General features: G+C 63.8%; 48 protein-coding genes and 1 tRNA gene (2 of these 49 running past the window's edge). 24 read left to right on the forward strand and 25 right to left on the reverse strand.

Annotated features, from left to right (window positions below; all coding sequences use genetic code 11):
* Positions 1 to 734, reverse strand: partial view of a glutamate synthase subunit beta gene (locus CK228_RS04095; protein ID WP_095786993.1) — the 5' portion only. It extends 721 nt beyond the left edge of the window; the window shows 734 of its 1,455 coding nt (coding positions 1-734); its start codon is at positions 732 to 734; its stop codon lies beyond the left edge, outside the window.
* Between the two features lie 142 nt (positions 735 to 876).
* Complete coding sequence (gene gltB / locus CK228_RS04100) at positions 877 to 5,622, reverse strand: glutamate synthase large subunit (RefSeq protein ID WP_095786994.1); 4,746 nt, start codon at positions 5,620 to 5,622, stop codon at positions 877 to 879.
* A gap of 487 nt (positions 5,623 to 6,109) precedes the next feature.
* Between gltB and CK228_RS04105 the strand changes: the two genes are divergently transcribed.
* Positions 6,110 to 7,162 carry a low specificity L-threonine aldolase gene (locus tag CK228_RS04105; RefSeq protein WP_095786995.1) on the forward strand — a complete coding sequence of 351 codons (1,053 nt, stop codon included), beginning with the start codon at positions 6,110 to 6,112 and terminating at the stop codon, positions 7,160 to 7,162.
* A gap of 81 nt (positions 7,163 to 7,243) precedes the next feature.
* Here CK228_RS04105 and CK228_RS04110 read toward each other — a convergent pair whose 3' ends face one another.
* Complete coding sequence (locus tag CK228_RS04110; protein ID WP_095772596.1) at positions 7,244 to 7,711, reverse strand: Hsp20 family protein; 468 nt, start codon at positions 7,709 to 7,711, stop codon at positions 7,244 to 7,246.
* A 480-nt stretch (positions 7,712 to 8,191) separates the two neighbouring features.
* Between CK228_RS04110 and CK228_RS04115 the strand changes: the two genes are divergently transcribed.
* The 4 genes from CK228_RS04115 (at position 8,192) to CK228_RS04130 (ending at position 10,676) form a co-directional block, all read left to right on the forward strand.
* The gene (locus tag CK228_RS04115) at positions 8,192 to 9,169 is read left to right on the forward strand and encodes an alpha/beta hydrolase (protein ID WP_095787134.1); all 978 of its coding nucleotides are present in this window, start codon (positions 8,192 to 8,194) and stop codon (positions 9,167 to 9,169) included.
* 166 nt (positions 9,170 to 9,335) lie between these two features.
* Entirely contained in the window at positions 9,336 to 9,491 is a 156-nt protein-coding gene (locus CK228_RS35180) for a hypothetical protein (protein ID WP_179295806.1), read from the forward strand.
* Between the two features lie 3 nt (positions 9,492 to 9,494).
* Positions 9,495 to 9,740 carry a DUF1127 domain-containing protein gene (locus CK228_RS04125; RefSeq protein WP_095786997.1) on the forward strand — a complete coding sequence of 82 codons (246 nt, stop codon included), beginning with the start codon at positions 9,495 to 9,497 and terminating at the stop codon, positions 9,738 to 9,740.
* A gap of 105 nt (positions 9,741 to 9,845) precedes the next feature.
* The gene (locus CK228_RS04130) at positions 9,846 to 10,676 is read left to right on the forward strand and encodes a helix-turn-helix domain-containing protein (protein ID WP_095786998.1); all 831 of its coding nucleotides are present in this window, start codon (positions 9,846 to 9,848) and stop codon (positions 10,674 to 10,676) included.
* Positions 10,677 to 10,706: 30 nt separating this feature from the next.
* On the opposite strand, the gene hisN is transcribed toward CK228_RS04130, so the two are convergent.
* Positions 10,707 to 11,480, reverse strand: coding sequence for a histidinol-phosphatase (gene hisN / locus CK228_RS04135; RefSeq protein WP_095787135.1), 774 nt, complete (start codon positions 11,478 to 11,480; stop codon positions 10,707 to 10,709).
* A gap of 314 nt (positions 11,481 to 11,794) precedes the next feature.
* Positions 11,795 to 12,736: an N-formylglutamate amidohydrolase gene (locus tag CK228_RS04140; protein WP_095786999.1), complete on the reverse strand. Its 942-nt coding sequence runs from the start codon at positions 12,734 to 12,736 to the stop codon at positions 11,795 to 11,797.
* Between the two features lie 163 nt (positions 12,737 to 12,899).
* Here CK228_RS04140 and CK228_RS04145 point away from each other — a divergent pair, with 163 nt between their 5' ends.
* Both CK228_RS04145 and CK228_RS04150 read left to right on the forward strand, forming a co-directional pair.
* Positions 12,900 to 13,262: a response regulator gene (locus CK228_RS04145; protein WP_006199474.1), complete on the forward strand. Its 363-nt coding sequence runs from the start codon at positions 12,900 to 12,902 to the stop codon at positions 13,260 to 13,262.
* Positions 13,263 to 13,378: 116 nt separating this feature from the next.
* Positions 13,379 to 13,453, forward strand: a tRNA-Val gene (locus tag CK228_RS04150).
* 165 nt (positions 13,454 to 13,618) lie between these two features.
* On the opposite strand, the gene CK228_RS04155 is transcribed toward CK228_RS04150, so the two are convergent.
* Together CK228_RS04155 and CK228_RS04160 are read right to left on the reverse strand one after the other, a co-directional pair.
* The gene (locus CK228_RS04155) at positions 13,619 to 14,368 is read right to left on the reverse strand and encodes a glycosyltransferase family 25 protein (protein WP_179295807.1); all 750 of its coding nucleotides are present in this window, start codon (positions 14,366 to 14,368) and stop codon (positions 13,619 to 13,621) included.
* Positions 14,369 to 14,656: 288 nt separating this feature from the next.
* Positions 14,657 to 15,811, reverse strand: a complete 1,155-nt coding sequence (locus tag CK228_RS04160; RefSeq protein WP_095787001.1) for a dihydrodipicolinate synthase family protein — start codon at positions 15,809 to 15,811, stop codon at positions 14,657 to 14,659.
* A gap of 243 nt (positions 15,812 to 16,054) precedes the next feature.
* On the opposite strand from CK228_RS04160, the gene CK228_RS04165 reads away from it, so the two are divergent.
* The 14 genes from CK228_RS04165 to CK228_RS04230 all read left to right on the forward strand — a co-directional run bounded on the left by CK228_RS04165 (position 16,055) and on the right by CK228_RS04230 (position 32,062).
* Positions 16,055 to 17,113, forward strand: coding sequence for a LacI family DNA-binding transcriptional regulator (locus tag CK228_RS04165; RefSeq protein WP_095772588.1), 1,059 nt, complete (start codon positions 16,055 to 16,057; stop codon positions 17,111 to 17,113).
* Entirely contained in the window at positions 17,110 to 18,126 is a 1,017-nt protein-coding gene (locus CK228_RS04170; RefSeq protein ID WP_095787002.1) for a Gfo/Idh/MocA family oxidoreductase, read from the forward strand. Before CK228_RS04165 ends, CK228_RS04170 begins: the two co-directional genes overlap by 4 nt.
* Positions 18,123 to 19,724 carry an acyl CoA:acetate/3-ketoacid CoA transferase gene (locus tag CK228_RS04175; protein WP_095787003.1) on the forward strand — a complete coding sequence of 534 codons (1,602 nt, stop codon included), beginning with the start codon at positions 18,123 to 18,125 and terminating at the stop codon, positions 19,722 to 19,724. Before CK228_RS04170 ends, CK228_RS04175 begins: the two co-directional genes overlap by 4 nt.
* The gene (locus CK228_RS04180; protein ID WP_095772729.1) at positions 19,717 to 20,493 is read left to right on the forward strand and encodes an enoyl-CoA hydratase/isomerase family protein; all 777 of its coding nucleotides are present in this window, start codon (positions 19,717 to 19,719) and stop codon (positions 20,491 to 20,493) included. Before CK228_RS04175 ends, CK228_RS04180 begins: the two co-directional genes overlap by 8 nt.
* A 13-nt stretch (positions 20,494 to 20,506) precedes the next feature.
* Positions 20,507 to 22,018 (forward strand): aldehyde dehydrogenase family protein, encoded by a 1,512-nt coding sequence (locus CK228_RS04185; RefSeq protein ID WP_095787004.1) that lies wholly within the window; start codon positions 20,507 to 20,509, stop codon positions 22,016 to 22,018.
* 58 nt (positions 22,019 to 22,076) lie between these two features.
* Positions 22,077 to 23,330 carry an ABC transporter substrate-binding protein gene (locus tag CK228_RS04190; RefSeq protein WP_095772584.1) on the forward strand — a complete coding sequence of 418 codons (1,254 nt, stop codon included), beginning with the start codon at positions 22,077 to 22,079 and terminating at the stop codon, positions 23,328 to 23,330.
* A 153-nt stretch (positions 23,331 to 23,483) separates the two neighbouring features.
* Positions 23,484 to 24,434 (forward strand): sugar ABC transporter permease, encoded by a 951-nt coding sequence (locus tag CK228_RS04195; protein WP_095787005.1) that lies wholly within the window; start codon positions 23,484 to 23,486, stop codon positions 24,432 to 24,434.
* On the forward strand, positions 24,431 to 25,375 hold the full coding sequence (locus CK228_RS04200; protein ID WP_064980812.1) for a carbohydrate ABC transporter permease: 945 nt from the start codon (positions 24,431 to 24,433) through the stop codon (positions 25,373 to 25,375). The genes CK228_RS04195 and CK228_RS04200 overlap by 4 nt, the downstream gene beginning before the upstream one ends.
* Positions 25,376 to 25,395: 20 nt before the next feature.
* A complete protein-coding gene (locus tag CK228_RS04205; RefSeq protein ID WP_095787006.1) occupies positions 25,396 to 26,511 on the forward strand; it encodes an ABC transporter ATP-binding protein in 1,116 nt (371 codons plus the stop codon).
* A gap of 5 nt (positions 26,512 to 26,516) precedes the next feature.
* Positions 26,517 to 28,034, forward strand: a complete 1,518-nt coding sequence (locus tag CK228_RS04210) for a GMC family oxidoreductase (RefSeq protein ID WP_095787007.1) — start codon at positions 26,517 to 26,519, stop codon at positions 28,032 to 28,034.
* Positions 28,031 to 28,792, forward strand: a complete 762-nt coding sequence (locus CK228_RS04215; protein WP_095787008.1) for a 3-ketoacyl-ACP reductase — start codon at positions 28,031 to 28,033, stop codon at positions 28,790 to 28,792. Before CK228_RS04210 ends, CK228_RS04215 begins: the two co-directional genes overlap by 4 nt.
* A gap of 11 nt (positions 28,793 to 28,803) precedes the next feature.
* Complete coding sequence (locus CK228_RS04220) at positions 28,804 to 30,432, forward strand: choline dehydrogenase (protein ID WP_095787009.1); 1,629 nt, start codon at positions 28,804 to 28,806, stop codon at positions 30,430 to 30,432.
* Between the two features lie 13 nt (positions 30,433 to 30,445).
* Positions 30,446 to 30,763, forward strand: a complete 318-nt coding sequence (locus tag CK228_RS04225; protein WP_095787010.1) for a Dabb family protein — start codon at positions 30,446 to 30,448, stop codon at positions 30,761 to 30,763.
* A gap of 81 nt (positions 30,764 to 30,844) precedes the next feature.
* A complete protein-coding gene (locus CK228_RS04230; RefSeq protein WP_179295808.1) occupies positions 30,845 to 32,062 on the forward strand; it encodes an MFS transporter in 1,218 nt (405 codons plus the stop codon).
* 7 nt (positions 32,063 to 32,069) lie between these two features.
* On the opposite strand, the gene CK228_RS04235 is transcribed toward CK228_RS04230, so the two are convergent.
* The 12 genes from CK228_RS04235 to CK228_RS04290 form a co-directional block, all read right to left on the reverse strand.
* Entirely contained in the window at positions 32,070 to 32,915 is an 846-nt protein-coding gene (locus tag CK228_RS04235; RefSeq protein WP_095787011.1) for an EamA family transporter, read from the reverse strand.
* A 7-nt stretch (positions 32,916 to 32,922) separates the two neighbouring features.
* Positions 32,923 to 33,831 carry an endonuclease/exonuclease/phosphatase family protein gene (locus tag CK228_RS04240; protein WP_095787012.1) on the reverse strand — a complete coding sequence of 303 codons (909 nt, stop codon included), beginning with the start codon at positions 33,829 to 33,831 and terminating at the stop codon, positions 32,923 to 32,925.
* A gap of 116 nt (positions 33,832 to 33,947) precedes the next feature.
* Positions 33,948 to 35,501, reverse strand: coding sequence for a sodium:proton antiporter (locus CK228_RS04245; RefSeq protein WP_095772575.1), 1,554 nt, complete (start codon positions 35,499 to 35,501; stop codon positions 33,948 to 33,950).
* Positions 35,502 to 35,726: 225 nt separating this feature from the next.
* The gene (locus CK228_RS04250; protein WP_095772574.1) at positions 35,727 to 36,791 is read right to left on the reverse strand and encodes an ABC transporter ATP-binding protein; all 1,065 of its coding nucleotides are present in this window, start codon (positions 36,789 to 36,791) and stop codon (positions 35,727 to 35,729) included.
* Positions 36,792 to 36,807: 16 nt separating this feature from the next.
* Positions 36,808 to 37,599, reverse strand: coding sequence for an ABC transporter permease (locus tag CK228_RS04255; RefSeq protein WP_095772573.1), 792 nt, complete (start codon positions 37,597 to 37,599; stop codon positions 36,808 to 36,810).
* Positions 37,596 to 38,495, reverse strand: a complete 900-nt coding sequence (locus tag CK228_RS04260) for an ABC transporter permease subunit (protein WP_179295817.1) — start codon at positions 38,493 to 38,495, stop codon at positions 37,596 to 37,598. Before CK228_RS04260 ends, CK228_RS04255 begins: the two co-directional genes overlap by 4 nt.
* Positions 38,496 to 38,576: 81 nt before the next feature.
* Positions 38,577 to 39,683 (reverse strand): ABC transporter substrate-binding protein, encoded by a 1,107-nt coding sequence (locus CK228_RS04265; RefSeq protein WP_095772571.1) that lies wholly within the window; start codon positions 39,681 to 39,683, stop codon positions 38,577 to 38,579.
* Positions 39,684 to 39,926: 243 nt separating this feature from the next.
* Positions 39,927 to 41,099, reverse strand: coding sequence for an iron-containing alcohol dehydrogenase (locus CK228_RS04270; protein WP_095787014.1), 1,173 nt, complete (start codon positions 41,097 to 41,099; stop codon positions 39,927 to 39,929).
* 18 nt (positions 41,100 to 41,117) lie between these two features.
* Positions 41,118 to 42,506 carry an aldehyde dehydrogenase family protein gene (locus CK228_RS04275; protein ID WP_095787015.1) on the reverse strand — a complete coding sequence of 463 codons (1,389 nt, stop codon included), beginning with the start codon at positions 42,504 to 42,506 and terminating at the stop codon, positions 41,118 to 41,120.
* 89 nt (positions 42,507 to 42,595) lie between these two features.
* Complete coding sequence (locus CK228_RS04280; RefSeq protein ID WP_095787016.1) at positions 42,596 to 43,966, reverse strand: glutamine synthetase family protein; 1,371 nt, start codon at positions 43,964 to 43,966, stop codon at positions 42,596 to 42,598.
* Between the two features lie 87 nt (positions 43,967 to 44,053).
* Positions 44,054 to 45,616 carry an amino acid permease gene (locus tag CK228_RS04285; protein WP_095787017.1) on the reverse strand — a complete coding sequence of 521 codons (1,563 nt, stop codon included), beginning with the start codon at positions 45,614 to 45,616 and terminating at the stop codon, positions 44,054 to 44,056.
* A 20-nt stretch (positions 45,617 to 45,636) separates the two neighbouring features.
* A complete protein-coding gene (locus tag CK228_RS04290; protein ID WP_095787018.1) occupies positions 45,637 to 46,455 on the reverse strand; it encodes an N-formylglutamate amidohydrolase in 819 nt (272 codons plus the stop codon).
* A 136-nt stretch (positions 46,456 to 46,591) separates the two neighbouring features.
* On the opposite strand from CK228_RS04290, the gene CK228_RS04295 reads away from it, so the two are divergent.
* The 3 genes from CK228_RS04295 to CK228_RS04305 all read left to right on the forward strand — a co-directional run bounded on the left by CK228_RS04295 (position 46,592) and on the right by CK228_RS04305 (position 51,910).
* Positions 46,592 to 47,419 carry a MurR/RpiR family transcriptional regulator gene (locus CK228_RS04295; protein ID WP_095787019.1) on the forward strand — a complete coding sequence of 276 codons (828 nt, stop codon included), beginning with the start codon at positions 46,592 to 46,594 and terminating at the stop codon, positions 47,417 to 47,419.
* A 202-nt stretch (positions 47,420 to 47,621) separates the two neighbouring features.
* Positions 47,622 to 48,782 carry an efflux RND transporter periplasmic adaptor subunit gene (locus CK228_RS04300; RefSeq protein WP_095787136.1) on the forward strand — a complete coding sequence of 387 codons (1,161 nt, stop codon included), beginning with the start codon at positions 47,622 to 47,624 and terminating at the stop codon, positions 48,780 to 48,782.
* Positions 48,779 to 51,910: an efflux RND transporter permease subunit gene (locus CK228_RS04305; protein WP_095787020.1), complete on the forward strand. Its 3,132-nt coding sequence runs from the start codon at positions 48,779 to 48,781 to the stop codon at positions 51,908 to 51,910. Before CK228_RS04300 ends, CK228_RS04305 begins: the two co-directional genes overlap by 4 nt.
* 3 nt (positions 51,911 to 51,913) lie before the next feature.
* On the opposite strand, the gene CK228_RS04310 is transcribed toward CK228_RS04305, so the two are convergent.
* From CK228_RS04310 to CK228_RS04335, 6 genes are all read right to left on the reverse strand, one after another.
* Positions 51,914 to 52,324, reverse strand: coding sequence for a GtrA family protein (locus tag CK228_RS04310; protein ID WP_095772562.1), 411 nt, complete (start codon positions 52,322 to 52,324; stop codon positions 51,914 to 51,916).
* Positions 52,321 to 53,139 carry a ChbG/HpnK family deacetylase gene (locus tag CK228_RS04315; protein ID WP_095787021.1) on the reverse strand — a complete coding sequence of 273 codons (819 nt, stop codon included), beginning with the start codon at positions 53,137 to 53,139 and terminating at the stop codon, positions 52,321 to 52,323. Before CK228_RS04315 ends, CK228_RS04310 begins: the two co-directional genes overlap by 4 nt.
* The gene (locus CK228_RS04320) at positions 53,136 to 54,134 is read right to left on the reverse strand and encodes a glycosyltransferase family 2 protein (protein WP_245437965.1); all 999 of its coding nucleotides are present in this window, start codon (positions 54,132 to 54,134) and stop codon (positions 53,136 to 53,138) included. Before CK228_RS04320 ends, CK228_RS04315 begins: the two co-directional genes overlap by 4 nt.
* Entirely contained in the window at positions 54,109 to 55,290 is a 1,182-nt protein-coding gene (locus CK228_RS04325) for a glycosyltransferase family 87 protein (RefSeq protein ID WP_095787023.1), read from the reverse strand. The genes CK228_RS04320 and CK228_RS04325 overlap by 26 nt, the downstream gene beginning before the upstream one ends.
* Before the next feature lie 215 nt (positions 55,291 to 55,505).
* The gene (locus tag CK228_RS04330) at positions 55,506 to 56,543 is read right to left on the reverse strand and encodes a zinc-binding dehydrogenase (RefSeq protein ID WP_095787024.1); all 1,038 of its coding nucleotides are present in this window, start codon (positions 56,541 to 56,543) and stop codon (positions 55,506 to 55,508) included.
* A 57-nt stretch (positions 56,544 to 56,600) separates the two neighbouring features.
* A protein-coding gene (locus tag CK228_RS04335) for an acyl-CoA dehydrogenase (protein WP_095787025.1) crosses the window boundary here: on the reverse strand, positions 56,601 to 57,671 show its 3' portion. It continues 171 nt past the right edge of the window; the window shows 1,071 of its 1,242 coding nt (coding positions 172-1,242); the start codon falls outside the window, past its right edge; its stop codon occupies positions 56,601 to 56,603.

The raw sequence follows: 57,671 nt of genomic DNA on the forward strand, positions 1-57,671 counted from the left end.
GCACGCGGCGTTTCCGAGCCGCCGCAATAGAGCACCGCATCATGTTCGGCGAGCAGTTCGGCGACGGGCTTGTCGACACCGACATTGACGCCGCAATGGAAGGTCACGCCCTCGCCCTGCATCTGTTCGATGCGCCGGTCGATATAGTGCTTCTCGATCTTGAAGTCGGGAATGCCGTAGCGCATCAGCCCGCCCGGGCGGCTCTCGCGCTCATAGACATGGACGTCGTGGCCGGCGCGGCCGAGCTGCTGCGCGGCGGCCATGCCGGCGGGGCCGGAGCCGATGATGGCGACCCGCTTGCCGGTCTTCCTTTCCGGCGGATAGGGCCTGATATGGCCGGTCTCGTAAGCCTTGTCGGCGATCGCCTGTTCGACCGTCTTGATGGCGACCGGAATGTCCTCGAGGTTCAGCGTGCAGGCTTCCTCGCAAGGGGCGGGGCAGATGCGGCCGGTGAACTCCGGGAAATTGTTGGTCGAATGCAGGTTGCGGATCGCGTTGTCCCAGTCCCTGTTGTAGACGAGGTCGTTCCAGTCCGGGATCTGGTTGTGGATCGGACAGCCCGTCGGCCCGTGACAGAACGGGATGCCGCAATCCATGCAGCGCGCGGCCTGTTTCTCGACCTCCTTATCCGACATCGGCAGCGTGAACTCGCGGAAGTGCCGGATGCGATCGGAGGCCGGCTGGTACTTGTGCACCTGCCGGTCGATTTCGAGAAAGCCTGTTACCTTGCCCATAGTCCAGTTCCTGCTGTCCAGATGGTGCGGTTTTCGCCGCACCCGTTAACCTCTTGAGGCAGCCATGGCAACCTTGCGCCCGAGGTCAAACTGTCGATGAAGGGGGCCGGGAAGCCTGGGCTCCCCGGCAATTCTCACAAATCTATTCGGCCGCGACGCCCATGCGCATGCGTTCCATCTCGATCAGCGCGCGGCGGTATTCGACCGGCATGATCTTGCGGAATTTCGGCCGGAACGTCGCCCAGTCGTCGAGGACCTCGCGGCCGCGCACCGAACCCGTATAGTGCACATGGTTCGAGATCAGCTGGTAGAGGCGTTCCTCGTCATGGCTGGTCATGTCGCCGGACACGTCGACGCGACCCTTGTGGTCGAGGTCGCCGCCATGGTGCAGCAGCCTTTCCATCAGGTCGTCTTCTTCCGGCACCGGCTCCAGTTCGACCATCGCCATGTTGCAGCGCTCGGAGAAATCGCCTGCCTCGTCCAGCACATAGGCGACGCCGCCCGACATGCCGGCGGCGAAGTTGCGGCCGGTCTTGCCGATGACGACGACGACACCGCCGGTCATGTATTCGCAGCCATGGTCGCCGACGCCTTCAACGACGGCTGCGACGCCCGAATTGCGCACCGCGAAACGCTCGCCGGCGACACCGGCGAAATAGGCTTCACCCTCGGTCGCGCCATAAAGCACCGTGTTGCCGACGATGATGGAGTCCGCCGCCACGATCCTGGCCTCTTCCGGCGGCCGGATGACGATGCGCCCGCCCGACAGGCCCTTGCCGACATAGTCGTTGCCGGCGCCGACGAGTTCGAACGAGACGCCGCGCGCCAGGAAGGCGCCGAAGGACTGGCCGGCTGTGCCGGTCAGTCTCACCTGGATCGTGTCCTCGCGCAGCCCCTTGTGCTTGAAGCGCTTGGCGACTTCGCCCGACAGCATTGCGCCGGTGGAACGGTCGACATTGCGGATATCGACCTCGATCTTGACCGGTTGCTTGGCCTCCAGTGCCGGCTTGGCCAGCTCGATCAGCTTGCGGTCGAGGACGTCGTCGATCGGGTGCTTCTGCCGCTCGGTCCAGTGCACCGCTTCGTGCGGCGCATCGGGCTTGTAGAACATCTTCGAGAAATCGAGGCCGCGCGCCTTCCAGTGCTGGATCACGTCGCGCTTTTCCAGAAGATCGCTGTCGCCGATGATCTGGTCGATATGGGTGTAGCCCATCTCGGCCAGCAGCGCCCTCACCTCTTCCGCCACGTAGAAGAAGAAGTTGATGACATGCTCGGGCGTGCCCTTGAAGCGCTTGCGCAGCACCGGGTCCTGGGTGGCGACACCAACCGGACAAGTGTTCAGGTGGCACTTGCGCATCATGATGCAGCCGGCCGCGATCAGCGGCGCGGTCGAGAAGCCGAACTCGTCGGCGCCGAGCAGCGCGCCGATGATGACGTCGCGCCCGGTGCGCAAGCCGCCGTCGACCTGCAGCGCCACTCTGCTGCGCAAGCCGTTCAGCACCAGCGTCTGATGCGTCTCGGCCAGGCCCATCTCCCACGGGCTGCCGGCATGCTTGAGCGAGGTCAGCGGCGAGGCGCCGGTGCCGCCATCATAGCCCGAGATGGTGATGTGGTCGGCGCGCGCCTTGGCGACGCCGGCCGCGACCGTGCCGACACCGACTTCCGACACCAGCTTGACCGACACGTCGGCCGCCGGGTTGACGTTCTTCAGATCGTAGATCAGCTGCGCCAGATCCTCGATCGAATAGATGTCGTGATGCGGCGGCGGCGAGATCAGGCCGACGCCCGGCGTCGAATGCCGGACCTTGGCGATGGTCGCGTCGACCTTGTGGCCGGGCAGCTGGCCGCCCTCGCCGGGCTTGGCGCCCTGCGCCACCTTGATCTGCATGACATCGGAATTGACCAGATATTCGGCCGTCACGCCGAACCGCCCGGAGGCGACCTGCTTGATCGCCGAGCGTTCCGGGTTCTTGCCGCCGCCGGGCAGCGGCAAATAGCGGTCGGCCTCTTCGCCGCCCTCGCCGGTGTTCGACTTGCCGCCGATCTGGTTCATGGCGCGCGCCAAAGTGGTGTGCGCTTCCCTGGAGATCGAACCGAACGACATCGCCCCGGTCGAGAAGCGTTTGACGATCTCGGCCGCCGGCATGACGTCGTCGAGCGCGACCTTCTTGCGGCCGGTCTCTTCAGCCAGCCTGATCTTGAACAGGCCACGTATGGTCTGCGCGCGGGCGGTCTCGCTGTCGATCTGCGCGGAATATTCCTTGAAGGTCTCCCACGAGCCCTGGCGCACGGCGTGCTGCAGGGTGGCGACCGCGTCGGGCGACCACATATGCGCCTCGCCGCGCATGCGGAAGAGATATTCGCCGCCGACCTCGAGGCTGTTGCGCAGCACCGGATCGTTGCCGAAACCGTCCGTGTGGCGGCTGACGGTTTCGCCCGCGACCTCATCCAGCCCGACGCCTTCGATCAGCGTCGCCGTGCCGGTGAAATACTTCTCGACGAAATCGGACTTCAGCCCGATGGCGTCGAAGATCTGCGCGCCGCAATAGGACTGGTAGGTCGAGATGCCCATCTTGGACATCACCTTGAGGATGCCTTTGCCGATCGACTTGATATAGCGCGACACGACCTCGTAGGCGTCGACCTCTTCCGGCAGCTCGCCGCGCTTGTGCATGTCGAGCAACGTATCGAAGGCGAGATAAGGGTTGATCGCTTCGGCGCCGTAGCCGGCAAGGCAGCAGAAATGGTGCACTTCGCGCGGCTCGCCGGATTCGACGACCAGGCCGACGGAAGTACGCAGCCCCTTGCGGATCAGGTGATGGTGCACCGCCGCCGTCGCCAGCAGCGCCGGGATGGCGATACGGTCCGGGCCGAGCTGACGGTCGGACAGGATGATGATGTTGTAGCCGCCGGCGACCGCCGCCTCGGCGCGTTCGCACAGGCGGTCGATGGCGCCCTGCATGCCGGCAGCGCCCTCATTCGAGCCATAGGTGATGTCGATGGTCTTGGTGTCGAAACGGTCCTCGGTGTGGCCGATGGAACGGATCTTCTCCAGATCGCCATTGGTCAGGATGGGCTGGCGCACTTCGAGCCGCTTGCGGCGCGAATTGCCGACCAGGTCGAAGATGTTCGGCCGCGGCCCGATGAAGGACACCAGGCTCATCACCAGCTCCTCGCGGATCGGGTCGATCGGCGGGTTGGTGACCTGGGCGAAGTTCTGCTTGAAATAGGTGTAGAGCAACTTCGACTTGTCCGACATCGCCGAGATCGGCGTGTCGGTGCCCATCGAACCAACGGCTTCCTGGCCGGTGGTCGCCATTGGCGACATCAACAGCTTGGTGTCTTCCTGGGTGTAGCCGAACGCCTGCTGGCGATCGAGCAGGCTGACATCCTTGCGCAGCGCGCGCGGTTCGACCGGCTTCAGGTCTTCCAGGATGAGCTGCGTGTTGGCGAGCCAGGTCTTGTAAGGGTGCCTGGTGGCGATCTCCGACTTGATCTCCTCGTCGGGCACGATGCGTCCCTTGGCAAGGTCGATCAACAGCATGCGGCCGGGCTGCAGCCGCCACTTCTGGACGATCTTCTCCTCCGCTACCGGCAGCACGCCGGCTTCGGAAGCCATGATGACGCGGTCATCGTCGGTGACGATGTAGCGTGCAGGGCGCAGGCCGTTGCGGTCGAGGGTGGCGCCGATCTGGCGGCCATCGGTGAAGGCGACCGCCGCCGGCCCGTCCCACGGCTCCATCAGGGCGGCGTGGTATTCGTAGAAAGCCTTGCGATCGGCATCCATGAGCTTGTTGCCGGCCCAGGCTTCCGGGATCAGCATCATCATGGCGTGGCTGAGGCTGTAGCCGCCCTGGAACAGGAATTCGAGCGCATTGTCGAAGCACGCCGTGTCGGACTGGCCGTCATAGGAGATCGGCCACAGCTTCGAGATGTTGTTGCCGAACAGCTCGGAATCGACCGAGGCCTGGCGCGCCGCCATCCAGTTGTTGTTGCCGCGCACCGTGTTGATCTCGCCATTGTGCGCGACCATGCGGTAGGGATGCGCCAGCTTCCATGACGGGAAGGTGTTGGTCGAGAAACGCTGGTGGACGAGGATCAGCGCGGTCTCGAAGCGCGGGTCCTTGAGATCCTTGTAATAGGCGCCGACCTGATAGGCCAGGAACATGCCCTTGTAGACGATGGTGCGCGCCGACAGCGACACGCAATAGGCGCCGATGTCCTTGTTGTCGTTCTCGGCATAGATGCGGCCCGAAATGACCTTGCGCAGCAGATAAAGCCGGGCCTCGTATTCCTCGTCATCTGGAATATCGGCCGTGCGGCCGATGAAGACCTGGCGATGGAACGGCTCGGACGCGACGATATCGGGCGCCTTCGACAGCGACGAATTGTCGACGGGCACGTCGCGGAAGCCGATGAGCGGCAGTCCTTCGGACTGTGCCGATTCGGCGATGATGTCCTCGATATGGGCGCGCAGCGCCGCGTCCTGCGGCATGAACCAGTGTCCGACGCCATATTGGCCCGAAGGCGGCAGTTCGATGCCCTGGGCCGCCATCTCCTCACGGAAGAACTGGTCGGGAAGCTGCACCAGCACGCCGGCGCCGTCGCCGACCAGCGGGTCGGCGCCGACAGCGCCGCGATGCGTCAGGTTTTCGAGCACGGCAAGCCCGTCCTTGACGATCTGATGCGACTTCACGCCCTTCATGTTGACGATGAAACCGACGCCGCAGGCGTCATGCTCGTTGCGCGGATCGTAGAGGCCCCGAGGGGCAAAACCGGTTCGGCCGATATCGGTTCGGTCAATGTCGGTTCGAGAGGTATTTTTGACGGCAGCCGCTTTCGTCTGCGCGGCCTGGCCGTTCGTCGCAGAGAGCGTCATGTCCGTCATTGTCCTGTCCTCCGTTCCAGCCCTTCAGGCGCTGGTTTGCCTCGGCAAGCGCTTGGCTCACCCTGATCCTTGCGGCACGTCTTGCGAAATCCTTGCCGAACCAGGCGGCTTTCCACATGGTTCGCGTCTGGTATCGTACAGGCCAGAGTCTGGCCGTCCACCTGTCGCTCGCAGCAACAGCCGGAGAGGCCAATATGTTACGCCAATCCAGCCTGTTTTGTGCGACAAAATAAGACAGCACTACTGTCCTAAATTTTTATGGCAGAATTCCCCGACGCACACAAGACCGATTCACAAAAAACTTGAGCCTTCCGCGACATAAAATTACGTGAAGTTGAGAGAAAACGTAAGCTTCAGTCGCCGATCCCTGCCTTGTCGGCATGACTGGCTTTAACGGTTTTCCGGCACTTGGCCCTTGCGGTTGGCGCGTGGAACCGTTCAACTCCGCGCTGATTTTCCCCGATCTTCCCCAGACATAGGCAGATGCATGTTCTTCGCTTCCGACAATTGGGCAGGCGCCCATCCCAATATCGTTGCCGGCCTGTCGGCCGCGGCCGGCGGCTTTGCCACCGCCTATGGCGACGGCGCGCTCGACCGGGCGGTCTACCAGCGCTTCAATGAGATTTTCGAACGCGAGGTCGCGGTGTTCTTCGTGGCGACCGGCACCGCCGCCAACGCGCTGTCGCTGACCACCTTCAACAAGCCCGGCGGCATTTCCTTCGCGCACCGCGAATCGCATGCCATCGAGGACGAATGCGGCGCGCCGGAGCATTTTTCCGGCGGCGCGCGCTTGCACGCCGTCGGCGGCGCACTGGGCAAGATCGACGCGCACAATCTGGAGCGGACCATTGGCCGCTTCGCGCCCGAAATCGTCCACTGGGGACGGCCAATGGCGGTTTCGATCACCCAGTCGACCGAGGTCGGCACCATCTACGGCCTGAACGAGATCGAGACGATTTCGGCCATCGCAAAACGGCATTCCGTGCCGCTGCACATGGATGGCGCCCGCTTTGCCAATGCGCTGGTCGCGCTCGACACGACGCCGGCCGAAATGACCTGGAAGCGCGGCGTCGACATCCTGTCCTTCGGCGGCACCAAGAATGGTTGCTGGTGCGCCGAGGCGATCGTGCTGTTCGACCTCGACCGCGCTAGGGAATTGGCCTTTCTGCGCAAGCGCGCCGCCCAACTGTTTTCGAAGTCGCGCTTCGTCGCGGCGCAGTTCGAAGCCTATTTCAAGGACGGCCTGTGGCTCGACACAGCGCGCCACGCCAACGCCATGGCCGCCCGCCTCGCGGCGGCGATCGAGGATTCGGCCCACGCGAAGCTGGCCTGGCTGCCGCAAGCCAACGAGGTGTTCGCCGTGATCAAGAAGACCGAGGCCGAGAGACTGCAGGCGGCGGGCGCCGTCTTCTATGATTGGCACAAGCCGCATGGCTTTGACGGCCATATCGGCGAGGAGGAACTGCTCTACCGCTTCGTCACCAGCTTCGCGACGTCAGCCGAGGAAGTCGACCGCTTTGGCCAATTGATCGCCGGATAATCGGCCCCCGAACAACAAAAAAGCGGCGCCTTTCGGCGCCGCTTTCGTCTCGGGAGGAGACGCTTCTATTCCTGGGCTACATTACGCAGCGGTCTTGGCCTCGATCTGCTTGGCCTTGGCCGAAGCCGAGGTGATCGCGATCTTGCGCGGCTTCAGTTCCTCGGGAATGTTGCGTTTGAGGTCGACGAAGAGCAGGCCGTTCTTCAGCGTGGCGCCGACGACTTCAACGTGGTCGGCAAGCTGGAAGCGGCGCTCGAAGGCCCTGGAGGCAATGCCGCGATAGAGCAATTCGGCGCCTTCACCGTCACCTTCGTCCTTGCGCTCACCCTTGACGGTCAGCACGTTGCGGTGAGCTTCGATCGAGATTTCCTCGTCCGAAAAGCCGGCAACCGCCATGGAGATCCGGTAGGAATCCTCACCGGTGCGCTCGATATTGTAGGGCGGATAGGTCTGCGCGCCATCGGGCTGCGCAAGCGAATCCAGCATGGTGAAGAGACGGTCGAAGCCGACGGTCGAACGGTAAAGCGGGGAAAAATCAACGTGACGCATGATGTGTTCTCCTGTTGAGCAACATGGTTTGCGTATGGCCGGTGCGAAACCCGTAAGCGGCGTTTCGGCAGGACCAGCGGCCCCGACATTGGCGACCGCATTCAACATTTGGGGAGCGCTCGAATGCATTTCAAGATTTCCTCCGGCTGCAAAAACTGAATGGCCTGCCCCTTGATGAACGGCAGATGAACCGGCGCTTCGGCGCCTGTTCAGACAGCCGCCGCTAGAGTGAGGTCAACATCAAGGATTGGCGGCACCGGATATTACAGGGATGCCGCAACGAGGCCGAACCGGGTGTTAACGTCCCTTCCTCCCGGATCGACAGAGGCCGGAAGCACGCCCTCGGGCGGCTTCCGGCCTTCCCATTGCGATCCCGGCACGACCCGGATTTGCTTTGCTTTTAATGCATTGGCGTCTATCACCTTGACGAGGCCAGCCGCGACAGGCTGGCACCTGAAGACGCCGAGCACAAAGCGCCGCATGACGGACCTTCTCCACGACACGCCGCTTTTCCACGAAACCGAGGGCAATCCGCGACCGGAAAACGCCACCGGTGGCTTTTTCATCACGCGCGACCGCAAGAAGATCCGCTATGGCCTGTTCCCGGCGGCCGCGCGCCCGATACGGGGCACCGTGGTGCTGCTGTCCGGCCGCAATGAGTGCATCGAGAAATATTTCGAAACCATTCGCGACCTTGCCGCCCGCGGCTTTGGCGTCGCCACCCTCGATTGGCGCGGCCAGGGAGATTCCGACCGGCTGATCCGCGATCGCCAGCGCGGCTATGTCAGGTCCTTCCGCGACTACACGGCCGATCTGGAGCAGTTTTTCGAGGAGATTGTGCTGCCCGATTGCCGCGGGCCGTATTACATCCTCGCCCATTCAGCCGGGGCCGTGATCGCGCTGCTTGCCGCGCCGTCCATGGTGAACCGCGTGCGCCGCATGGTGCTGATCGCACCGTTCCTGACCCTGCCCGACCTGCCGGTCTCGATCACGACGGTCCGCCGTATCTGTTCGGTTTTCTGCGCTTTGGGGCTGGGCCGGCTCTATGCCGCCTGGGGTCCACGGCCCAGACACACGCTGCCTTTCCCAGCCAACAAGGTAACGTCGGATCCCCGGCGCTACCGCCGCAACACGCGCATCTACGAAGAGTATCCGCGAATGGCGCTTGGCGGTCCGACGATACGCTGGCTGCAGGCGGCGGCGAAGGCGTCGGAAGCCATCAGCGACCCCGACTTCATGGCCCGGATTCAGGTGCCTCTGCTGATCATCGCCGCCGGCGCCGACCAGGTCGTGTCGACCAGGGCGGTGGAAGCCTACGCCAGAAGCCTGAGGCTCGGCTCGCTGCTGATGATCGACGGCTCCAAGCACGAAATCCTGCAGGAGGTCGATCTCTACCGCGAACAATTCCTTGCCGCCTTCGACGCCTTCATCCCCGGCTCGGACGATCCGACGGCCTGACCGGCACCGCGGTCCTTTCACAGGCCGGCATAGCTGACACACCGTTGTCAGGATGATCGGCCGGCCGCTCCCCGCGGCGCGCAAACCGCTAAAGATTCTGACAGCCGGCGCTCGCGCCGAAATGCTCATCTCAACGCGTCGAATTGAACGCCATGGAGATGAGATCATGACCGAGAAAACCTGCGCCGCCTGCGATTGCCAGTTGGACGCCGACCCGATCCGCGTCAAGGTCGGCGGCAAGACCGTCGAGGTCTGCTGCGAGGAATGCGCGACGGCGCTGAACGAAGCCGGCGTCTCGGCGGCCGGCGTGAGCGAGGATTGAGCCATGCGCACCGATCACGCGGCGGCACACCGCCTGGCTGGCCAGCCGCCAGTGCCGCCAGCCCGCGCCGAAACCAGCCTGCGGGCCTTGCACGCCCAGTGCATCGCGGCGGCGAGATGGATCAGCCGCCAGATGGAGAAGCGCCGAAGCCGGCTTGCCTTGCTGGAAATGACCGACGAACAGCTCAAGGACATCGGTCTGTCACGCGGCGAAGCCTATTCGGAATTCAGGCGTCGCTCGTGGGACTGAGAAGCGTCCGTCGAGAAGCCTCCTGACAGGATTGGGCAAGCCGTTTGGATAGAGTGCCCATCGCAATGCCGGAATCATTCCGGCGCGAGGGAAAACGCAACGGCCATGTCGCAATTCACGGTTCAGCTCCTTCTGGACACCGGCACCGTCAGGGTGCGGGATGTCGTCTGCAGCGGCGAATGCCGTCACAGGAGCGATGAGGAGTGCACGTCTGCCACGCATCTGGTGTTCCCCTATCGCGGCGTCTTCGTGCGCCATGTCGGCCGCAATGATGCGGTCGCGGAAGCCAATCAGCTTCTGTTCTTCAATGAGGCGGAAGCTTACCAAGTCAGCCATCCCATCGAGGGCGGCGACGCCTGCCTCGACCTCGTCATCGAGGAAGGCCAATTGCGGGAACTGGCGCCGAAGGAGCAGTTGCGCGCCAGTGGCGTCCTGGCGTTTCGCCGCCAGCACCGGCGCATCGATCCGCGCGCGCAAGCCTTGGTGGCGCTGCTGCGCCACAGCCTGAGCTGCAATGTCGCCGAAACGCTGGAGGCCGAGACGCTGGCGCTAACGCTGGCGCGGCGCTCGCTCGGCGAGCGCACCTCGCATGTCGCGGGCGCCAGCGCCGGACGGCAAAAACTGGTCGACCGCGCCAAGCTGGTGCTGGCGTCGGATCTGTCGCGGCGCTGGAGGCTGGCCGAGATTGCCGCCGAGGTCGGAGTCTCGCCGGTCTATCTGACGCAAATATTCCAGCAGGTCGAGGCGATGCCGCTCTATCGCTATCATCTGCGCCTGCGGCTGGCGCGCGCGCTCGACCTGCTCGGCCGCTACGACAATCTGACCACGCTCGGCATGGACCTCGGCTTTTCAAGCCACAGCCATTTCAGCGCGTCGTTCAGACAGGTCTACGGACGCACGCCGGCGGCATTCCAGCGCTCGATCAGGTCGCGCTGAAGCAACTGTTTCAAAGAAAGCCCGGAGATATCAGCCGCGCAGGGCAGCCATGGCCGCCGCGTGAAGCTCCGGCGTCGCCGCCGCCAGCACATCGCCGCCCTTTTCCGCCGGTCCGCCATCGAAGGTGGTGACGACGCCGCCCGCCTTCTCGATGATTGGGATCAGCGCCACGATGTCGTAGGGTTTCAGGCCGGGATCGGCGACGATGTCGACGCTCCCCGAGGCGATCATCGCGAAGGCATAGCAATCGGCGCCGTAGCGGGCGAGTTGGACCTGTTTCTCGAACGCGTCATAGCGCGTGCGCGCCTCGCCCTGGAACAGCGCTGGCGTGGTGGTGAACAGCGTCGCCTCATCGAGCCTTGTCGTCTTGCGGGTCGCAAGCTTGCGCGGACCGCCCGGCCCCTCATAGTGCGACCCCGAGGCGTTGGCGTAGAACAGCTCGCCTGTGAAAGGCTGCGCCATCATGCCGGCGACCGCGTCGCCGTCGACCGTCAATCCGACCAGTGTCCCCCACACTGGCAGGCCGGAAATGAAGGCGCGCGTGCCGTCGATCGGGTCGATCACCCAGACATGCCGGCTGGAGGTGTTTTCGCTGCCATGCTCCTCGCCGAGAATGCCATGGTCGGGATACTGCGCCGATATCAGTGCGCGGATGGCGCGTTCGGTCTCACGGTCGGCTTCCGTGACCGGGTCGAAACTGCCCTTTTCCTTGTTTGCGACGGCACCCTGGGCGCGAAAGCGCGGCAAGGTCTCGGCCGCTGCCGCCTGCGCGATGCGGCGCATGAAATCGATGCTGATGTCCAATTGATTCTCCCGCATTGCCCAGTGCCCAATCGGGCTCTGCCGACACTTTCCCGCCAAAACAAGCCTGTTTATCGATTTATTCGCGGCGACACTTGTTGCCCAAATGTCACATCCGCGTCATCGAAAGGCAATTTCCACATCACTCTGAATTAAAAAAGGCTGAACATCGCTTGACATTTGTGCACCGCACAATACCCTCAGCCTCGGACAGGGTTTCCTGTCCATGCCCTCCTTGGGCGTTTCCTCCCTAGACTTCGACCGTATCGTGCAAACGATGCGGTCTTTTTTTACACCTGCACCTCGGGCCGGCTATTTCACTCCGCGGCCAGCGGCAGGTCGATGAAGTGATGGTCGGGCATCGCCATCAGATCCGCTGAAAATCGCGTCAGATCGTCGGCTAGCGCGTCGAAGCCAGCGACTTTCTCGAACGTCCGCTCATTCATGTAGAGCCCGCGATTGACCTCGATCTGCAGGGCATGCAGATGGCGCGCCGGGCGGCCATAATGTTCCGTGATGAAGCCGCCGGCATACGGCTTGTTGTGGGCGACCGTATAGCCCATCGCGGTCAAGAGGCCGATCGCCGTCTCGGTCAGGGCGGCGGTGGCCGAGATGCCGAAACGATCGCCGATGATGAAGTCCGGCCGCAGGCCGCTGTCGCCGACGCGGATGCTTGCCGGCATCGAATGGCAGTCGATCAGCACTGCAAAGCCGAAGCGGGCATGGGTTCTGGTCAAAAGCCGCTTCAGCGTTTCATGATAGGGCTTGTAGACGGCCTCGATGCGGGCGACGGCTTCGGCGAGCGGCAGGCGACCGGAATAGATGTCGAGCCCTTCACCCACCAGCTTGGGCACGGTGCCAAGTCCACCGGCCACCCGCGCCGAACGGATGTTGCAGAAGGACGGCACCGGCTCGGCGAACATGCGCGGGTCGAGTTCCCACGGCTCGCGGTTGACGTCGAGATAGGCGCGCGGGAAATTCGCCGCCAGCATCGGCGCGCCAAGCGCCACGGCGCCGCCGAACAGCTCATCGACGTAGCAATCTTCCGAACGGCGGATGGCGTTGCGGTCGAGCCTCGCCATGGCGAGGAAGCGTTCCGGATAGTAGCGGCCGCTATGCGGTGAGTTGAACAGGAAGGGGACGCGCTGTTCGACGCCCGATCGGATTTCGAAGGGTTGAACGACCGAAAAATCCTCGGCTGCCGTCTTCAATTTGCACGAACCCGAAAACACCGATGCATCATCGTATGAAAGTGCCACCTTGCCGGCCGCATGTCCAGCATTTCGCCGTCCGCATCGCGCTGCCGAATGCGGATAACGCTTCGCCGTATTCACTTGATGTTTACCGTCACCGCCTCATATACAGGATGGTTAACGGGCTGCCTGGGCGGCAGTCTCGGGCGGGTGATTCGGACGGGATATCATGGCACGCATTCTTCTGGCGGAAGACGACGACGATATGCGCCGTTTCCTCGTCAAGGCGCTGGAACGCGCCGGCTACCAGGTCAGCGATTTCGACAATGGCGCCAGCGCCTATGAGCGGCTGCGCGAGGAGCCGTTCTCGCTGCTGTTGACCGACATCGTCATGCCGGAGATGGACGGTATCGAACTGGCGCGTCGCGCCACCGAGATCGATCCCGACCTCAAGGTCATGTTTATCACCGGTTTCGCCGCCGTTGCGCTGAACCCGGATTCCAAGGCGCCGAAAGACGCCAAGGTGCTGTCGAAGCCCTTCCACCTGCGCGATCTCGTCAACGAGGTCGAGAAGATGCTGCAGGCGGCCTGAGCCGCCTTCAGCTGAGGCATCGGCACCTGTTTGCCGGTGCGGCGAGACGACGCCTTCTTTCCTTTTTCTCGCTATTGACGCGCCGGACCAAAAATGGTGTATGCGCGACGTCGGATGGGCGTGTAGCTCAGCGGGAGAGCACTGCATTGACATTGCAGGGGTCACAGGTTCAATCCCTGTCACGCCCACCATCCTTTCAACTACTTAGCTGACACCCTCCTCCGTTTGGCGCAGAAACGGATGATGTTTGCTTTTTAGGGGAAAAGCAAAATCCGCCGCCCGGGTGGACGACGGATCTTGGCCCATAGGCCGATTTGTCGGGCGTCTTGGCCGACATGCCGCGTGAGCTACCGTTTTTATTTGGGATAAACCGAGGGGCCGCCTAGCCGCACAGCGTCAACTTTCTCTGTCGATAAGAAATTCCTGTTACGCAAGTACCAGAAAATGCGCGTCGCCTCTGAATGGATTCTGTCGGCCATTCGCTTGTTTACATGGGGTCTGGGAGCAAGTTGGATCAAGCTCAAAGGTCCCTCGATGCCAACGACGGCCGCTTGCGCGCAGAGAGCCGGCATCAATTGGTAGACCGTGTTGCGCGCGGCCGTCATCTGATTTGGGCTGAAAAGGGCGACGTCGACTGCTGCCCTAAAGCGTTCCGTATTTCTGAGCAGGCCATAGGCGGCACTTTTGGAAATCACGTAGCCGCACGAACCTAAGTGTTGCCCGAGAAGCCGCCTTGCTGAGTATCCGTTTTTGACGGGGATGTGCCGGCTCCCGAGTCTTACTCGGCTGAGGAATGTTTCCAGCTTGATGATATCGGCATCTGGCGGGACCCAGGAGTCATCAGCCAAAACGCCACCAGCGTCCTGGCTGAAAACAACATCGTCCTCGAATACCGCGCCATACTTGTCGGGACCATCCGCGATGGTTTTCCAGCAGCGGCGGTGACTGAGAAAGCAACAGATTTCGGTTTCGGTCAGCGGCGGCGCGGTAAACGGAGCCCCGTTCATTGCGTCGATACCGGCGACGCGCTCGAAATCAATCCCAATACGAGAAAACTGAGCTGTAGCCGAGGTCAGCCGATCAACTGATCGGTCAAGATTAATCACCAAGCATTTCATTGTCGCCCCCGCAACCTACAAATAAACTATCAGCTATATTGGTGCCGCTTCAACGTCAATATTGGACATCGAACCAACTCGTCCTGCCGCTGGCGAAATGCGTCACCCTGATCCATTCGCCGGATGGTGGCTCCCGACCTGGCCTGGCAGCGATGCCGAAGCCGCGAAAACCTTTGGATCGGTGAAGGATGGCCTGAGCCTCGGCACGCCTGATGGCGGTCGCGTCCCGGGAGAAATTGGTTCAAAAGAAGATTCGGATCTCTGCGCGAACCATCGTCAGATGCCTGCGACGGCACACAGGTTCTTCATCCGCGATGCGGCAAGGTCAGGGTCGGCCAGCAGGCCTGCCTGGTCGGCAAGGCGAAAGATTTCGGCATAATGGCGGATACCGCGCGCCGACTGCATGCCGCCGACCATGGTGAAATGATCCTGGTGGCCGTTCAGCCAGGCCATGAAGACGATGCCGGCCTTGTAATATTCGGTCGGCGCCTCGAAGATTTTTCGCGACAGCGGCACGGTCGGCGCCATCAGCGCGTCATAGCTGGCGCGGTCGCCCTCGGCGAGCCTTGCCAGCGCGGCATTGGCGACAGGCGCGATGGCGTCGAAAATGCCAAGCAGCGCGTGCGAATGCCTGTTGCCGTCGCCGGCGATCAGTTCGGGGTAGTTGAAGTCGTCGCCGGTGAACATCACGACGGCGTCCGGCAGCCGGTTGCGCAACGCGACCTCCTTGCCGGCATCGAGCAGCGATATCTTTATGCCTTCGACCTTGTCTGCGTGGCGTTCGATGATGGCGACCACCGTATCGAGCGCGGTCTCGAAATCGCCGCTGCCCCAGTAGCCCTTCAAGGCCGGGTCGAACATATCCCCCAGCCAGTGCAGGATGACCTTGCCGGAGGCCTGGCTCAAGATGCGGTCATAGACGCGCGCATAATCGTCCGGACCCTTCGCGACGGCCGCCAAGGCACGGCTGGCCATCATGATCGCCTTGCCGCCCTGTCCTTCGATGAAAGCGAATTGCTCGTCATAGGCAGCGATCACCTCGTCGAGCGTCCTGGCAGCAGTCGGCGCCAGCTGGTCGGTTCCAGCACCGGAGGCAAGATCGGCGCCCTCGACAGCGCGCGCCTCGGCGATCGAGCGGCGGATCAATTCCTTCGCATTGGCCCAGTCGAAACCCATGCCGCGCTGCGACGTGTCCATTGCCTCGGCAATGCGGAAGCCGAGCCGCCACAAATGATGGCGGAATGCCATCGTCCTGTCCCAGTCGACCGCCGGCCGCGACCATGGATCGGTCATTTCGAGGGGGTCGGCAACGACATGCGCGGCGGCATAGGCGATGCGCGAGAACCGCGCGCCGACCGCCGGCTGCACCGGCTGTCCGACAAGCGCGTAACGGGCGCCGCAGCCACCTTCGCCAGGCAAGACAATATCCATCGACCTCTCCCTTCGCCGTGCCTATTAAATGGAACGTTCCAATAAATCAAGAACCTTTAAGATTCGGAGCGAATCTGGCGGCAAATGCTGCGTTGCAACACGGAAGGCCTTACCGGCCGTGCTATTTGAGTACGCACAATCAGTTTTTGCGGCTGAGAAAAATTCGCGATTGACTCAAGATTGAACCAGTGATTAGAACGTTCCAATAGATTTGAGTGAGAAAAGCTGGGAGGACGCATCGAGATGGCCAGCCGGGCCAAGGCCACGATATTCGACATTGCCCGCGAGGCGGGCGTGTCCAAATCGACGGTATCGCTCGTGCTCCAGGGCAGCGGGCTGATCCGGCCTGAAACCGCGGTCAAGGTGCGCAAGGCGATCGAGGATGTCGGCTACGTCTACAACCGCGGCGCCGCCAATCTGCGCAAGGCCCATTCCAATGTCATCGGCATGGTCATCAACGACCTCACCAACCCGTTCTTCGCCGAGCTGGCGGTCGGCATGGAACGCGTCTTCCAGTCGGCCGGCATCGTGCCCTTCATCGCCAACACGGCGGAGAATCCGGTGCGCCAGGAAGAGGTGCTGAAGTCGCTGATGGAACAGGGCGTCGCCGGTCTCATCGTGTCACCGGCGCGCGGCACCACGCCAGGCGCTTTCCGGCGGCTGGAATTGGCGGGCGTGCCGGTGGTCTTCGCCATGCGCCGCCTGCCTGAAAGCCGCATCCCTGTTATCGCGCCCGACAATCATCGCGGCGCCTATCTTGCCGCGGCCCATCTGATCGCCAAAGGACATCGCCGGCTCGCCTTCTTCGGCGGCACCTCGGATCTGGTGGTTTATCAGGAACGGCTGGGCGGCTTTCGCGAGGCCTGCGAGACGCTGGGCATCTCCGCCCGCGACGTATTGGTCGTCGAGGGCGAAACAAACCGCCGAGGCGGCCTCGCTTGCCTGGAGACCGCCCTTACAATGGCCGAGCCACCGACCGCCGCCCTCTGCTTCAACGATGCCGTCGCGTTTGGCGTGATGCTGGCATTGCGCAAGCGTCGGCTTGAGCCGGGACCGGATTTCGCCGTCGTCGGCTTCGACGACGTGGTCGAGGCCGAACATTACATGCCGGCGCTGACCAGCGTCGCGGTGGACACAGCCGGCCTCGGCGAGCGCGCCGCCCACGTCATGCTCAAGCTGATCCAGTCCCGCACCACGCGGGCCGAAGACCATATCGGCGCGGTCAATCTCGTGGTTAGGGAAAGCTGCGGTCCGGATCTCCGCACGCGAAACAGGCCCACGGGAACGGGAGGCGCCGCGTGAGTGTCAAATGGGGGCTGATCGGCGCCAGCACGATCGCCAGGCAATTCATGATCAACGCCATTCGCGCGCAAGAGGGCGGCGAGATCGCGGCGGTGATGAGTTCCAATCCGGAACGCGCGGCGGCCTATGCCAGGGAAAACGGCATTCCAGCCGCGGTGTCTACGCTGGATGCCTTGCTGAAGTCCGACATCGACGCCGTCTACATCTCGACCACCAACGAACTGCATCTCGAACAGGCGCTTGCCGCCATCGCGGCGGGCAAGCATGTGCTGTGCGAGAAGCCACTGGCGCTGACCAGCGCCGACGCGCGCAAAATGGTCGCGGCGGCCAGGGCGGCCGGCATCGTGCTCGGCACCAACCATCATCTGCGCAACGCCGGCGCGCATCGCGCCATGCGTGACGCCATCGCATCGGGGCGCATCGGCAAGCCGATCGCCGCGCGCGTCTTCCATTCCGTCTATCTGCCGGAGAACCTGCAGGGCTGGCGCATCACCAAACCGGAAGCCGGCGGCGGCGTGGTGCTCGACATCACAGTCCACGATGCCGACACGCTGCGCTTCGTGCTTGGCGACGATCCGGTTGAGGTCTCGGCCTTCACGCAATCGGCCGGCATGGCCGCCGGCGGTCTGGAAGACGGTGCCATGTGCATCTGGCGCTTCAAGTCGGGCCTCATCGCCCAGTCGCATGAGGGTTTCACCACCAAATTCGCCGGCACCGGCTTCGAGGTGCATGGTTCGGAAGGCTCGCTGATCGCCAGCGATGTGATGACCCAGAAACCGGACGGCTCGGTGCTGTTGCGCACAGCCAAGGGTGAGGAGCAATTGAGCTTCGACCGCGAGGATCTCTACGTCAGATCGGTGCGTCGGTTCCATGCCGCGATCCTCGGCAAGGGCCAGCCTGCCGCCACCGGCGAGGACGGCATCTGGTCGCTCGCATCAGCCGAGGCGGCGTTGCAGTCGGCCAGCTCCGGCAAGGCCGTCAAGATCGACCCGAAACTCGGGAGCATGAAGTGAGCAAGGTCGTTTCAGCGGCACAGGCAGCCAGCCTGATCAAGGATGGCATGACGGTATCCGTGTCGTCGTCGAGCGGCCTTGGCTGTCCGGACGCGGTGCTGGCCGCCATCGGCGAGCGCTTCGATGGCGAAGGTCACCCCAAGAACATCACCACGCTGCACCCGATCGCCGCCGGCGACATGTACGGCATCAAGGGCATCGATCATCTGGCCAAGCCGGGCCTCTTGAAGCGCACGCTATGCGGTTCCTATCCTTCCGGCCCCTCCTCGTCCGAGCCGCCGCAGATATGGAAGATGATCGGCGACAATTCGGTCGCCGCCTACAACGTGCCATCCGGCATCCTGTTCGACATGCACCGCGAGGCCGCCGCCAAACGGCCGGGCGTGCTGACAAAGGTCGGTCTCGACACCTTTGCCGACCCGCGCCATCAGGGCTGCGCCATGAACGCCGCGGCCAGCGAGCCGATCGTGTCGGTACAGCAGTTCGACGGCGAGGAATGGCTCTATTTCCGCTCGATCGTGCCCAACATCTCGATCATCCGCGCCACTACGGCGGACGAGCGCGGCAACCTCACCTATGAGCATGAAGGCGCCTATCTCGGCGGCCTCGAACAGGCGCTCGCCGCCCGCAACAATAGCGGCATCGTCATCGCGCAGGTCAAACGCGTCGTCGAGAACGGCACGCTGAAGCCGCATGATGTGCGTGTGCCGGGCGTGCTGGTCGACCATATCGTGGTGGCGCCCGACCAGTTGCAGACGACGCTGACGCCTTACGACCCGGCGATTTCGGGCGAGATCTTCCGGCCGCTGTCGACCTTCCGCAACGCCGAGATGAACGTGCAGAAGGTGATCGCGCGCCGCGTCGCCATGGAATTGCGCGACGGCATGGCCGTCAACATAGGCTTCGGCATCTCGGCCAATGTGCCGCGCATCCTTCTGGAAGAAGGCCAGCACGGCAAGGTCACCTGGGTGATCGAGCAGGGCGCGGTCGGCGGGGTGCCGCTGCTCGACTTCAAGTTCGGCTGCGCCTCCAACGCCGAGGCGATCATGCCCTCGCCGCACCAGTTCATCTATTTCCAGGCCGGCGGTTTCGACGCCTCGCTGCTGTCTTTCCTGCAAATCGACCGCCACGGCTCGGTCAACGTGTCGAAACTGTCGGCGCGGCCGCATGTCACCGCCGGCGCCGGCGGCTTTGTCGACATTACCGCGCGGGCGAAGAAGATCGTCTTCTCCGGCTTCTTCAATGCCGGTGCCAAGCTTTCGCTGGCCGATGGCGGCATCCGCATCGACCAGGAGGGCAAGGTCAAGAAGGTGGTCAACGAGGTCGAGCACATCTCGTTTTCCGGCAAGCGCGCCGTCGCCCAGGGCCAGGACATCACCTATGTCACGGAGCGCTGCGTGATGAAGCTGACGCCCGACGGCCTGATGGTCACCGAGCTGGCGCCGGGCATCGACCTCGGGCGCGATGTCCTGGCGCAGGCCGAGATGCCGCTCGGTGTCGCCAACGACCTCAAGGTGACGCCGGCGGCGCTCTACCAGGACGGGCCGATCGGCCTGTCGCTCAATGGCGGCGCCTCGCTCGGAGGCGCGCATGGCTGAGCGCCTCGTTACATTCGAAAAGGACGGCGCCATCGGCATCGTCACGCTGCGCCGCCCGGAAAAGTTCAACGCGCTGGACATTCCGATGCTGCGCGCGCTCGAAGCCGCGCTCGACGAGGCAGAGCTGGCCGAAGGCGTCCGCGTCGTGCTCTTGCGCGGCGAAGGCAAGGGCTTTTGCGCCGGCGGCGATGTCGAGGCCTGGGGCGCGATGAGTGCTGCCGATTTCCAGGTGCAATGGGTGCGCTACGGCCACCGCGTCTTCGACCGGCTGGCGCGGCTGCGGCAACCGACCATCGCCGTGCTGTCCGGCCATGCGCTGGGCGGCGGGCTGGAACTGGCGGTCGCCTGCGATTTCCGGGTCGCCGAGGCGCATGTGAAATTGGGCTTCCCCGAAACCTCGATCGGCGTCGTGCCCGGCTGGTCCGGCACGCAGCGCGCCGTGCGCCGCTTCGGCGCGCAGACGGTGCGGCGCATGGCCTTGGGTGGTGATATACTTCTCGCTCCCGAAGCGCAGGCCCTTGGCGTGGTGGACCGGGTGACCGAAACCGGCAAGGCGTTCGACGGTGCCAAGAGCTGGGGGGAAAAGATCGCCGAGCGCGGCCCGTTGGCAACGGAAGCGGCCAAGCTGATGATCGCGGTGGCCGAGGGCGAGGAAAGTGCGGCCGCTGCCGAAGCGCTGGCCAGCGGCTTTATCGCGCTTACCGGCGACCTCAAGGCTGGCGTTGACGCCTTCAAAACCAAGCAGAAGCCAGCATTTTCAAGAAGCTAGAGAAAACCCTCTGATGAACGCACCCCTCAACATCGCCATGCCCGCCGAGGCCTTAGCCGCGCCGAAATCTTACCGGCTGCTGATCGACGGCAAGCACGTCGATGCTCGCGACGGCCGCACGCTGGAACGCAAGAGCCCCGGCCACGGCTTCACCGTTTCGCGCTATGCACAAGCCGGCGAGGCGGAGGTGGAAGCGGCGGTGCAGGCCGCGCACAAGGCGTTCGAGACCGGCCCATGGCCACGCATGAAGGCCGGCGAGCGCGCCGCGATCCTGTTCAGGGCGGCCGACCTGATCGAGACACGGCTGGAAGACATCGCCCGGCTCGACGCGCTGGAATCCGGCAAGCCGATCGCCCAGGCGCGCGGCGAGATCGGCGGCGCCGTCGACATCTGGCGCTATGCCGCCTCGCTCGCCCGCACACTGCATGGCGAGAGCTACGCCAACCTCGGCGATGCCATGCTGGGCGTGGTCGTGCGCGAGCCGATCGGCGTCGTGTCGATCATCACGCCGTGGAATTTCCCGTTCCTCATCGTCAGCCAGAAACTGCCTTTCGCGCTCGCCGCCGGCTGCACGGCAGTGGTCAAGCCGAGCGAAATGACCTCGGCCTCGACCTTCGTGCTGGGCGACATCCTGCTCGAAGCCGGCCTGCCCGCCGGGGTCGTGAACATCCTGGCCGGTCTGGGCGCCGATGTCGGCGCGCCGATGGTCGGCCATCCCCTGGTCGAGATGGTGTCGTTCACCGGCTCGACCCGCGTCGGCAAGATGACCATGGCGTCCGCCGCGCAATCGCTGAAGAAGGTCTCGATGGAACTTGGCGGCAAGAACGGCCAGATCGTCTTTCCCGATGCCGACCTCGAGGCCGCCGCCGACGCGGCGGTGTTCGGTGGCTTCTTCAATGCCGGCGAATGCTGCAATGCCGGCAGCCGGCTGATCGTGCACGAGGCGATCGCCGGAGATTTTCTCAGCGCCGTCAAGGCACTCACCGCCAGGGTGAAGGTCGGCGACCCGCTCGACGAGCAAACCAGGGTCGGCGCGATGATCTCGTCCGACCATCTGGCCAAGGTGACGGATTACGTTGCGGCAGCGGCGGGCGAAGGCAGCAATGTCTTCAGCGGCGGCAAGCAGCTGGCCTCCAATGCCGGCCAATATCTCGACCCGACCATCCTGCGTGGCGTCACCGAGGACATGGCCATTGCGCGTGAGGAAGTGTTCGGACCGGTGCTCTCAGTGCTCACCTTTGAATCGATTGAGAAGGCGTTGCACATCGCCAACAACACGCCCTATGGTCTCTCTGCAGGCGTGTGGAGCGCCAGCATCGACACCTGCATGTCGGTGGCGCGTGGGGTGCGTTCGGGGACGGTTTGGGTGAACACATTCATGGAAGGTTATCCCGAGCTGCCTTTCGGGGGCTACAAGCAGTCCGGTCTCGGACGCGAACTCGGCAAACGCGCCGTCGAGGACTATACCGAGGAAAAGACAATCCAGTTTCATCGCGGCCAGCGCACCGGATGGTGGGTCGGCTGAGTTGGGAAGAACCCGGTGGGCTTCCACCGGTCGTGTAATGCAACAAGGGAGGAAGTACATGTTGCGCAAACTGCTTATCGGAACGGCTCTTGCGACGAGCTTTGCGTTCTCGGCGCACGCCGCGGACGTCAAGGAAGTGCAGATGCTGCATTGGTGGACGTCGGGCGGCGAAGCGGCTGCCCTCAACGTGCTGAAGGGCGACCTGGCCAAGGAAGGCTATGCCTGGAAGGACGTCCCTGTCGCCGGCGGCGGCGGTGATGCTGCCATGACCGCCCTGAAGGCGATGGTCGCGGCCGGCAACTATCCGACCGCCTCGCAGATGCTCGGCTACACCGTGCTCGATTATGCCGCGGCCGGCGTCATGGGCGACCTGACCGAGACGGCGAAGAAGGAAGGCTGGGACAAGTCGGTTCCGGCGGCCCTGCAGAAGTTCTCGGTCTATGAAGGCAAGTGGGTCGCGGCTCCGGTCAACGTCCACTCGGTCAACTGGCTGTGGATCAACAAGGCCGTCATGGACAAGATCGGCGGCACCGAGCCGAAGACCTTCGACGACTTTGTCGCCCTGCTCGACAAGGCCAAGGCCGCGGGTGTGATCCCGCTCGCTCTCGGCGGCCAGAACTGGCAGGAAGCCACCATGTTCGACTCCGTCGTGCTGTCGACCGGCGGACCCGAGTTCTACAAGAAGGCCTTCAACGACCTCGACGACGCTTCGCTCAAGTCCGACACGATGAAGAAGTCGTTCGACAACCTCGCCAAGCTCGTCACCTATGTCGACCCGAACTTCTCGGGCCGCGACTGGAACCTTGCCACCGCCATGGTCATCAAGGGCGACGCCCTGGTGCAGGTCATGGGCGACTGGGCCAAGGGTGAGTTCCACGCCGCCAAGAAGACCCCGGGCACCGACTTCCTGTGCTATCGCTTCCCGGGCACCGACGGCTCGGTGATCTACAACTCCGACATGTTCGGCATGTTCAACGTTCCGGACGACCGCAAGGCCGCCCAGGTCGCGCTGGCCACCGCCACCCTGTCGAAGAGCTTCCAGTCGGCCTTCAACGTCGTCAAGGGTTCGGTTCCGGCCCGCACCGACGTTCCGGACACCGACTTCGACGCTTGCGGCAAGAAGGGCATCGCCGACCTGAAGGCGGCCAACGAAGGCGGCACGCTGTTCGGCTCGCTGGCCCAGGGCTACGGCGCCCCGCCGGCTGTCGCCAATGCCTACAAGGACGTGGTCTCGAAGTTCGTCCACGGTCAGATCAAGACCTCGGACGAGGCCGTGACCGAACTGGTCAAGGCGATCGACGACGCCAAGTAAGCGCAACGCTCGAAATCACCTTCCCCGCTTTGGCGGGGAAGGTTTTATCTCAGGATTGGCCGGCTCGACACCATGCCGACCGAAGACCCGTATACACGGGGCCGCCTTGCCGCCTGACGGCGGCGCACGGACGACCCGAAACGGGAGGAGCTCATGAGCACAGTAGCAACAAGCCAGATCAAGCTGACGCCGGAGCGGTCGCGCACCTCGGTGCGCTCGCGCCTGCAGGAGGCCTTGCCGAAGATCGTTCTGGCGCCGAGCTTCGCCATCACCATCGTCTTCGTCTACGGCTTCATCCTGTGGACGATCTATCTGTCCTTCACCAATTCCAAGACCTTCCCGTCCTACGTCATCACAGGTTCGCGCGCCTATCAGCGGCTGTGGGGCTGGACCTTCGACACCGACCCGCCATCGAGCTGGTACACGTCGATAACCAATATGGGCATTTTCGGCTTTCTCTACATCCTGATCTGCCTGGCGCTTGGCCTGTTCCTGGCCATCCTGCTCGACCAGAAGATCCGCGGCGAAGGCGTGCTGCGGCCGATCTACCTCTATCCGATGGCGCTGTCCTTCATCGTCACCGGCGTCGCCTGGAAATGGTTCCTCGATCCCGGCCTCGGCCTCGAACAGACGCTGCATCAATGGGGCTGGACGAGCTTCCATTTCGACTGGATCAAGAACAAGGATTTCGTCATCTACACCGTGGTCATCGCCGGCGTCTGGCAGGCCTCCGGCTTCATCATGGCGATGTTCCTGGCCGGCCTGCGCGGCATTGACGGCGAGATCATGAAGGCAGCGCAGATCGATGGCGCCACAACCTTCCAGCTCTACCGCCGCATCGTCATCCCGCTGCTGAGGCCAATCTTCCTGTCGGCCTTCATCGTGCTCGCCCACCTCGCCATCAAGTCATACGACCTTGTCGTGGCGCTGACGTCCGGCGGCCCCGGCGGCTCGGCCTGGCTGCCTTCGAATTTCATGTACGAATACACTTTCAAGCGCAACGAAATGGCTGTCGGATCGGCCAGTGCGGTGATCATGCTGATGACCATCATCGCCATCATCGTGCCCTATCTCTATTCGGAACTCAGGGAGAAGCCGCGATGAGCGCTGTCGCCACCCCTGCCCGCCAGGCCTCCGGCGGCATCAACACCAAGCTCGTCAACCGCATCGTCATCTACGGGCTTCTGGCGCTGTTCGCGCTGTTCTACCTGATGCCGCTGTTCGTCATGCTGGTTACCTCGTTCAAGACCATGGACGAGATCCAGAACGGCAACATGCTGGCGCTGCCCAAGGCGCCGACCTTCGACCCGTGGCTGAAGGCCTGGGGCGAGACCTGTGTCGGCCTCACCTGCGCCGGCATCAAGGGCTATTTCTGGAACTCCATCAAGATGGTGGTTCCGGCCGTGCTGATCTCGACCATGCTCGGCGCCCTCAACGGCTACGTGCTGACCAAATGGCGCTTTCGCGGCGCGACGCTGGTGTTCGGGCTGATGCTGTTCGCCTGCTTCATTCCGTTCCAGTCGGTGCTGCTGCCGATGGCGACGATCCTTGGCAGCGTCGGCCGCTTCGGCGTGACCTTGCAGAACTCCGTCGGAACCAGCTTCGGCCTCGGCAATTCGACGGTCAATCTGGTCTTCGTCCACGTCGTCTACGGCATCGGCTTCACCACGCTGTTCTTCCGCAACTATTACGAGGCCTTCCCGACCGAATTGATCAAGGCCGCGCAGGTCGACGGCGCCTCCTTCTTCCAGATCTTCCGCCGCATCATGCTGCCGAACTCGATGCCGATCTTCGTGGTCACCGTCATCTACCAGTTCACCAACATCTGGAACGACTTCCTGTTCGCCTCGGCCTATGCCGGCACCGGCGATGCGATGCCGATGACGGTGGCGCTCAACAATGTCGTCAACACCTCGACCGGCGTCGTCGAATACAACGTCAACATGGCGGCCGCGATGATCGCCGCCCTGCCCACCCTGATCGTCTATGTCGTCGCCGGCCGCTATTTCGTGCGCGGGCTGATGGCCGGCGCGGTCAAAGGCTGACCAATTCAGAAGGAACGACCATGGCTTTTCTGGAAATTGATGGGCTGAAGAAGCGCTTCGGGAATGTCGAGATCCTGAAGGGCATCGATGTAGAGCTCGAAAAGGGCGGCTTCCTGGTGTTGGTCGGTCCGTCCGGCTGCGGCAAGTCCACCTTGCTCAACACCATCGCCGGCCTGGAGCAGATCACCGAGGGCGAGATCCGCGTCGACGGCCGCGCCATCAACGATCTGCACCCTTCGAAGCGCGACATCGCCATGGTGTTCCAGAGCTACGCGCTGTACCCGAACATGACGGTGGCCGGGAACATCTCCTTCGGCATGGAGATGCGCGGCGTGCCGGCCGACGAGCGCCAGAAGGCGATCGACAAGGTGGCCAAGGTCCTGCAGATCGGCCATCTCCTGCAGCGCAAGCCGAGCCAGCTTTCGGGCGGCCAGCGCCAACGCGTCGCCATGGGCCGGGCGCTGGTGCGCGACCCCAAACTCTTCCTGTTCGACGAGCCTTTGTCCAACCTCGACGCCAAGCTGCGCGTCGACATGCGCATCGAGATCAAGCGCCTGCACGCCACGACAGGCACCACCATCGTCTACGTCACCCACGACCAGATCGAGGCGATGACGCTGGCGACAAAGATCGCCGTCATGCGCGACGGCGAGGTGCAGCAGTTCGGCACCCCGGCCGAGATCTACAACAACCCCAGCAATCTCTTCGTCGCCGACTTCATGGGCTCGCCGGCGATGAACCTGATTCCGGCGACCATCGCCACATCGGGCAATGCGCTGTCCGTCGTGCTGCAACGCGAGGCGCGCGAGCCGATCACGCTGCCGATGGCCAATGCGCCAGCAGGTCTCTCGGCATTCCAGGGCAAGCCGATCATCTTCGGCGTACGGCCGGAAGCGCTGACCGATCCGGAGGGCGCCGAGCGCAACGCCTCGAACATCGCCACCGCCGACCTGCATATCGAGGTCGTCGAGCCGGCCGGTTCCGACACGTTCGCCGTCACCAATCTCGGCGGCAAGGGCGTGGTGGCACGGCTGCGCGCCGACGCCAACATCCAGCCTGGCACCAGCACGCCGCTCGCCTTCAACCTGACCAAGGCGGTGTTCTTCGATCCGGCGACCGAGAACCGCATCCGCTGACGGCCATGGCAAATCCGGACATCGTCATCATCGGCTCCGGCATTGGCGGCGCCACGATCGCCTCCGGCCTGGCCGGCAGCGGCGCCTCGATCCTGATGCTGGAGCGTGGCGAGCCCTTGCCGGCAACCCCGCATGCCCGCGACACCCGCTCGATCTTCGTCGACGGCCACTATCGCCCAAAGGAGATGTGGCGCGAGGCCGGCGGTGCCGCCTTCAACCCCGGCAATTACTACTATGTCGGCGGCAATTCGAAATTCTACGGCGCGGTGCTGATCCGTTACCGCAAGGAAGATTTTTCGGCCATGGAGCATTACGGCGGCGTCTCGCCCGCCTGGCCGTTTTCCTACGACGAGTTCGAGCCCTGGTATTCCAGGGCGGAGCAGCTGTTTCGCGTGCGCGGCACGCTGGGTGAGGATCCGACCGAACCGTTCCACTCGATCCCCTACGCCTTCAAGCCGGTGCCCGACGAAGCACCGATCGCGCGCGCCCGTGCTGAACTGAAGGGCCTCGGCCTGCATCCGGCCTCGCTGCCGCTCGGCGTCGACATCGATACCTGGCTGAAGGAAGGCAGAACCGGCTGGGACGCTTTCCCCAACACCGGCCTGGGAAAGATGGACGCCCAGACAGCGCCACTGGCGGCGGCGCTTGGGGACAGCAACATCCGGCTCGAGACCGGCTGCTACGTCGAGTATCTCGAGGTGGCGCCCGACGGCAAAAGCATCGCCGCGATCCACTACCGGCAGAACGGCGAACTGAAGAAAGTGTCGCCGAAACTGGTCATCCTGTCCGCCGGCGCGGTCAATTCCGCCGTCATCCTGCTGCGCTCGCCCTCACCGGGCAACGGCAAAGGAGGCGGCAAGGGCCTCGCCAACCGCTCCGACCAGGTCGGCCGCAACTTCATGAACCACAATTCCAGTGCCATGCTGGCGATCGATCCGCGCCGCAGGAACGATGCCGTCTACCAGAAGACGCTGATGCTGAACGACTATTATCTGTCGGACGGCAGGGGCGGCAAACCGCTCGGCAATGTCCAGCTGCTCGGCAAGATCGACGGCAACATGCTCAAGGCCAATGTGAGGACGATGCCGAAATTCGTGCTCGACTTCATGGCCGGCCATGCCGTCGACTGGTATTTGATGTGCGAGGACCTGCCCGATCCCGAAAGCCGCATCATGGTCGACGGCAAGGACATCGTCATGCAGTGGCGGCGCTCCAACATGCAGTCGCTCGACGGACTGACCAAGGTGATGCGCGAAAACTTCCGCGCCTGCGGCTACCCCATCGTGCTGTCGCGCCCCTTCGATAAGCGCACGCCCTCGCACCAGTGCGGCACGGTCAGGATGGGCGACGATCCGGCGACCGCGCCGCTCGACCCGTTCTGCCGGTCGTTCGACCACCGGAACCTGTTCGTCGTCGATGCCAGTTTTTTGCCGAACTCGGCTGCGGTCAACCCGGCGCTGTCGGTCGCCGCTCAGGCGTTGCGGGTGGCTGACCATATCCGCAAGATGGAGCTTGCCGCATGACCCGCCCCGCAGCCATCGTCACCGGCGGCGCGCGCGGGATCGGGCTGGCTTGCGCGGAAGCGCTGGCCGATGCCGGCTTTGACATTCTGGTTGCCGACCTCGCCGAACAGGCGCCTGACGGGCTCGACGCAGACATCTCGGCGCGCGGTGCGAAACTCGCCTATGTCAGTTGTGACGTCGCCAATCTCGACGGCCACGCCGTGTTGGTCGATGCCGCGATGCGCGTCTTCGGCCGCATCGACTGTCTCGTCAACAATGCCGGCGTCGGCGCCGTGGTGCGCGGCGACCTGCTGGAGCTGAAGCCCGAAAATTTCGACCGCACGCTTGATATCAACCTGCGCGGCACGGTCTTCCTCAGCCAGGCCGTCGCCAAGGCAATGCTGGCCACACCCGGCGGCCATGCAAGATCGATCATCACCGTCACCTCGGTCAGCGCCGAGATGGCTTCGCCGGAGCGCTCCGAATACTGCATATCGAAGGCGGGGCTTTCCATGTGGGTGAAGAACCTGGCGCTCAGGCTCGCCCCTGAAAATATCGGCGTGTTCGAGTTGCGTCCGGGCATCATCCGCACCGACATGACGGCAGGCGTGACCGCCAAATACGATGCCTTGATCGACAGCGGGCTGGTGCCGGCCAAACGCTGGGGCGAAGCGTCAGACATCGGCGCGGTGGTGGCGACGCTTGCCGCCGGCAGGCTCGGCTTTTCGACCGGCTCGATCATCAATGTCGACGGCGCGCTCTCCGTGCCGCGGCTATAGGTGGAAACGACATGACAGACTACATCATCGTGGGCGCCGGCCCGGCCGGCTGTGTTCTGGCCAACCGGCTGAGCGAGGATCCCTTGAATTCCGTGCTGCTGCTGGAAGCCGGCGGCAAGGACTGGCACCCCTACATTCATATGCCGGCGGGCTTCGCCAAGATGACCAAGGGCATTGCGTCCTGGGGCTGGTCCACCGTGCCGCAGAAAAACATGAAGGACCGCGTCTTCTGGTACACGCAGGCCAAGGTGGTCGGCGGCGGCTCGTCCATCAACGCCCAGATCTACACGCGAGGCAATGCCCGCGACTACGACGCGTGGGAGAAGGAAGAGGGTCTCGCCGGCTGGGGCTATCGCGACGTGCTGCCCTATTTCAAGCGCGCCGAGAACAACCAGCGTTTCGCCAACGATTTTCACGGCGACCAGGGACCGCTCGGCGTGTCGAACCCGATCTCGCCGCTGCCGATCTGCGAAGCCTATTTCCGCGCCGGCCAGGAGATGGGCATTCCCTTCAACCCCGACTTCAACGGCGCTGCCCAGGAAGGCGTCGGCTATTACCAGCTCACCCAGAAGGATGCCCGGCGCTCCTCCGCCTCGGTCGCCTATCTCAAGCCGATCCGCGCCCGCAAGAACCTCACCGTCCGGACCGATGTGCTGGTGACACGCATCGTCGTCGAGAACGGCCGCGCTGTCGGCGTTGAAGTCGTCGACCGGCCAGGTGGCGAGAAGAAGATCCTGCGCGCCGGGCGCGAGGTGATCGTCTCGTCCGGCGCCATCGGCTCGCCGAAGCTTTTGATGCAGTCGGGCATCGGCCCGGCCGACCACCTGAAATCGGTCGGCGTGACGCCGGTGCATGACCTGCCCGGCGTCGGGTCCAACATGCAGGACCATCTCGATCTGTTCGTCATCGCCGAATGCACTGGCGACCACACCTACGACAATTACGCCAAGCTGCACCGCACGGCCTGGGCCGGCCTGCAATATCTGCTTTTGAAGAAGGGGCCGGTGGCCTCCAGCCTGTTCGAGACCGGCGGCTTCTGGTACGCCGACCCGACCGCCGCCTCGCCCGACATCCAGTTCCATCTCGGCCTGGGCTCCGGCATCGAGGCCGGCGTCGAGAAGTTGAACAATCCGGGCGTCACCTTGAACTCGGCCTTCCTGCGGCCGCGCTCGCGCGGCACGGTGCGACTGAAGAGCGCCGACCCGGCCGACCATCCGCTGATCGATCCCAACTACTGGTCCGATCCCTATGACCGCGCCATGTCGATCAAGGGCCTGCGGCTGGCGCGCGAGATCATGCGGCAGAAGGCGCTTCAGCCCTACGTGCTGCGCGAAGTGCTGCCCGGCCCGTCGCTGGCGACCGACGACGAACTGTTCGACTACGCCTGCCGCAGCGCAAAGACCGATCACCATCCGGTCGGCACCTGCCGCATGGGCCATGACGAGATGGCTGTCGTGACGCCCGATTTGCGGCTGCGCGGCATCGAAGGCTTGCGCGTCTGCGACGCCTCGGTGATGCCGCGCGTGCCCTCCTCCAACACCAATGCACCGACCATCATGGTTGGCGAGAAGGGTGCCGATCTGATCCTCGGCCGCGAACCGCTGCCGCCGGCCGTGTTTTCCAGCAACCGGGCTGCTTGAAGGGGATGAAGAAATGATCAGGCACTGTGTCTTCGCCCGGTTTCGCGGCGATGTCTCCGAAAGCGAACGCACGGCGATCCATGCCGACCTCGAAGCGCTTCGAAAGGTTATCGACGGCATGGACACGGTCCACTTCAGTGCCAATGTCAGCCCCGAGCCCTTCGCCCGCGGCTTTGGCCATGGCTTCACCATCGATTTCCGCGATGCCGCCGCCCGCGACGCCTATCTCGTCCATGAAGCCCATCAGCGCGCCGGCGCCCGGCTGGTCGCCGCACTCGAAGGCGGCACGGACGGATTGATGGTCTTCGACCTCGACCTTACGAAAAAGTGACCGCCGGTTCCGGCTGATCGCTGTTCTCTTTTGCGAGAGGGGCGACATATCGTTCCTTTGGGGGCACCAAAGGAGGACGCCTTGAATCTCACTGCCGAGCAGAAGAAAACCGTTCTGGCCTCATTCCTGGGCTGGACGCTCGACGCTTTTGATTTCTTCCTTCTGACATTCCTGCTCACCGATATTGCGAGTGAATTCCACACCGATGTCCCGGCAGTCTCAAAGGCGCTGTTCCTGACCTTGGCGACGCGCTTCATCGGCGCGTTTTTCTTCGGCATGCTCGCCGACAAATATGGGCGCAAGCCCATCCTCATGCTCAACATCGTCAGCTATTCGGTGATCGGCGCGCTCGCCGCCTTCTCGCCCAATCTCGGCATTTTCCTCGCCCTGCGCGCTTTGTTCGGCATCGCCATGGGCGGCGAATGGGGGCTTGGCAGTTCGCTCGCCATGGAATCCATCCCTCCCAGCGCGCGCGGCTTCGTATCGGGCATCCTGCAATGCGGCTATCCCGCCGGCTACCTCCTGGCGGCGGTGGTCTACGGCCTGCTCTACCAGCAGACGATCGGCGGCTACACGATCGGCTGGCGTGCCATGTTCCTGCTCTCCTTCTTGCCGGCGCTGATCGTGCTCTTCATCCGCTCGCACGTGCCGGAATCGCCGGCCTTCGCCGAGGCGCGGAAATCGGTCAAGCCGGGGCTCCTGGAAACGCTGCAGAAGCACTGGGGCGTCGCGCTCTATGCCGTCGTGCTGATGATGTTCTTCAATTTCTTCAGCCATGGCACGCAGGACCTCTACCCGACCTTCCTGAAGAAGCAGCATGGCTTCGATCCGCACACGGTGAGTTGGATCACCATCGTCGCCAATATCGGCGCCATCGTCGGCGGCCTGGCCTTCGGCGCGCTGTCGGAGAGGATCGGCCGCGTCAACGCCATCACGCTCGCCTGCCTGATCGCCCTGCCGTCGATCCCGCTATGGGCCTACAGCACCACGCCCTTCATGTTGGCCATCGGCGCATTCGTCATGCAGGTCGCCGTCCAGGGCGCCTGGGGCGTCATCCCGGTTCATCTCAACGAACTGTCGCCGGGGGCGGTCCGCGCGACCTTGCCCGGCTTCATCTATCAGGCCGGCAACCTTGCCGCATCCTATGGCGGTCCGTATCAGGCGGGCATAGCGGAGTCGGCCGGAGGCAGCTACGGCTATGCGCTGGCGCTGTTCGCCGGCGTGGTCGCCGTCTGCATCATCGTCGTCATCCGCTTCAGCCCGGAGCGGCGCGGCCAGGTGATGACAGTCCTGGGTTGAGTGCGGCCTAACCCATCCGGAGCGCGATAACCCCGGCAACAATGCTGAGCGCGGCGGCGCCGCGCCAGCCCGTCATCTTCTCGCCGAGCGCGTAGACCGAGATCAGCATGGCGAACAGGATCGACGTTTCGCGCAGCGATGCCACCGAGGCGATCGGCGCCTTGGTCATCGCCCACATCACGATCCAGTAGGCCGCGCCGCTGAGCACGCCGGTGAACAGCCCGGCCTTCCAGTCGCGCGCCAGCACGGGCAGTGACTGCGGCCCGCGGAAGATGAGGCACAGCACCAGCGCCCATGTCGCGTCGCAGACGAACAGCCAGGCCGCGTAGCTTTGCGCCGTCGCCGCCAGCCGCGCGCCGCTGCCGTCCGACAATGTATAGCTAGCAATGAAGATCGACGTGCCGAGCGCAAAGCCGACGGCGCGCAGGTTGAGCCTCTCCAGATGCGCGCCGCCGCGAAACGACATCACCAGCGTGCCGGCTGACAAAAGCAGGATGCCGAGAATGGCAAACGGCGCCGGCACCTCCTGCACCACCACGATGCCACCAAGTGCTGCCAGCAGCGGTGCCGTGCCGCGCGCCAGTGGATAGGTCTGGGCGAAATCGCCGGCCTTGTAGGCGCCGATCAGGAAGGTTCGGTAGCCCATGTGGAAGACCACCGAAGCGAGAATGAACGGCCAGACCGCGGCCTTCGGGAACTCGACGAAAGGCAGCACGAACAGCGCGGCAAACCCCATGCCCAATGTCATCAGCGTGATCGACAGGAAGCGGTCGAGATGCACCTTGACCAGCGCGTTCCAGATCGCGTGCATGGCGGCTGCGGCAAGCACCGCGAAGAAGACGAAAAGCGTCATTTCGGGTCTATCGACCTCCCAAGCCGAGTGGCGTTTCGAGATCGATGTCGACCCGGACCGGGAAGTGATCGGACGCCACCTCGCCTGTATCGGATGCGACCGAGCGGACCCGCCCCGCGAACATACCGCCGACGAAGCAGTGGTCGAGCCGGCGCTTTGCCAGCCTGCCGTCGATGATCTTCTCATGCGTGTGGAAGTCATCAGCGGGTTCGATCGCCACAACGGCGGCATCGACGAAGCCGTCGAGATAGGCAGCACCCCGATGATAGGGCGTGCTGCCGACGATGCGGCGGTATTCGGCGCTGCCCGGCTCCATGTTGAAATCGCCCATCCAGATCGCCGCCAGCGGATTTTCCGGCTCGGCTTCGCCGCTGGTCCAGTTGCGCGAAGGCTCGTCATCGATGCCGCTCCACGGCCCGCCTTCGGACGGCGCACGGCGGTGTTCGGCCAGCAGATAGTCGATCTGCTCCAGCCGCTCTTCCGCCGCGATATGGGCGAGATGCAAGGACAGCACCCGCACCGGGCCGGCCGGTGTGCCGATCATGCATTCGAGCGCCGCGTTGCGCGTGTTGAGCGGCCTGAGCGTCCGGCGCATCGGCAGCGCATGCAGGCGCGACCAGACGATCGGCGGTTTCGACAGAACCATGGTGCCGAACTGCCGGCGCCGATTGACCAGGCGACCGTCCCGCCGCTCGCTGGCGTCCATGTCGAAGGCCGGGCCGTAGATCCAGTGATAGTCCGGCAGCAGGCGCGACAGCAGCTCCGGCTGGTCGTCGAAATGGCTGCGCTGCCAGTGCCGCTCGACCTCCTGCAGGGCAATGACATCGGCGCCGTCGACGATGCGCGCCGCGCGCGAAAGGTCATAGCGGCCGTCGCTGCCGAACCCGTACTGGATGTTGTAGCTGACCAGCTTCATTGCTTATCCGGCTCACCTTCGGCGATGGCAGTAGCGGCTCAGTGGATTGCTTGCAATGTGCAGGAGAATGCAAGCGGCTTGTGCCAGCAGCCTCCCCTGCCCCGCCGCGCGATCTTCTAATCCGTCGTCAACGGCTGGAACCGGCCCGCTGGCGACGCCGCCAGTTCCGCCCAGTCGATCTCTTCTTCCAGCCGGTGATAGGCCTCGTCGCCGATCGTGCCGTTGCTGCGCAATTCCTCCAGCGTGTCGCGCTGGCGGTTGATGGCGTAGAGGCGCAGCCGGTCGTATTCGGTTGCCGCCTGTGCGTCCTCCGGATTTTCCGCGATCACGCGCTGAGCCTCGTACTGCTCGCGCACGACAGCCGCCGCGGCCGATGTCTTGCGGCTCAACACGTCAAGTGCGGCCTGCATGACGGCAACGCGCGCCTGCGCAACCTCATTGTCGACGGTTCTGTCGGGATCGAAGTTGAGTATCCGCAGCAGAGGCTTCAGCGTCATCCCCTGCAGCACCAGCGTACCCAGAACCACCGCGAAGGCGGCAAGCACGATCGGATCGCGGCCGGGAAAGCCGGCAGGCAGGGCAATGGCCACCACCAGCGTCACCAGCCCGCGCATACCGCACCAGCCGACCAGCACGGCGCCGCCAAATGTCGGCAAATCCCGCTTTCTGTCTTCGCCGCCGAGACGGGCAAGCCATCGGATGATCGCAACATAACTCGCCACCCAGACGAGGCGCGCAGCGATGACGACCACCAGCACCGTCGCGGCAAACAGAAAGGCCTCGCCCTGCCCTTCGCCGGAAAGCCGGCCGACGATCGACCGTGCCTGCAGGCCCATCAGCACGAAAGCCAAAACGTTGAGAACGAACACCGCCGACTCCCAGACCGAATAGGTGCTGACACGGCGTCTCGCCGACATGCGGCGCGGTGCACTGCGCGCAATCGTGATGGCGTAGACGACGATGGTGATGATGGCGGAAAGACCGAGCTTGTCGGCCAATATCCACACGCCGAATGTCCCGGCGAACTGCACCACGGTGCTGCTCGCCGCATCCTCGATGCGGGTCAGCGTCAAGAGCGAGAGGCGGCCAAGCAGATAACCTCCAATCAGGCTGCCGATCGTTGACAGCAGGATCACCGGAATGGCGTTGCTCAGCATGATCGAGCCGAGTGCTGCCGAAACCGCCAGCCGGTAGATCAAGAGCGCGGTGGCATCGTTGAGCAGGCTTTCGCCCTGCAGGATGGCGGTGATGCGGTGCGGCACCTTGAATTGCCCGAGAACGGCACTCGCCGCCACGGCATCCGGCGGCGCGACGATGGCGCCAAGCGCGATCGCCGCGGCGATCGGCAGGCCGGCCATCTTCCAGCCGACGAAGGCAACCACCACAGTGGTGAAGACGACGGCGCCAAGCGCCAGCAGCAGCAGCGACAGCCGGTAGCGCTTCAGGTCGCGCAGCGACGTGTCATAGGCGGCATCGAGAAGCACCGGCGCTATGAACAGCGCAAGCGCCAGTTCCGGATCGATCTCGATCATCGGTGCGCCAGGCACGAAGGCGATGCCGACCCCGGCCAGGGCCAGCAGCGACGGATAGGGGACCTCCAGCCGCCGCGACAGCGCCGTCAGCGCGACAGCCGTCAAAAGCAGGACAAGGGTGAGTTCAAAAAGGGCCATGGCTCATCGTAGCGGCGAAGAGCGACTGTTGGCAGTACCCCTCGGCAGGATACTGTTGATTGTCGAAGCCTTGGCCTGCCCTGGGATTTAAAAGTGACCTGAGGGGCGGCGCCGACGGTTCGTCACTACAGACATCGAACCCACGGCATCGAGGGTTGCGAGCATCGACGATCAAGACGCGTTGTTCGGCGCATTAGAGACCGCCGCGGAATGACGTTCGCTCCGCTAGTGCAAGACCAGCATGTCGCCCGATGAGAACGAAATCTCGGCCTTCTCACCGACCGCGGGTGGCGGCGTGGCCGAGTTGTTGAAGGTGTCGAGCGACACCGTGTTGCCGCCGATGCCGACGCGGACCCGGATCACCGAGCCGAGGAAGTGCACTTCGGATATCTCTCCGATCAGGCTGGAATCGCGGCCGGGCTGGCGGCCGAGCGAAATCGCCTCGGGCCGCAGCGCCAGCGACAGCGTGTCGCCGGACTTCGAGCCGTTGAGCTTGCCCTTGAGCGAGACTTCCTGCGTGTTGACCTGAACCGTGCCGGCCGCGGCATCGGTGACCTTGCCTTCGAGCACGTTGAGCGTGCCGACGAAATTGGCGACGAATTTGGTCGCCGGCCGGTTGTAGATCTCGAACGGCGTGCCGACCTGCTCGGCCTTGCCGCCATACATGACGGCGATGCGGTCGGAGATCGACAGCGCCTCTTCCTGGTCATGCGTGACGAAGATGGTGGTGATGCCGAGTTTCTTCTGGATCGAGCGGATTTCCTCGCGCAGCGACACGCGCACCTTGGCGTCGAGCGCCGACAGCGGCTCGTCGAGCAAAAGCAGCTTCGGCTTCGGCGCGATCGCGCGCGCCAGCGCGATGCGCTGCTGCTGGCCGCCCGAGAGCTGGTAGGGATAGCGGTCGGCCATCTGCGGCAGCTTGATAATGCCGAGCATCTCGGCAACGCGGGCGTCGATGTCCGCTTTGGGCATGCCGGCGACTTTCAGGCCGAAGCCGATGTTCTGCGCCACGGTCAGGTTAGGGAACAACGCATAGGCCTGGAACACCATGCCGACATTGCGCTGATTGGGCTTCAGCCGGGTGATGTCCTTGCCGGCGACGACGATCTTGCCGGCGCTCGGCTCTTCGAAGCCGGCGACCATACGCAGCACGGTGGTCTTGCCGCAGCCGGACGGCCCGAGGAAGGAGACGAATTCACCCGGCTCGACGTCGAGATTGAAATCCTCCACGACCGTGGTGGCGCCGAAGGATTTCCGGACGTGCTGGATGGAGAGGAATGGCTCGGCCATGGTGGTGTTCTTTCGATCAGTTCGGGCGGTTCGCCGATTTCGGCGCGAAGCGGGACAGGATCTGGATCAGCGACATGCAACCCCAGGTGATGGCGAAGGCAATGATTGCAAGCGCTGCCGGCTCATAGGCGCGGTTGGCGCCGATGTTCTGCAGATACGGGCCGAAGGCCGGCCGGTTGAGCAGGCTTGCCATGGTGAATTCGCCAATGACAATCGCGAAGGTCAGGAACGCACCCGACAACACCGCGATCAACACGTTGGGCAGGATAACACGGGTGACGATCGTCCCCCAGCCGGCGCCCAGAATCTGCGCCGCTTCCGTCAGAGTGCGCACGTCGATGGTGCGAAGTCCTGTATCCACCGCGCGGTACATATAGGGCAACGACAGTGTGGCATAGCCGATCACCAACAAGGCATTGGTGCCCGTGTCGGTCGCCAGGAACGGCAACGGCGAATTCGAGCCATACATTCTGATGTATCCGAAGACGATGACGATGGCCGGGATGACCAGCGGCAGCAAGGTGATGAACTCGACGATCGGGCGCAGCTGCGGCAGGCGCAGCCGGATCCAATAGGCGGCGGGCACCACGATCAGTACGCCGAGAATGATGGTGAAAACGGCGGCAAGCACCGAATACCCGAATGTCGCCTGGAAGCGTGCGTCGCCCAGCACGACCTTGTAGGCATCAAAGGAATACGCACCGCGCCGCATGCGCATGGAAAACTCCACCGTCGCGATCAACGGGATGAAGAAATAGGCCGCGCCCAGCGCGAAGACGACCCAGGCCCAGAATCTGCCAGCCTTCATTTGAGCCACCTCTCGGAACGGGTGCGGAACCAGATGTAGAAGACATTGGCAAGACCGGTAATCAGGATCATGCCAAAGGCAATGGCATAGCCGAGATGGGCATTGTGCAGCACGTCGCCACGAATCTGGGCATAGAGCAGGATCGGCACGATGTTGAGTGACGAGCCGGTCAACGCATAGGCGGTGGCGATGGCGCCGAAGGCATTGGCGAACAACAGGATCACGGTGCCGAGGAAGCTCGGCCAGATCACCGGAATGACCACCATGCGCCAGTACTGGGACACGGTCGCGCCCAGCGTCGCGGCGGCCTCGCCCCATTCCTTCTTCAGCCCGTCAATGGCCGGCACGATGATGACCACCATCAACGGGATCTGGAAGTAGACATAGGTCAGCGTCAGGCCCCAGAACGACAGGATGTTGAAGCCGTGTGCGTAAATGTTGAGGCCGAACAGGGTGTTCAGTATGACCGTCGCGAGGCCGAGCCGGCCGAGTGTGGCGAGGAATGCGAAGGCCAGCGGCACGCCGGCGAAATTCGAGGCCACGCCGGAAAACGTCAGTGTCGCCGAGCGTATCCAGTCCGGCAGGCCACCGCGCACGATGGCGATCGCAATCGCCAAACCCGCAAAGGCGCCAATCAGCGATGAGGCAAGACTGACCTTGATCGAAATCCAGTAGGCGGCAACGATCGACGGCTGCGCCAATGCGACTATGTTTTCGAGTGTGAATTCTCCGGCATCGTTCTGGAATGCGCCCAGCATAAGGTAGAGCGTGGGCAAGATCAGGAACATGATGGCGAAAATGAAGAACGGCGCGACGCCAAGCCATTGCGTCGGCAGCCTCACGCTGCGCGCCTCGGCGGGAGGCGCCGTCTTGCCGGTAACAGCGGGGTCGGACATTGAGATATCGGTCATGCGCCGGCTACCGTCTTCGAGAGAAAGAACCGGGCGACCGTGAAGCCGCCCGGTGGATCTCAACTGTTACTTGACGTTGGCGCCGACAACGGCGTCCCAGTTCTTGGTGATGGCTTCCTTGGCCTTGCCCTGCTCGTCGAGCGTCGGGAACACCGCGGCCGCATAGGACTCGGCCGGCGGCAGCTTGGCCAGCACGTCAGCCGGGATCTTGCCGTTCTTGGCGAGATCGTTGAAGCGGATCGGGTGGCAATAGCCCTTCAGCCAGGCGATCTGGCCTTCGTCGGAATACAGGTATTCCAGCCAGAGCTTTGCTGCGTTCGGGTGCGGTGCGTAGGCGCTGATTGCCTGCACGTAGACACCGGCGACGACACCTGTCTTCGGCACGACGACGTCGACGGGCGGGTTGCCCTTCAGCGTGTCGCGACCGGCGAGCGCGTTGTAGTCCCAGGTGACGAGGATCGGGGTCTGGCCCTGGGCCAGCGTCGCGGCCTTGCCGATGACCGGCACGAAATTGCCGGCGGCGTTGAGCTTCTTGAAGAAGTCGAGGCCAGCGGTGCCAGCAGCTTCACCAGCCGCCGCGCCCGACGAGAGACCAGCGGCATATACCGCCTGGATGGCCTGGTTCGAAGCGCGCGGATCACCGGCAAGAGCGACCGAGTTGGCGAATTCCGGCTTCAGCAGGTCGGCCCAGTCCGTCGGCGATACCTTCACCAGGTCCTTGTTCACCTGGAAGGAAAGCACACCGTAGTAATCGCCCGTCCAGAAGCCGTCGGCATCCTTGGCGCTGTCGGGGATCGAGTCCCAGGTCGACACCTTGTAAGCCTGGATCAGACCGTCCTTCTTGGCGGACGGGCCGAAAGACAGGCCGACGTCGATGACGTCGGGAGCCTGCGGACCCTTGTTGTCCTTGTTCGCCTTGATCGCCTCGACCTCGTCGCCGGAACCGGCATCGGGGTTGAGTTCGTTGATGGTGATTTCCGGATACTTAGCCTTGAAGCCGTCGATGACCGCGCCGTAACCGCACCAGTCATGCGGCAGCGCGATGGTGGTGAGCTGGCCTTCGGCCTTCGCGGCCTTGACGAGATCATCCAGCGAAGCCGCGGACGAAATCACCGACGACACCATCAGGGTCGCGGCCGAAAGGGAAAGCACCTTCCCCGTGAATTTGAACATGTGTTCTCTCCGTTGAACTGACGCCGTTGGACGCCTGCGATGCGGTATCGTTTTCATGTGACAGCCAGATGAAAGCTTTGTGAAACCGGCTGCTCGCAGTGCGAAAAAGTAAACTCTTTTTAACCGGTTGTAGCAATCGCCTCGCGATTCTTTTTCCGGCTAATTAGTTTGTGCCTTGCCCTTCATCTCCTCCCCTTGTTTTTCTGCCCCTTTTTCAGATCAATTTTCCATGCGGAAAGCGTCTCAGATCGTGCCGGCGATGGCGTTTTCCAGCAGCGTCAGCGCCGCCTTCTTGGTCAGCTTGACGGGGTTGCCGCCGGCAGTCGGATCGACCACCGCCATGTCGGCGATAAGCGCCTTGCGCTTCTTGTCCATGTCGAGCCCCTTGATCAGGCCCGGCAGCGCGTGCGGCACCTTCAACTCCTTGCGCAGTTTGATGATCGCCTTGGCGAAGCCGTCGAAGCCGCCCTTGATGCCGCAATAGGCGGCGAGCCGGGCGATACGCTCCTCGATGGAGTCACGGTTGAAGGCGAGCACATAGGGCATGAACACCGCATTGGTCATGCCGTGATGGGTGTCGTAGAGCGCGCCGATCGGGTGCGACAGCGAGTGGATGGCACCCAGCCCCTTCTGGAAAGCGGCGGCGCCCATGGCGGCCGCGCTCATCATATGGGCGCGCGCGACCAGGTCCTTGCCGTTGGCATAGGCCTTCGGCAGGTTCTCGAACACCAGCCGGACACCCTCGACGGCAATACCGTCGGCCATCGGGTGATAGCCCGGCGCGCAATAGGCTTCCAGGCAGTGGGCAAGCGCATCCATGCCGGTGCCGGCGGTGATGAAAGCGGGCATGCCGACCGACAGTTCCGGATCGGCGATGACGATCGCCGGCAAGAGCTTCGGATGGAAGATGACCTTCTTGGTGTGCGTCTCCTCATTGGTGATGACGCCCGCGCGGCCGACTTCCGAGCCGGTGCCGGCCGTGGTCGGCACGGCGATGATCGGCGCGATCGCATCCGAATTGGCGCGCGTCCACCAGTCGCCGACGTCCTCGAAATCCCACACCGGCCGCGTCTGGCCGGCCTGGAAGGCGATCAGCTTGCCAAGATCGAGCGCCGAGCCGCCGCCGAAGGCGATGACGCCGTCATGCTTGCCCTTCTTGAACACGGCGATGCCGGCGGTGAGGTTGGAATCGACCGGGTTCGGCTTCACCTCGGAAAACACACCGTAAGGCACCTTGGCGTCGTCGAGGATTTTCAGCGTCGAAGCGACGACCGGCAGTTTCGCCAGGCCCGGATCGGTGACGAAGAGCGGCCGCTTGATACCGGTGGCTGCAAGCACCTCTGGGAGTTCCTTGATGCGCCCGGCGCCGAAACGGACGGTGGTGGGGTAGTTCCATTTGGAGATGAGCTGGGACATTTTTTGTCTTTCGAAAAATCAGATGGCTTCGCGCAGGTGGAAGGATTTCGGCCGAGTCAGATTGTCGTAGCCGATGGCCGACAGTCCCGCGCCCTTGCCGGTGTCCTTGACGCCGGTCCAGACCAGCGCCGGATCGAGGTAGTCGCAGCGGTTCATGAACACCGTGCCGGTCTCGACGCGGTTGCCGATCGCCACCGCGTGTTCGGTATCGCGCGTCCAGATCGAGGCGGTCAGCCCATAGGCGCTGTCGTTCATCAGCGCGATCGCCTCCTCGTCGTTGCGCACCTTCATGATGCCGACGATCGGGCCAAAGCTTTCCTCGCGCATGACGCTCATCTGGTGGTCGACTTCGGTCAGCACTTCCGGCGCCAGATAGGGCGAACCGGCCTTGTCGTCAGCCACCTTCATGTTGATGTGCGCCTTGGCGCCCTTGCGCAGCGCTTCGGCCTTCTGCTCGCGGATCAGGTCAGCGAAACGCGCCTGCGCCATCGGCCCCATCGTCGTCGCCTGCTCCAGCGGATTGCCGACGACATAGTTTTTCGTCTCGGCGATGAAGCCTTCGACGAACTCGTCATAGACCTTCTCGTGCACGTAGACGCGTTCGATGCCGCAGCAGCACTGGCCGGAATTATAGAAGGCACCGTCGACCAGATTGGCAACCGCATGGTCCATCTTGGCGTCGGGCAGCACATAGGCCGGGTCCTTGCCGCCAAGCTCGAGGCCGAGCGTCATGAAAGTGCCGGCCGCCGCCTTTTCGATGGCGCGGCCGCCGCCGACCGAACCGGTAAAGTTCACATGGTCGATCTTGCCTGAGCCGAGCAGCTTTTCGGTCTGCGCGTGGTTGAGCACGACATTCTGGAACACGCCCTTTGGCAGGCCGGCTTTGTCGAAGGCCTGCTGAAAACGCTCGCCGACGAGCAGCGTCTGTGCGGCATGCTTGAGGATGACGGCATTGCCGGCCATCAGCGCCGGCACGACGGTGTTGACGGCGGTCAGGTAAGGATAGTTCCACGGCGCGATCACCATGACGACGCCGAGCGGATCCTTCTTCACATAGCGGCGAAACCCATCCTTCGGGTTTGAGGCCGGCACGGATTTCAGCGCCAGCTCGGCGATCTCGACCATGTAATTGGTGCGTTCCTTGACACCGCCGAACTCGCCGCCATAGCGCACCGGACGTCCCATCTGCCAGGCGATCTCCGGCACGATCTCGTCGGTCATCGCCACCAGCGCTTCGAGCATCGCGAGAATGTACTTACCGCGCTCGACGATCGGTACCTGCGCCCACTTCTCCTGTGCCGCCTTGGCGCGCTCGACCGCGGCGTTGACCGCCTGGTCCGTTGCCACGGGCCGCTCGGCGTAGATCGAGCCGTCGATGGGGGATTTCAACTTGACCGTTTCGGCCATTCCTTCAGTCCTCGCACTTCATGAAATCTTGATTTTTGACGCCGCCCGCCATTCAGGCGATGGCCAAGGGCGGCGAAGCCCCACATAGTTTAGTACCGCTCGAACCCCCTGTGCAGTTCCCAATCCGTAATGCGGCGGTCGTATTCCAACTGCTCCCACTTGGCGGTGTGGACATAATGTTCGAGCACGTCCTCGCCGAGCGCCTGTTTCAGCATCTTCGACTTGGCCAGCGTCTCGGTGGCGTCGCGCAGCGTCTTCGGAATCTCCGGGAGGCGCGAAGCCTGATAGGCATCGCCGACGAAAGGTTTCTGCAGTTCGAGCTTCTCGTCGATGCCGGCAAGGCCGGCGGCGATCAGCGCCGCGAAGGCGAGATAGGGGTTCAGGTCGGCGCCGCCGATGCGGCATTCCATGCGGATGCCCTTGGTGCCCTCGCCGCACAGGCGGAAGCCGGCGGTGCGGTTGTCCTCGCTCCACATGATCTTGGTCGGCGCGAAGGTGCCGGCCTGGAAGCGCTTGTAGGAATTGATGTAGGGCGCCAGGAACCAGGTGAACTCCTTGGCGTATTTCAACTGCCCCGCCGCCCATTGCTGGCCGAGCGTCGACAGCGTCCAGTCAGCCTTCTTGTCGAAGAACAGCGGCGTCTTGCCGTCGGCGCTCCACAGCGAATTGTGGATGTGGCTGGAGTTGCCGGCGAGCCCGTAATTGTACTTGGACATGAAGGAGATCGCCTTGCCCTCGGACTCGGCGATCTCCTTGGCGCCGTTCTTCAGGATGACGTGGCGGTCGGCCATGTCGAGCGCCTCGGCATAGCGCACATTGATCTCTTCCTGGCCGGGACCCCACTCGCCCTTGGAGTTCTCGATCGGAATGCCGGCCGCTTCCATCTCGTTGCGAAGCCGGCGCATGACGCCTTCTTCCTTGGTGGTGATGCCGATCTGGTAGTCGCCGATATAGGGCGAGGCGGTGTCGAGGCCCTGCCAGTGCTTCTTGCGGGCCGAATCGTAGGTCTCGCTGAACAGGTAGAATTCGAGCTCGGAGGCAAAGTAGCCGATATAGCCGCGCTCGGAGAGCCGCTTGACCTGCTTCTTCAGGATGGCGCGGGGCGAGTGTGCCAAATCCTCATGGTCGTGGTGATCGAGCACGTCGCAGATCACCAGCGCAGTCTTTTCCAACCATGGAATGCGCCGCAGCGTGGCGAGATCCGGCTTCATGACGAAATCGCCATAGCCCTTCGACCAGCTTGCCGCCTTGTAGCCCGGCACCGGCTCCATATCGATGTCGGCGGCCAGGAGATAGTTGCAGCCATGCGTCTCGTCATGCGCGGAATCGACGAAATACTGCGCCAGGAACCGCTTTCCCGCGAGCCGCCCCTGCATGTCGACGATGCAGGCCAGCACCGTGTCGATCTCACCGCCGGAGACCGCTTTCTTCAACTGATCGAACGAGAAATTTCCGGCCATTCCTGTGGCACTCCAGCGCTGGTCGATTGAGAGGGAGTAACGAAACCATGGCCGGCACGATGCCGGCCATGGTCATGAAGAAAAGCATCAGTTTCCGGTCTCGCCGACCGCCTGTTCGGCGGCCTTGATCGCCGCCTGACGCGCTGCGATCTGGTCGCCAATCGGCGGCCCCTGGAAGCGGCGGTTCTCGAAGCCGTACCAGAGCACCGCGGTCAGCACGAGGAAGCCGACGGTAATGTAGAGTACCTTGTCGTTCGGCGGCTGGACGGCGATGTAGAAGATAATCGCCATGCCGATGACGGACAGGACGCAGAATAGTTTGAACAGGCCGCTGCCGAGATTCCAGGGGCCGGGATTCGGCCATTTGGCGGTTCCGAAAGTCATCATGCCGAGCACAATCGGAATGATGAAGGACAGGAACAGGAAGACCAGCGTCGAGTTGACGACGATGGTGTAGATGTTTGTACCGCCGATCGAGATGAACTGGGCCAGGAAAACATAGACGATCTCGAGAATCGCGGCCGTCCAGATCGCGTTGACGGGAGTGCGATATTTCGGCGAGACCTTCGCCAGTCCGGCCGATCCGACGGGCATGCCGCCGTCACGCGAGAACGCAAACAGCATCCGCGAGGCGGAGGTGACGGTCGCAAGGCCGCACAGAAACTGCGAGATCAGGATCGCAAGGTAGAGCAGTTCCTTGAGCCAGACCGGCAGGATTGTGTCCATGGTCGAGAAGAACACGCTCCAGCCCTGCTTGGCACCTGCCGCCAGGTCCGGAATGGCCAGAGTGATCGCGCAAACCATCACCCAGCCGATCAGCGACGACCACAGCACCGACGAGATGATCGCCCGCGGCACGGAGTGCGCCGCCTTCAGGGTTTCTTCCGAAGTGTGCGCCGACGCATCATAACCGGTGATCGTATAGACCGGCAGCAGCAGGCAGAGCAGGAACAGATAGGTCATGGAATCCGACTGCGGGAAAACGCCGCCGCCGGCATCGCCGGAATAGTTGGTGAAGGTCCACAGCCGCGTGACGTCGATCGCCGGAGCAAACACGAGGCAGGCCACGATCAGCACGGCCGTGGCGCCGAGGATCAGGAAGCCGGAGGCATCCGTCAGCATGGCAGTCAGTCTGATGCCGAAATGATTGCAGAGCGCCTGGATGACCGTGATGATGGCAACAAATCCGACGATCTCGCCCGGCGTGCCGGTGATGCCGAACCAGCTTCCGAACGTACCAACGAAGAAGAATGCGGTGCCGATATTGATGGCACCGAGCACGGTGATAAGCCCGAGCAGATTGAGCCAGGCGGTAAGCCAGCCGGTGAAGCGGTTTCCAAGAATCGACGACCAGTGGTAGAGGCCGCCCGCGGTCGGAAATGCGGATGCGATCTGCGCCATGGCAAGGGCGAAGAATCCGGACACGGCGCAGCCGACGATCCAGCCGATGCCGGCGCCGGCGCCTCCGATCGACGAGATGGCCTGGGCGAAGGAATTGATGCCGCCCGACAGAATGCAAATAATCGAGAACGATATCGCGAAATTCGAGAAGCGGCTCATGCTTCGCGACAATTCCTGAGCATAGCCCATCCCGTGGAGAACCTTTAGGTCCTCGTGCTTGTCGACTTCTGTGTAGTCTTGCGCTGACATTTTAGTCCCCTATTTGGTTTTTAGCTGGCCGATTGAACTGACTTTCCCATGGCGCGTTGTCGGGAGCCCCTGGCCTCCTCGGGCTCCAGATTCGAAAATATGCCGGTGAGCAGATCCGCCCATTTCCGCTGCCCGGTCTCACCGGAGATTTCATCGTTGCGGATTTCGATCATCGCGCAGGGCAACCCGCGCGAGCGTGCATGCCGTTCCAGCGTGAAATAGACGCGGTCGGCCGGCGAATAGGGCTCGTTGACACCGACGGTGATGCCGGCAAGCCGCTTGAGCGCCGATATCAGTGGCGACGCCAGCCGGCGATCCTCGTCATGGATGATGCCGATATGCCAGGGCCGGTCGCGGCCCTTGTAGACCGGTGTGAAGGAATGCACGGACACCAGCCGGGTCTCCTGGCCGCGCGCCAGCCGTTCCTCGACGATGCGTTCGATGGTGCCGTGAAATGGCTGCCATGACAGGGCGATCCGTACCGCGCGCTGCTTTTCCGACAGGCCGGCATTGCCCGGTATGGATGTCGTCTCGCTGACCGGCGGCACGAGGTCCGGCGCGTCGAGCGGCCGGTTGCAGTCGATGACCAGGCGCGAAATGCGGGTTTCGACCAGCGTCGCATCGAGCGCTTGCGCCATGCGCGTTGCCACCGGCAGCGCGCCTGGATCCCAGGCGATGTGGCGGGACAGGTCTTCGGCGGCAAGGCCGAGCGTGCCGAATTCGGCGGGCAGGAAATTGGAGGCGTGGTCGCAAGTCAGCACGAAAGGGCTCGATCCGCCCGGGTTCGTGACCCTCACGGTATCGGGCGATGCAAGGCTGGCGGGCCGTGCTTTCTCCATAGTCTGTCGTCCCCGGGGAGCGCTGTATCGTATGTTACGTATTTTGCCTCATTGCGTCCCTATGGATGATTTCATACAGTTTACCAGGCTTTGTCAAATGCGATCTCATGGACCAGGCCAAGGGGTGGGGGAAAAGATGATTTCCAGCATTGCCGAACTGATAGCCGACCGCATCGGCACGATGCCGGCCGGCGAACGGCGCGCGGCGCAGACGCTGATCGCCAGCTATCCGATGATCGGCCTGAAGACGGTCGCCGAATTCTCGACCGCGGCCGGCGTCTCCTCGCCGACGATCCTGCGCTTCGTGGCCCGGCTCGGCTTCCAGAACTATCCGGAGTTCCAGTCGAGCCTGCAGGACGAATTGGCGGCGCAGCTGCAGTCGCCGGCCATACGAACGCTCAACCCGCCCTCGCCCGGCGGCGGCACGGTCTCGCCGATGCTGGAAGCGACGCTCGACAATATGCGCGAGACCTTTCGCCACCTCTCCGATAAGCAGCTGGCGGACATCGCGGCACGGCTTGCCGACCGGCGTGGCAAGACATTCCTCATCGGCGGCCGCTTCACCGATCCGCTGGCGCGCTACATGGCCGCCCACCTTGCCGTCATCCAGCCCGACGTCTTTCACCTAGCCGGCCAGGAGAGCATGTGGCGCGACCGGCTGATCGACATGGGCAAGCGCGACGTTCTGGTGATCTTCGACATCCGGCGCTACCAGGACAGCCTCGTCCGCTTCGCCGAAAAGGCGCATCAGCGCGGCGTCCAGATCGTGCTGTTCACCGACCAGTGGCTGTCGCCGATCGCCCGGTTTGCCCGCCACGTCATCGTCGGACGAACCGCGGTGCCTTCCGCCTGGGATTCCTCGGCCGCGCTCTTCGTCGTCGCCGAAACGCTGATCGGCGCCGTCACCAGACAGCTCGAGGCCGACGGCGCCCGGCGCATCCGCGAGATGGAAGGTCTGCGTTAGCAAGGTCACCGGCCAATCGCATCCGCTCCAGGCGGGTATCTCGAGTTCATGTTACCGAGATTTAATGTGCACGATTGCGTGATAATTGCCATAAACCGCTGATACCGGGATGTGGCGTGGCCGGTTTTCGCCGCCAGCCCGTATCGTCGCTGCATCCGCTTCCGTCTGGAACCGGCAGGCGATTCTTGCCGCTGGAGTGTCGATGCCGAACTGGAAACAGATTGTCCTTGCGTTTGTGGTCGTGGTCGCAGCAGCGGCTGTGTGGGCGCGCTTCTACCCCGGGGCTCCTCAAGTGCTGGCGCGTTGGGGCATCGACTGGGCTTATGGCGCGACACCTTCGGCGCAGGACACTGCGGCGGCTGGCTCCCGGCAGGCGGGGCGCAACGGCCTCCGGATTGCCACCATCGTTGCATCGCCGGCCGCCTCGGCTGTCATCAACGACCGCCTGCAGGCGATCGGCACCGGCCGCGCCAACGCTTCGGTGACCGTCAATCCCTACAGTTCCGGCCGCCTTGCAGAATTGCTGGTCGAATCCGGCGGCCATATCGACAAGGGACAGATGATCGCGACGCTCGATTCCGAGACCGAGATCATCGCACAGAACCGCGCCAAGCTCGCCTTGCAGGATGCGCAGTCCAAGCTCGACCGCGTCAAATCGCTGCGCGCCTCCAATGCCGCGACGCCGGTCGCCGTCGCTGATGCAGAGGTGATTCTGGCGGGCGCCAAGCTGGCGCTGCAGGACGCCGAGCTTGCGCTGCAGCGCCGCTCCATTTTGGCGCCAATATCAGGCACCGTCGGCATCCTGCCGATCTCGGCCGGCAACTACGTGACAAACCAGTCGGCCATCGCCACGCTCGACGACCGCTCCTCGATCCTGGTTGATTTCCAGGTGCCCGAGCGCTTCGCCGCCGCCGTCAAGGTCGGCGCGCAACTGACGGCGACGCCGATCGCCAATCCGAGCAGCGCCTATACCGGCACGGTCTCGGCCATCGACAACCACATCGACGAGAAGAGCCGCACGCTGCTGGTCAAGGCCAAGATCGCCAATCCCGCCGATTCGCTGCGCGCCGGAATGTCATTCTCCATCACCATGAAATTCCCTGGCCAGACCTACCCGGCCGTTAGCCCGCTGGCGATCCTGTGGGGCTCGGACGGCGCCTATGTCTGGCAGATCGAGGACGGCAAGGCCAAGCGCGTGCCGGTGCGCATCATCCAGCGCAACACCGAGACCGTGCTGATCGATGCCGAGATCGACAGCGGCGACATGGTGGTCACCGAAGGCACGCAGAGCGTCAGCGAGGGCGGCGAGGTCCGCATCGCCGGCCAGGAGCAGCGCGCCGCCGACACCGCCGAAGGCTCATGACCGGACCCGTCAACGCCGCCGGCGATACCGGCTTCACCGCGCTGTTCATCCGCAGGCCGGTCATGGCCTTCGTGCTCAACGTCCTCATCGCGGTTGCCGGCCTCGCCGCCTTCTACGGCGTCGAGATCCGCGAACTTCCGGACGTCGACCGCGCCGTGGTCACCGTTTCCACCACCTTCCAGGGCGCCGCGGCCGAAACCGTCGACCGCGAGCTCACCGACACGATCGAAGGTGCCGTCGCCCGCGTCTCCGGCGTCAAGTCGATCTCGTCTTCCTCCTCGTTCGGCCAGAGCCGCGTCACCATCGAATTCAACGACGGCGTCGACCTCAACGTCGCGGCCTCCGACGTGCGCGATGCCGTCGGCCGCGTCGCCAACCAGATACCGGACACCGCCGATCCGCCGCGCATCGTCAAGGCCGATGCCAATTCCGATGCGGTGATGCGGCTTGCTGTGACGTCCGACAACATGTCGGTCCAGGACATGACCGTGGTGGTGCAGGATCAGATCGAGGACGAACTGGCAGCCGTGCCCGGCGTCGCCGACGTCCAGGTCTATGGCGACCGCGACAAGATCTTCCGCATCGACGTCGACCAGAACAAGCTCGCCAGCCTCGGCTTCACCGTCGCCGACCTCCGGACAGCCCTGGCGTCGGTCGCTTTCGATTCCCCTGCCGGATCGATCACCACGACCAACCAGGACCTGATCGTCCGCACCACGGCGGACGTGACCACGCCCGAGGAATTCGAAAACATCATCATCGGCGGCACGACGCGCATCCGCGATGTCGCCACCGTCACGCTCGGCCCCGATGTCGGCCAGACCACGCTGCGTTCCGATGGCAAGACCGGCATCGGCATCGGCATCATCCGCCAGGCGGAATCGAACACTTTGGACATCTCGACCGGCGTTCAGGCCGCTGTCGCCAAGCTGCAGGAAAACCTGCCCAAGGGCATGGCGATCAAGATCACCAGCGACGACGCCGTCTTCGTCAAGGGCGCGGTCCACGAGGTCGAGATCGCGCTCGGCCTGTCGGTGACCATGGTGCTGATCGTCATCTACATCTTCCTGCTCGACTGGCGCGCCACGCTCATCCCCGGCCTGTCGATGCCGGTCGCCATGATCGGCACCATCGCCGCCATCTATCTGGCCGGCTTCTCGGTCAACATCCTGACGCTGCTCGCCATGGTGCTGGCGACGGGCCTTGTCGTCGACGACGCCATAGTTGTGCTTGAAAACATCGTGCGACGGCGCAACGAAGGCATGGGGCCGCGTGCGGCCGCCGTGCTCGGCGCGCAGGAAGTGTTTTTCGCCGTCGTTGCCACGACGCTGACACTGGTCGCCGTCTTCGTGCCGATCTCCTTCCTGCCCGGCCAGACCGGCGGCCTGTTCCGCGAATTCGGGTTCGTGCTTGCCATGTCGGTGCTGCTGTCCTGCGTGGTGGCGCTGACGCTTTGCCCGATGCTCGCCTCGCGCATGCTGACCGGCGCCTCACTTCACCACGAGGGCGGCCACGGCTTCGGCGCCCGTATCGGCGGCGTGTTGAATACCGCCTACAGGCGCGCCCTGCACGCTTGCCTCGATGCGCCCTGGATCGTGGTTCTGGTCGCGGTGCTGTTTGCCGGCACTGCCTTCACCCTGTTCGGCACCATCCGCCAGGAACTGACGCCGACCGAGGACCGCGCGGCCGTGCTGTTGCGCATCAATGCGCCGCAAGGCGTCAGCCTCGATTACACGACGCAGCAGATGCAGAAGATCGAGAAGCTGATCCAGCCGATGCGCGATTCCGGCGAGATCCGCTCGACCTTCGAGAATGCCGGCCAGAACGGCTCCTACAATTCCGGCTTCATGGTGATGACGCTGGCGCCCTGGAACGAGCGCAGCCGCAGCCAGCAGGAGATCATGGCCGAGATCAGCCAGCTGACCAGGCAGGTGCCGAGCGTGCGCATCTTCCCGGTGCAGCCCAACAGCCTCGGCATCCGCGGCGCCGGCAACGGCCTGCAATTCGCGCTGGTCGGCAACGACCGCAAGGCGCTCGGCGACGCGGCGGTGAAGATCATCGCCGAGATGCAGAAGGATCCGGGCTTCCAGACGCCGCGCCTGTCGATCGACCCGACGCAGCCGCAGCTGGCCGTCGCCATCGACCGCGAGCGCGCCTCAGACCTCGGCATCGACATCACGGGGCTGGCCAACACCATGCAGGCCATGCTCGACGGCAACGATGTCGTCGACGTCTACATCGCCGACCGCAGCTATGGCGTGAAACTGGTCTCGACCACCAATCCGATCAACGATCCGACCGATCTGGAAAACGTCTTCCTGAAGACGGGAGACGGCCGCTTCGTGCCGATGTCGACCATAGCCACGCTGACCGAACGCGCCGTGCCGCCATCGCTGTCGCGCGAACAGCAGCAGCCATCGGTGGCCATCACCTCCAACCTCTCGGGCAATTTCGCGCTTGGCGACGCGCTGAGCCGCGCCGAGGAGATCGCCACGCCGCTCTTGCCGCCGGGCAGCCGCATCCTGCCGCTGGCCGAAGCCGCCACGCTGGGCGAAACCAACAGCGCCATGGTCACCATCTTCGGCTTCGCGCTGGTCATCATCCTCCTGGTGCTGGCCGCCCAGTTCGAAAGCTTCGTCAGCGCCGTCATCATCATGGCGACCGTGCCGCTCGGCCTGGCCTGCGCGATCTTCGCCTTGCTGCTGTCGGGCACCAGCCTCAACGCCTACAGCCAGATCGGCCTGGTGCTGCTGGTCGGCGTGATGGCGAAGAACGGCATCCTGATCGTCGAGTTCGCCAACCAGCTGCGCGATCGCGGGCTCGGCGTGCGCGAGGCGATCGAGCAGGCTTCGACCATCCGCCTGCGGCCGGTGATGATGACGATGATCTGCACCATACTTGGCGGCGTGCCGCTGGTGCTGGCGGTGGGCGCGGGTGCCGAGGCACGCGTGGCGCTCGGCTGGGTCATCGTCGGCGGACTGGGGCTGGCCACCGTCTCGACACTGTTCCTGACGCCGGTCGCCTATCTCCTGCTTGGCCGCTTCGTCACACCGAAGACCCATGAGGAAACACGCCTGAAGCGCGAGCTCGAGGAAGCCGCCTATGTCGGTGTGGAGCCGGCGCAGTAGCCGTTATTTCAGCAACCGGCCTTCGATCGACCAGCGCGCGGCAAGGAAATTCAGCACCGCCGCCACGATGACACCGCCGATCTTCGCCGGCCACACGCCGGCAATACCGGCGAAAAGTGCGATCGACAGGCTGGAGACGCCGAGCGAAATCAACGCACCAAGCGAGACGAAACGCAGGAAGGCGTCATGCAGCCGGATGGCCTGGTTGCGCTCGAACGACCAGAAGCCGTTGGCCAAGAAAGAGAAGATGACGGCGATCGACCATGAGACGACATTGGCCGGCAGCGGCGGGACATGCAGCTTGAGCAGCAGAAAAAAGCCGGCAAGGTCGATGGCCGTGTTCGCCAGTCCGACAATGGCAAAGCGCACGATCTTGCTGCCGGTCGAACGCCGGGGCTGGTCGGCGCCGCTCATCCCTTGCCGTCCATGATCTCGACGCCGGCGCGTGCGAGGCTCGCACCGAACGCGTCGGAGGCCAGCACCGCGTATTCCACCTCGCGCACGCCTTGCATCGGGTCGCGCGCCCGCAGCGTCTCGTCAACATGGCCGGGATGGCACATGAACAGGCCTCGTTCCGGCAGCGCCTCGAGGGCGGCCTGCAGAACCGGCGCGAACCGTTCGGGCTGCCGCCAGTCATAGATGCCGGCGAGCGGCTCGAAAAGGGTAAAGCCGGCGCGTGCCATCGACCGGTTGAAGCCGGCGGCCACGGCGGCGATTGCCGCGACCTTCGGCGCGACGACGGCATCGCCCAGCGCCGGAGCGCCACGCAGCGCCGGCCGGCCGCCGGCTTCGGGAAAACACCCCCGCAGCCATGTGCGCACGACGGGCAGGAAATGCACGTGCTGATGCCCGTCGATGAAGTCGGGCTGGCGGCCAAGCGCCTCGACGAAGCGGCTGTGCTGCGCGTCCAGCTCGGCATGGACATCGCGCTCGTCAATGCTTGCGCGCAGCACCGGCAGCGCCAGCGAACGCAGCGGCGGCAGCCGGCCTTCCGGCGCCAGGCTCGACCGGCCGGTGACGGCTGGCTGGTCGGTGAGGGTCAAGTGCAGCCCCACCGCTGCGCGGCCGCGCAGCGGCTTTATGCGCGCCGCCGCATCACGCCATTCCGGAAAGCCGGTCATGCAACTGGTGCCGGTCAGGCGGCCGCGATCGAGCAGGTCGAGAATTCCGGCGGAAACGCCGGGCGCCAGGCCGTAATCGTCGGCGATCAGGCGGATGCGCCGCGTCATGCGCCGGACGCGCCTGGCGGCCTGTCCGAAACGCCGCGCACGACGTCGCGCACGATATAGATCGGGCGGTCCTTGCTTTCCGAAAGCGTGACCCAGACATATTCGCCGATCAGGCCGAGCAAGGTGAGGTTGAGGCCGCCGAGCAGGACGACGGCGACCATGAGGCTGGGATAGCCGGGGACGGCGATGCCGTAGAACAGCACCTCGAAGAACACCTTGGCTCCGTAGAGGATCCCCGCCAGCGCCGCCAGCATCCCGCTCAGGCTGATGATGCGCAGCGGAATGACGGAAAAGGACGTAAACCCTTCCAGCGAGAAGGCGATCAGGTTGAGCCGGCTCCATTTCGACTTGCCGGTGACACGGTTTTCCGGCGAATAGCTTATGGCCTTCTGGCGGAAGCCGGCCCAGGCGAACAGGCCCTTGTTGAAGCGCCTTTTGTCACGCAGGCTGGTCAGCGCGCGCACCACGGCGCCACGCATGACGCGGAAGTCGCCGGCATTTTCTGGAATGTCGAAACGCTGGCTGCTGTTGATCAGACTGTAGAACAGCTTCGCCAGTTGGCTGCGCCGCCAACTGGCTTCGCGGCGGTCGTTCTGTGCGTAGACGACGTCGATATCCGGATTTTCCACCAGTTCGGCGATCATCTTCAGGCTGGTGTCCATCGAATGCTGGAGATCGGCGTCCATGACCAGCGCCATGTCGCCGCGCGACTGGTCGAGGCCCGCGAGCACCGCGACCTCCTTGCCGAAATTGCGGCTGAGCCGGACGATCTCCCAGGAACCCGACAGCGCCTGAGAAAACCGCTCGGCGCCGTCGTCGCGGCTGCCGTCGTCCACCAGGATCTTATGGACTTCCATGCCGAAACGCTGTGACACTTCCGCTTCGAGCTTGTCGAGCAATGCGGCAAAGGCCGATGCCGACTGCGCCTCGTTCAAGAACGGCGCGACGATATCGAGAATGGGCCGCGCCTCAGCCATTTGCGACAGGCCTTTCATTCATCACCTTGACTCCCCTCACCTTGCCTCGCGCCCTGGCCCAGAACCACCAGATCAGGGGACCGGCAATGAGGGTCACCGCGATCGGCCGGAACCAGGGGTACAGGAAATCATGGATGTGACGTTCGACGCCCGTCAATCCGGTCAGGAACAGAATCACGGAGAGCACCGAAGCCAGGACGCCGCCCCGTTCCTCGCGCCACAACAAGGCGATAGCGAGACCGGCCGGCACGGCGATCATGGCATAGGTGTTGGGCTCGACGCGCGGGTTGAAGACGCACATGTAGAACGTCGCCGCCAGGAAGATGGCGAGACCAGCCGTCCCGCGTTCGAGCTTGCGATCGAACCAGATGACGAATGAAAGCGTGAACAAGGCCATGACGATACGCACGATGGTTGCGCCGAATTCCGGGAGGGGCAAGCCGATTGTCGTGAAGGGCGCCGTGAAGTCGGTGGGAACAAAGTGGCTGGTATTGTCGACAGCCATCGAGGTCAGCATCCCGCCAAAGACACGATACTGGTCGTTGAGATAGCTCGCGGGAGCGAACGCATAGGGCAAGGCGAGCACGAACAGCACCGCCAGCACCAGCACCGGTATCAGCCGCAGGCGCAGGGCGCCGACCAGCAAAAGCATGATGATCGCGGTCGGCTTGGCGATGATGGCGACCGAAGCCCAGAAGAAGGTTTCTGCACGCCGCCCTTCGAGCGCCGACAAGGTGAGAAGCCAGCAGGCGCCGGTCAGCAGGATCGTCGCCTGGCCGTTGCGGATCGCCCCCAGCGCCATCGGCAAGGCAAGGAACAGGCCGTAGGAAAGCAGCCATGGCAATTCCTCGCCGCCGAGCCTGCGCACCTGCCGCATCGCGGCGTAGGTCAGCACCGCGAAACCGATGATATGCCACGCCAGTCCACCCAGATGCGGTCCGAGCTCGAGTATGGGAACATAGAGCGCGGCAAAGGCCGGGGCGTAGAGATATCCCATCTCGGACTGGATATCGTAGAGCGGCCGGCCGGCCAGGAATTCCTGACTGCCGTATCTGTAGGCCTGCAACACCGAACGCGTGTCGGGCGACCACAGGATCATGGCAAGGACGACCAGGAACGCTCCCATCCACAGGCCAAGTCCCAGACGGTCGAAAACCGGCTTGGAAATCGTCATCAAAGGCACCCCACACATTCCGGAACAAGCCCTTGCCCGCACCGTCCGGCATTTCGATGGCGGCATATCACGGACAAAGCGAAGTGGCATAGGGGCTGAAAGACACGGCCATCATCTCCGCGGGCCGCCGCGGATGGTTGGACGCCGCGGCTTCTGACCGGGAAGAACCTCTGAACGGCCTCGTATTCGCGCCTCTGGCGTTGCTTCGAACAGCATCAAGGCCGAATGAAAACCTTGCCGTTGGGCTTGGCCAGTTCCGCCGGCACCCGCGCGATCGCCTCGGCGAGCGGCACGACAGCCGTGACATCGGTCGACCAGCGTCCGTCGGAAAAGCGCTTCTGCGCTTCCAGGATCGCTGGACCGCGCCGCTCCTTGAATTGCCGCATCCATTCGCTCAGCCAGAAGCCCTCGATATGCTTGTGTTGGAAGATCAGTTGGCCGGGTTCGCGGATGATGGTGGCGTCGGCATCGAGCCGTCCATAGATGATCCAGCGCGAGCGCGTCGGCATGGCGGTGAAGATGGCCGAAGCCAGCGGCCCGGTGACCGCATCGAGGAAGATGCGCGGTTGCTCCGCCTTCATCACCTCGCGCAGCGTGGCCTCGAAATCCGGCGCCTTCTCGTTGAGCACATGGGCAGCGCCGATCTCCTTCAGCAGCGCGATCTGCTCATCGCGGCGCACGGTGACGATAGGCCGGAACCCTTCCTCCTTGGCCAGGCCGATGATCAGCTTGCAAAGCTGGCTGGCGCCGGCGGTCATGACGAAGGCCTTTTCGCCCTCCTGCTTGACGATGTCGAACATGGCGATGGCGGTAATCGGATTGACGATCATCGCCGCGCCGTCCTCGTCGCGCACCGTGTCGAGCAGCGGAATGCAGGCCGCCGCTTCGGCGACGGCATATTCAGCCCACGAGCCCCAGTTGCTAAGGCCGGTGGCGAAGGCGACGCGCTTGCCGACGAGGCTTTTGGCATAGGGGTCGTCGCCGCCGGCAACGACCGTGCCGACGCCCTCGAAGCCGGCTGGCCGGCCCTTGACGCGCGGCTGGCCGTACTGACCCTTGATGAAGGCGACGTCGGATGGGTTGATCGAAGCCAGGCTGACCCTGATCAGCACCTGGCTCGGGCCCGGCGTGGGCACCGCGATGCGGCCCGGCTCGAGATAGGGCTCCATCGACGCGAGCGCGCTGCCGCTCGGCGTCTTGGTGTAGCCGTCGCCGACCAGGAGCAACGCCTTCATTTCGGAGGGAATGGTCATCGGTGACACTCCTTGTTGTTGGCAGAAGGCCCATGGCACGGTTGACCGAGCGCCTGCTCAGAGCTTCTCCTGCGTGTACTTCTTCAGCTCCGTCCGCGCCACTTGCCGGCGATGCACGGCGTCGGGCCCGTCGGCCAGGCGCAATGTCCTCAGATGCGTCCACGAGCGCGCCAGAGGCGTGTCCTGGCTGATGCCTTGCGCGCCGAACATCTGCACCGCCTCGTCGGTGATCCTCAGCGCGACGCGCGGCGCGATGACCTTGATCTGGCTGATCCAGGGGGCAGCGGCGCGCGCATCGCCCTGGTCGATCATCCAAGCCGCCTTGAGGCAGAGCAGCCGGGCCATCTCGATCTCCATGCGGCATTCGGCGATGATGTCGAAATTGGCGCCGAGTTTCGCCAGCTTCTGGCCGAAGGCCTCGCGGCGCACGGAGCGCTGGCACAGCATCTCCAGCGCCATCTCGGCCTGGCCGATGGCGCGCATGCAGTGATGGATGCGCCCGGGACCGAGCCGCCCTTGCGCGATCTCGAACCCCCTGCCCTCGCCGAGGATCAGGTTCGAGGCGGGCACACGCACATTGTCGAAGCGCAGGTGCATGTGGCCATGCGGCGCGTCGTCGTCGCCATAGACCTGCATGGCCCGAACCTTGGTCACGCCCTTTGTGTCCGAGGGCACCAGGATCATCGAATGGCAGCGGTGCTGCGGCTCGCCGTCGCCGCCGGTCCGCACCATGACGATGTAGATGGCGCAGCGTGGATCGCCGGCGCCCGAGGCCCACCATTTCTCGCCGTTGAGCACATAGTCGTCGCCCTGCCGCTCGCAGCGCATCGCAATGTTGGTGGCGTCGGACGAGGCGACATCCGGCTCGGTCATCAGATAGGCCGAGCGGATTTTTCCGTCCAAAAGCGGCTCAAGCCACTCCTTCTTGTGGTCGGCCGAGCCGTAGCGCTCCAGCACCTCCATATTGCCGGTGTCCGGCGCCGAGCAATTGAAGGTTTCGGCGCCGAGATGCGCCTTGCCCATTTCCTCGGCGAGATAGGCATATTCGACGGTGGACAGGCCATAGCCGCGTTCCGAGCCGGTCAGCCAGAAATTCCACAGGCCGCGCTCCCTTGCGGTCTTCTTCAG

It is taken from the genome of Mesorhizobium sp. WSM4312, assembly GCF_002294875.1.
Lineage (GTDB): Bacteria > Pseudomonadota > Alphaproteobacteria > Rhizobiales > Rhizobiaceae > Mesorhizobium.

What these genes read in the sequence shown, in the direction of transcription:
- gltB (WP_095786994.1), bottom strand. Translation starts at nt 5,622, where the DNA reads ATGACGGACATGACGCTCTCTGCGACGAACGGCCAGGCCGCGCAGACG.
- CK228_RS04105 (WP_095786995.1), top strand. Translation starts at nt 6,110, where the DNA reads ATGTTCTTCGCTTCCGACAATTGGGCAGGCGCCCATCCCAATATCGTT.
- CK228_RS04110 (WP_095772596.1), bottom strand. Translation starts at nt 7,711, where the DNA reads ATGCGTCACGTTGATTTTTCCCCGCTTTACCGTTCGACCGTCGGCTTC.
- CK228_RS04115 (WP_095787134.1), top strand. Translation starts at nt 8,192, where the DNA reads ATGACGGACCTTCTCCACGACACGCCGCTTTTCCACGAAACCGAGGGC.
- CK228_RS35180 (WP_179295806.1), top strand. Translation starts at nt 9,336, where the DNA reads ATGACCGAGAAAACCTGCGCCGCCTGCGATTGCCAGTTGGACGCCGAC.
- CK228_RS04125 (WP_095786997.1), top strand. Translation starts at nt 9,495, where the DNA reads ATGCGCACCGATCACGCGGCGGCACACCGCCTGGCTGGCCAGCCGCCA.
- CK228_RS04130 (WP_095786998.1), top strand. Translation starts at nt 9,846, where the DNA reads ATGTCGCAATTCACGGTTCAGCTCCTTCTGGACACCGGCACCGTCAGG.
- CK228_RS04145 (WP_006199474.1), top strand. Translation starts at nt 12,900, where the DNA reads ATGGCACGCATTCTTCTGGCGGAAGACGACGACGATATGCGCCGTTTC.
- CK228_RS04160 (WP_095787001.1), bottom strand. Translation starts at nt 15,811, where the DNA reads ATGGATATTGTCTTGCCTGGCGAAGGTGGCTGCGGCGCCCGTTACGCG.
- CK228_RS04165 (WP_095772588.1), top strand. Translation starts at nt 16,055, where the DNA reads ATGGCCAGCCGGGCCAAGGCCACGATATTCGACATTGCCCGCGAGGCG.
- CK228_RS04180 (WP_095772729.1), top strand. Translation starts at nt 19,717, where the DNA reads ATGGCTGAGCGCCTCGTTACATTCGAAAAGGACGGCGCCATCGGCATC.
- CK228_RS04185 (WP_095787004.1), top strand. Translation starts at nt 20,507, where the DNA reads ATGAACGCACCCCTCAACATCGCCATGCCCGCCGAGGCCTTAGCCGCG.
- CK228_RS04190 (WP_095772584.1), top strand. Translation starts at nt 22,077, where the DNA reads ATGTTGCGCAAACTGCTTATCGGAACGGCTCTTGCGACGAGCTTTGCG.
- CK228_RS04195 (WP_095787005.1), top strand. Translation starts at nt 23,484, where the DNA reads ATGAGCACAGTAGCAACAAGCCAGATCAAGCTGACGCCGGAGCGGTCG.
- CK228_RS04200 (WP_064980812.1), top strand. Translation starts at nt 24,431, where the DNA reads ATGAGCGCTGTCGCCACCCCTGCCCGCCAGGCCTCCGGCGGCATCAAC.
- CK228_RS04205 (WP_095787006.1), top strand. Translation starts at nt 25,396, where the DNA reads ATGGCTTTTCTGGAAATTGATGGGCTGAAGAAGCGCTTCGGGAATGTC.
- CK228_RS04210 (WP_095787007.1), top strand. Translation starts at nt 26,517, where the DNA reads ATGGCAAATCCGGACATCGTCATCATCGGCTCCGGCATTGGCGGCGCC.
- CK228_RS04215 (WP_095787008.1), top strand. Translation starts at nt 28,031, where the DNA reads ATGACCCGCCCCGCAGCCATCGTCACCGGCGGCGCGCGCGGGATCGGG.
- CK228_RS04220 (WP_095787009.1), top strand. Translation starts at nt 28,804, where the DNA reads ATGACAGACTACATCATCGTGGGCGCCGGCCCGGCCGGCTGTGTTCTG.
- CK228_RS04225 (WP_095787010.1), top strand. Translation starts at nt 30,446, where the DNA reads ATGATCAGGCACTGTGTCTTCGCCCGGTTTCGCGGCGATGTCTCCGAA.
- CK228_RS04235 (WP_095787011.1), bottom strand. Translation starts at nt 32,915, where the DNA reads ATGACGCTTTTCGTCTTCTTCGCGGTGCTTGCCGCAGCCGCCATGCAC.
- CK228_RS04240 (WP_095787012.1), bottom strand. Translation starts at nt 33,831, where the DNA reads ATGAAGCTGGTCAGCTACAACATCCAGTACGGGTTCGGCAGCGACGGC.
- CK228_RS04245 (WP_095772575.1), bottom strand. Translation starts at nt 35,501, where the DNA reads ATGGCCCTTTTTGAACTCACCCTTGTCCTGCTTTTGACGGCTGTCGCG.
- CK228_RS04250 (WP_095772574.1), bottom strand. Translation starts at nt 36,791, where the DNA reads ATGGCCGAGCCATTCCTCTCCATCCAGCACGTCCGGAAATCCTTCGGC.
- CK228_RS04255 (WP_095772573.1), bottom strand. Translation starts at nt 37,599, where the DNA reads ATGAAGGCTGGCAGATTCTGGGCCTGGGTCGTCTTCGCGCTGGGCGCG.
- CK228_RS04260 (WP_179295817.1), bottom strand. Translation starts at nt 38,495, where the DNA reads ATGTCCGACCCCGCTGTTACCGGCAAGACGGCGCCTCCCGCCGAGGCG.
- CK228_RS04265 (WP_095772571.1), bottom strand. Translation starts at nt 39,683, where the DNA reads ATGTTCAAATTCACGGGGAAGGTGCTTTCCCTTTCGGCCGCGACCCTG.
- CK228_RS04270 (WP_095787014.1), bottom strand. Translation starts at nt 41,099, where the DNA reads ATGTCCCAGCTCATCTCCAAATGGAACTACCCCACCACCGTCCGTTTC.
- CK228_RS04275 (WP_095787015.1), bottom strand. Translation starts at nt 42,506, where the DNA reads ATGGCCGAAACGGTCAAGTTGAAATCCCCCATCGACGGCTCGATCTAC.
- CK228_RS04280 (WP_095787016.1), bottom strand. Translation starts at nt 43,966, where the DNA reads ATGGCCGGAAATTTCTCGTTCGATCAGTTGAAGAAAGCGGTCTCCGGC.
- CK228_RS04285 (WP_095787017.1), bottom strand. Translation starts at nt 45,616, where the DNA reads ATGTCAGCGCAAGACTACACAGAAGTCGACAAGCACGAGGACCTAAAG.
- CK228_RS04290 (WP_095787018.1), bottom strand. Translation starts at nt 46,455, where the DNA reads ATGGAGAAAGCACGGCCCGCCAGCCTTGCATCGCCCGATACCGTGAGG.
- CK228_RS04295 (WP_095787019.1), top strand. Translation starts at nt 46,592, where the DNA reads ATGATTTCCAGCATTGCCGAACTGATAGCCGACCGCATCGGCACGATG.
- CK228_RS04300 (WP_095787136.1), top strand. Translation starts at nt 47,622, where the DNA reads ATGCCGAACTGGAAACAGATTGTCCTTGCGTTTGTGGTCGTGGTCGCA.
- CK228_RS04305 (WP_095787020.1), top strand. Translation starts at nt 48,779, where the DNA reads ATGACCGGACCCGTCAACGCCGCCGGCGATACCGGCTTCACCGCGCTG.
- CK228_RS04310 (WP_095772562.1), bottom strand. Translation starts at nt 52,324, where the DNA reads ATGAGCGGCGCCGACCAGCCCCGGCGTTCGACCGGCAGCAAGATCGTG.
- CK228_RS04315 (WP_095787021.1), bottom strand. Translation starts at nt 53,139, where the DNA reads ATGACGCGGCGCATCCGCCTGATCGCCGACGATTACGGCCTGGCGCCC.
- CK228_RS04320 (WP_245437965.1), bottom strand. Translation starts at nt 54,134, where the DNA reads ATGAAAGGCCTGTCGCAAATGGCTGAGGCGCGGCCCATTCTCGATATC.
- CK228_RS04325 (WP_095787023.1), bottom strand. Translation starts at nt 55,290, where the DNA reads ATGACGATTTCCAAGCCGGTTTTCGACCGTCTGGGACTTGGCCTGTGG.
- CK228_RS04330 (WP_095787024.1), bottom strand. Translation starts at nt 56,543, where the DNA reads ATGACCATTCCCTCCGAAATGAAGGCGTTGCTCCTGGTCGGCGACGGC.